The following is a 57,671-nucleotide window of genomic DNA, read 5'->3' on the forward strand; positions in this document are numbered from 1 at the left end:
CTGATTAGCTGCGCCGCACATTTTTGGCTATTTGTCAATACCTTTTTGCAAAAATTTACATTATATACAAAAAAAATAATCACAGGATCTTTTTGATTCCTGTGATTATTTTACTTTTCCTTAGCTTAATGACATTACCCTCGCGGGAGCTGTTCCTTTCGTATCGTTAGAGCTGTCGACCTTTATCAACTGCCTATGTGAAATTCAGCTCTACCTATTCTGTTCTCAATGCTGATAATCTCACCTGATTCTATAAGAATATACTCAATTTAACAGTCCGCTAAAATAGCCCATATGCATCAGCTCCTTTCGTTGACTTTTTTATGGGCGTATGTTATAATATTGATTAAGAAAGAGCAGTTTGAATGCTTGACAAATCGGTAATTTACCTTTTTTGAGTGGTTCAATCAATGTTTTCTCTTGTTGAGATACAAAATCTTCTACAAGTACGATATACCCAAAATGGTGCATCGTTCGACATCATTGCTGATAGAAAGGAGAAAGAAAAATTTTGATTTCTAAATATCGCACAGAAGATATTAATATGGAAAAAGTGATATCAGAACTTGAAAAAAATATAATTTGACGCTTCCGGATTCTTATAGACTTTTCTGGGTCCGTTACAATGGAGGAGATACTCCGGATACAGAATTCAAAATCTGAAACTTGAAAAAGTTGTGCTTAAGTAAAGATTAGTAATCGGTATGCCACTAAAGTCCAATAATACCAGCTAACAAAAAGGAGAGTAAATATGACATACCAAACATATGATATCTTAATCGCTCGGTTAAAGGCTGCCTATGAAGCGCTTGGCTGCCATGTGGAATTTGAAAAAGCGCCGCCTGCAAGTGAAGCGGAGCTTGCGATAGCGGAGGCGCGCATCAATCAGAAGATCCCGACCTCCCTGCGTTCGTTTTTTGCAGCATATTCGGGCAATGTGCGGTTCTATGCGAAATTTCCGCAGGCGCTCTCGTTTGCTGCGCCCTTTTCGGAGATTTTCTCTGCGGAATTTCACTTTTCACTGGATCTGCTTTACGATTTCCGGCAGAACATTGCGCCGGGTGAGCTGGATCCAGAGAACGATTATGACCGCCCCTTTTTCACGTCGCTTCTCTTTGCGGATATTCCGAACGGTGATTCGCTTGCCTTTGATTACTGGGATTCCTCTGATGACCCACGCGTGATCTATTTGAGCCACGACGGCGATGAGGATGAAAACGGAACAGTACTCGGCAAATCCTTCCGCGATTATTTTGAGCGAATGCTGTTGACGGCAGCTGTCGGAAGTGAGATCTGGCAGCAACAGATTTTTCTGCCAGATAAAGAATCCGGGCTTGATCCGAACTGTAACACAGCTCGTGAGTATCGCGCACTGATCCGCCTGCAAACGGATGATCTGATCGATTGAGGGAAGTAATCATGAAAGAATACGAAGAATGGAGAAAAAGCCATCTGCCGGTTTTAGTTTCGTCTAAAACAGTATCAAATAGTCTGTATCTCGGTGATTAAGTCTATACTAAAATTCGTGTAAACCTCTGAAGTAGTGTATAATAGAAAAGACACTACTTCGGAGGTTTTAATTATGAGCAGAAGGCGAAGAAATGAAACAAAAGAGCAGCGTGGAAGAAGAGTAACGCCTAAGAATCAGACAAGCATATCCCAGAATATGGAGAACAAGATCATCTCCATGTATGCAAAAGGTATGTCTACATCAGATATTGAGTATCATATCCGTGATATTTACGGTCTGTAGATCTCAGATACTACCGTCAGCCGTATCACCGATAAAGTGCTCTCTGTAGCGAAGGAATAGCAACAGAGACCGCTTGAAAGCGTAAACAGTTGTATTTCTCGACGCTATACACTATCATGTCCGCAGTGAAGGACAGATCATCAAGAAGGCTGTATACATAGCCATAGGCGTTAATATGGACGGCAGGAAGGACGTTCTCGGTATGTGAGTAGGCGAAAATGAGAGCGCCAAGTTCTGGGCAGGCGTACTTAATAGCCTGCGTAACAGAGGCGTTGAGGATATTCTTAGAGTCTATCCTAAAATTTGTGTAAACCTCTGAAGTAGTGTATAATAGAAGAGACACTACTTTGGAGGTTTTAATTATGAGCAGAAGACGAAGAAATGAAACAGAAGAACAGCGTGCAAGAAGAGAGCTGATAAGCGATTTTCTATCGGCAGCGAATATCCAGAGCATGGATGATATTCAGGAGCTGTTCAAGGAAGCACTTGCCGGATTTATGGAAGGCAGCCTGGAATCAGAGCTTGATTCTGAACTTGGGTATGAACCATACAACGTTAAGAACAATGAAACAGACAACAGCCGTAACGGACACAGCAAGAAAACTCTGCGTACCAGTATGGGCAAGGTGGATATCGAAGTTCCTCGTGACAGAAACGGCGAATTTGAGCCTAAGATACTGCCTAAGAATCAGACAAGAATATCCCAGGATATGGAGAACAAGATCATCTACATATATGCAAAAGGTATGTCTACATCAGATATTGAGGATCATATCCATGATATTTAGGGTCTGGAGATCTCAGATACTACCGTCAGCCGTATCACCGATAAAGTGCTCCCTGTAGCGAAGGAATGGCAACAGAGACCGCTTGAAAGCGTATACGCAGTTGTATTTCTCGACGCTATACACTATCATGTCCGTAGCGAGGGACAGATTATCAGGAAGGCTGTATACATAGCCATAGGTGTTAATATGGACGGCAGGAAGGACGTTCTCGGTATGTGGGTAGGTGAAAATGAGAGCGCCAAGTTCTGGGCAGGTGTACTTAATAGCCTGCGTAACAGAGGCGTTGAGGATATTCTTATCGCCTGCACCGATAACCTGACAGGCTTCCTTCATATTCATAGTCATATTCGGGAACAGTTGTAGTTATGTTACTTGCAGTTGCTGTCCCTGTTTCATCACCTGCGGAAGATGTTTGCGTAACAGTAATGGCAGGCATAGCTGTTGTTTGAATATGGCTGTTTTTTTGTATCGCACTTGTTTTTGAATAAGAAAGAGAAAGCTGAGTTGTAGTCTCTGTACATTGAGAAGCCTGAGACGACGTTTGCACAGAAGAAGTTTGAATTATCTCATCTGATATTAAAGGCAATGTAGTTGTTATTTCTACAGTGCTTTGTTCAATAACAGCATCATTTCCTGAAAGAACAGGCTTTTTATCGGGATTGGCTGTATGAAAAATTCCTAAAGCTCCGACAGCTATAAATATAGCCGCAGCAGATGCTGCCACGCCATAGCAATGATGTATAACCGGCTTTCTCTTGCAGTCGGCTTCTTCGATGAGATTATCGTCAATATTATTAATGCCTTTGTATAACTTAAGATTACTCATCAATATAACCTTCTTTCTGCAAAAATGCTTTTAGTTTTTTCCTCGTTCTGAAAAGATATGTAGCCACAGTCTTAGAATTCATACCATAAAATGCCGCTATATCCTCCACAGTTTCGGAGTACCAGTAACGCCTCACGAATACTTTCCGGTATTTCTCAGGCTGAGACCTAAGAAATCCGCTTATCGCCATTCCGAGCTGTTCATCTGATATCGTTTCTTCAATGCCTTTTCCGTCAGGTATACATTCCGAAAGTTCATCAAGGGATATAGAAAAATTCTGGTTCCTTTTTGCAGCAGTATTATATTTTTTTCGGTTCAATGCACAGTTTTTAACAAGTTTGCAAAGGTATGTTTTCAGATTTTCAGGCTTGTTCGGCGGAATAGAACTCCATACATCCATATAGGCAGAGTTCATGCATTCTTCCTGATCTTCTTTCAGAGAAAGGATGTTTCCTGCAATATAGTAGCACAGGTTTTCATAACTGTGTTTCAGTTCTTCAACCGCTTTTTCATTTCTTTCAAAAAGTAATTTGATAATTGATGCATCATTCAAAAGGTCAGCCTCCCTTCCTGAGGTCCTCTGTATATATAGACAACATTCGAAACGTAATATTTCACTTTTTTCAAATTAATTTATATGTACCTTATCATTTTATTTGCTGGAGGTCAAATATCGTGCTTTTTTCAAATTAATGTGTCTCTCCCGTTTATGTGGAGACCAGTTTGAACGCTTCATTTTTTTACGTTTATCTCAATCTCAGGTGAAACGCCAAATACTTTTTGATATCCTGAAGATAGAATATTAATGTATGAGTCCATAATAATATTTCTTTGAAATTCTGTTTCAACTGAAAAAACCACAAGTTTGTCTGAATAAAGAACAGGTATCAATGCAGATATCCATGTATTTAGAGCCATATCAGGAATCATTTCATTTTCTTTCAAGGCAATTAAAACCTTATTAAAAGCACTTTTAGCATCAACCGTATCATTTTCACTGGCGTCTATGGTGACAAAGGATTCCATTGTAAGAGGATTGCATTCATTAAAAACAGAAGCTTCGCTTGAATTGGTAACACCTTCTTTTGATGTAAAAACATCATCAAAAACAAGTTCTAATATTTTTGCAGCCTTGTTAAGCTGTTCTGGATTAAGTTTGGCAAGGTTTCGCTGTAAATACTGATACTTGCTCTCGTTCTCTTTTTCTGGAACATCAGCTCCGAGCAGATAATCAGTTGTCACACCAAGCAAACCTGCGAGCCGACTGATAACTTGTATTCTTGGGGTTCGCACACCGTTAACATAATAACTCATCGCAGATTCGGTTACATTTGCCCAATTGGCAAGCTGCTTCTGAGAAATATGCCTTTTGCTCATAATATCATTGATTCTATCGCTAAATATTGACATAATATCACTCCTTATATGATAGGAAAGTGTATCCGGATACTTCCATGCTTTAATCATGCCACAAAATTATAGCATTGTCAATATTTAATTACAATATTGTGAATTTTAGCTGCTGTAAACTGTTTCCTTTCAGAAAGTAATAATAATATGTACCATCAGTGTAGCTATAAAGAAATCCGCCCATTAAAGGGCGGATTTTCGTTTATTGTATGTGATTCCTATTATTGTATCTTGCTACCGCCCCATTCAACGACTGTAAAACCTTTTCTTTCAAATGTCGATAACTGCTGCGGTTCGATATCCACTGCTTCTTCCAACGGTACATATGTCATGAATATACGCAACATACTATCGGGTGTAGGTGTGATGTTCAGTTTGGCTGAGTCCGTATATACATCGCCTTGGAATGAAATGAGATTGTATTTATTATGCTCCATAAGAAGCAGCCAGTATACGATAAACTCGTTCATTTCGTCTTCTGTCAATCCCATATATGTGAGCTTTTCCTTGAGGAAACTCTCTGTATCACTGCCGGCAACGCAGAAGCCCTTTGAGAGGTCAAATCTTGTTCGGCAGTTTACTGCATCCCAGAACAGATACCTGTGGTGTGTGCCGTCTGCCTTGTTCGTAAGCCGCCCGTCTGGATATGCAGTTACATCCCAGCCGTTATTATACTTGGGATAGGTTGTTGATAGCTCTGCTTCTGTAAGTTCAAGCTCAACATGAACATCTGTCTCCTGCTCAGGATACAGGTATATCACAGGCTTTTTTGCAACTTGTTCAAAATAGATCGTCGGAGTTTTGCCGTCCTCTTTAAACACTTTTATCCAGCCATATTGACCGTTGTATTCCGTAAACAGCCATTCGTTGTTGTTGTCCTGAGCACCCTTTTCAATCAAGCGCGTATCCGCAGGAATGCATGCAATGGTGCTATACCTCTCATCTGGACCTAGGTAAAGCTTAAGCCCGTCCTCCCGAACAAAGAATGGAACACCGTACTCGAAGCTCTCATCAGGATTAACATAAGTGGAATACTTTTCCTTCAGATCTCTGAGTTTTGTCATGACACCCGGAATTCGTTCTGAAACTGTCTTTATCTTAGAACCGTCTGAATAGCCGAGTTCGAGCACACACTCGATTTCACTCCATCCAGGTCCGTCGGGATCTTTCATGTTACGAATCATACTGTCATAGTCTTGTGCCATTATCTCACGATATTCCTGCTCTGAGATCTGAATGATAATTGACTTAGGCTCCTGAGCATATGTCAGATCCTGATAAGACAAAAAATATTTTTTGCCTTCACAGTACACTTTATATATGATCATTGCGCCTGCGACTCCGCCGGATTCCGTGACGCTGACCTCAACAGGCAGATCTATTGATTTAAGAAGTGCTTTTCTCATAAGAACAAGATCAAAGACTGTAAGCTTATTATCAAGATCAAAATCAGCTTCTGCCCAGTAGTAAAGCTCCTTATCGTATGCATTGAGCAGCCATTTCTGTAATGCTACAAGATCAGCAATGTTGAATTTGCTGTCACCGTTTATATTTCCTGAAACTTTTATCCTGGTTCTTATCACAAGCTCCATTGAACCATTGTCATATAGAGTAACTTCAGGCTGATCGTCACACAGGAATTCAAAGATATCTGCGGATCTATACAGATTTGCGAGATCGGTCTGATAGACCTGAGGATTGGAGTCTGCATAATATACAGGGCCGGTGTACATCCAGCCGTCCGGAGACATATTTGACCTGAATCTTATATCCGTACCGAACCCAAGATTATGGTTCTTCACTAGCTCACTCGGAATAAGCTCTCCTGTATCCTTGTCATAAAACGTTATCCTTGTTTCTCCCTTTTCAAGGTCGGTCAGATCAGCAGACTTTTCCTCGGGGAGTACCCTTCTGGCAGTTTTTTTCAGCCTGAACACAACGTCAGCTGTGTTGTTGTCATATTTCTTTACGGTAATATGATTTTCAGGTACAATAGTTCCGTTGTAATAACCCGCAGATTTTTCTTCAGCCTCCGGCAGGGAGTAACTTTCAGGTATATCAAGCAAGCCGAAGGAGAAATTGTAACCGTCAAAAAAGTTTCCCAAACCTACGATGGCAGGGTTATTTCTGAATCCGACAGGCTGCATATTGCATTTTATCTCACCATCGGACGTGCTTTGACGAATATCCGTCCATATTCTCGGCATTGCACCCTCAGGGAGAGTAAGCGGCTCGCCTGTGTCATAGTCAACAAGGGTTACTCTCATATCTCCCGAAAGCAGTATAGTCTGTGCATTATCAAGCACAGCACAGTCCGCAGTCAGTGTATATGATGTCGGCTCAGCTTTGGATGTACGAATCCATGATATCTTTTCATTTCCGTCTTTCACAGCCTGATAAACATATATCTTATCAATTGAACCGTCATCATACAAATCCGGTACCTGCATGGTGCAGTCGGACGTCAAAAGATACTTTATGTTCTCATATTTGTTATTGTAGTCAGGCTCCCATTTGTCACCAAGCTGATCCACTGCCATCGTACAGAATACAACATAATTATCCTTGACAGAAACATTATCGTTTTTCTTAGTATACTCATCATACTCAGTCATACTGTCAGGGAGCCAGCTGAAGATATCGGTTTCGGTGATACTTAGGTTCTGGCTGATTGTAAAGCTATATTCAGCAATTGCTGGCGGTTCCCAATCGTCAGGTGTTTCTTTGACCTGTACATGAGGATCAACTATTGTCAGATCAATATCGCCTTGTTTCTGTGGCTGATAGACAAACACATCAAAGCAGGTCTCGGTCAGCTCATGAGTGTATATCTCATGTTTAAGTTCGAGCCCCATTCCTGCAGTTGGTTTCAGTTCATATCCGTATGTATCTGCACTGCGGCCCTTTCTCGCACGGTCAGGATATACTAAACAGATCAGACCATTGTCAATATGCGTAGCTCCATAGGAATTACGGAACTCTACAGCGGAATCAAAATCAGACGGGATCCAATCTGGGAGTTTAGCAATAGCGCCTGTGTCCTCTGCATACGAAATAGGTACAGAGGCATTAAACGTAAGCGGCGTGATTGCTGTTGCAGCTACTATAACAGCAGCGGTCAGTCTTGTGAGCTTCATATCATTCACCTGCCATTCTTCAGATTTGCAGCATTTAACTGCCTGATTTCATTATACAGCGATATCTCGCAAAATGCAAGAGATAATCGTATTTCTATGTTTCTTAGTGTCTGTAATCATAATCGATCCCGTAAATAGGATATCGGTATTCCCTTGAAAAGCTCACATCATAGGAATAATTTGCACTGTCAGAACTGCCGTGCATACTCTCAAGGCTGAGCACCCTGCCAAGCGGAAGAATCTCAAATGATGTCTCACCGTACTGGCATTTCTTTACTCTTATGCCATCATCTGTAATCTTTACGACTTCAATAATATAATTGAGATCATCGGAATCATTCTTCACCCATTTTCCTTCCTGCTTCTCAGTGAACTTGTCGCCCTCGGAAATGCTGAAGTCCATATACTCATCATCTTTTTCAATCCAATTTCCTGCATAGCCGTAACCATTGTAATGAACGACAACATTCATTTTATAATCATAGGAACGGGGATTTGTCAGATTACCGTTATCGCAGCTGATAAGCTGCTTTCTCAGCATAGTGAGATCGAATACGTCTATCCTGCCGTCCTTGCAAAGATCCGCTCTTGTCCAGTCGGGCATGGTCACATCATCTGAGCCATTCAGCCATTTCTGCAAGGTCAGCAGATCCACGATGCCGAATACATTATCTCCGTTTACATCGCCGAGGCACTTCCACTCCACCTTTTCACCATGATATTTGCTCTTAGGAACCGTCGCCTGTAAGATACACAGGTAATCAGTGTTGCATATGCCATAATCGGGAGAGCGTTCAATGTAGTATACGGAGATATTTCCGTCAGAGATCTCCATGTCCCTGATGCTTACACCGCTGCCGCCAGTGGAGTCAACTTCCCAGTCAAGGAACAGCACGTTGTCTTTGAAGAACTCGTCGCCGTACTTGGACATAACCTTCCTCTGCAGGCTCTCATTTGTAAACCAGGAGGACATTATCTCCTGGAGCTCCTCTTCCGATGTCACCACCGCAGGTCCGCTCTCTGTCATTTTTTCATAGTTGATGCCACGAACCGTTGTGGCTATCTTGTCCATAAAGGTAGTACCGCTACCGTTTTTTTGTACGTTAAAGACTATATCCGCGGTATTATAGGGATATTCATCAATGATAGCCTCGTTCCATGTATAAAGCTCATAGCCCTCGGGCAGATACTTTTCATCGATGTAAAGATCATGAACGGTCTTGCCTGTGCGCTCCGTATCCCAGTAATAGGGATTAGAGCCCTCGCAGTACTTGACAGTGCCGCCGAACAGGCTGAGTACATCGTCATTGGGTATCTCTATGGTCTTGCCCGTATCTATATCCACTACTTTTATACGTACAAGATCGCTTTCCAGAATCTCATTGTCGTTCCAGACAACATAGGAACCGTCATACTGTTCCTTAGGTATCTCTACCCTGAGGATATCAAAATCCGAGGTCCTCATGAGCACTCCGCTTATCACAGAGGTATAGTCGATTTCCAGATAACCGTCCTTTTTTACCACGTCCCTCAGACCATGCTTGAACACTCGTCCCCTGTAGGGGTCGAGATAGGTATTCAGCATCAGCACATAATTCTCGAAGAACAGCTCCGAATACTGCTCCGTGAACTTCTTTGCCGCGCTCTCATTCAAATATCTCGAAAGGAACTCGTCAAGTTCCTCCTTTGAGGTTATGACCGCCGAATCCGAGCCGTAATACTTATCGTAGATCTCATTTGCGGAATACTTCAGTTCTCCCGAATAAATGCTGTAGGACGAAAATGTCAGCCTTGCGTCGCTCAGATGCGAGTCGCTCAGGGTTATCTTATTGCCGTTATCCGCAACGGTACAGTCGGCAACAATAGTCTTTTCAACAAGGGGAACGCCTGCGTCAGCGCCTCTTGCGAAGTCCCATCTGATAATGCCTTTTCCGCTGTTCAGAGCCCTGTAAACAGCAACAAAGCGTTGTGTGCCTCCGTCCAGTACCTTTGCTGTTTCCACGGAACATGATGACCGGAACAGTTCCCTGAACATATTCTCATCCACAGCTGAAGTCCAGCTGTATGCCGTACCGATAGCTTTGTCTATACAGAACAGAACGAGATCATCCTTTGCGGATACAGCTCCGTTCTTCTCCTTATATGCCTCGTACTCGGCAGCACAGTCGGGAAGCCAGCCGTAGATATCTGTCTCGGTGATCTCCTTATCCTCGTCTACTGCAAAGGAATAGAAAGCAGAAGCGTTAACGCCTCCCAGATCGATCCCCGCCTTTTGAGCAAGGGCATTGTTCTCCATAACAGGGTCGTATCCGTCCTCAGGCATTATGCATATCTGTATCCACTTGTCGGTCAGTGCCACAGCAAACTCGCCCTGCTTCTCTGGAGCATAGTATACTGCCACCTCATAGCAGCTGCCTGTCTCCGAGCTTTCCGAGCAGTATGTTTCACGTTTGAGTTCTTTCATCATACCTTCCGTTGTCCTGATCTCATAACGTGACGCTCCCTGCTGTTCATCATCTGACGTTCCTGCCATACTCTCCTTGAACACAACACATACAAGGCCGTCCTTTACAAGAGTAGCACCGTATGTATTCCTGAATCCAAGAGCACTTTCAAAGCTGTCGGGTATCCAGTCGGGAAGAGCAGCTCCCATAGCGTGTTCAGCCGCATACACAGCGGAAGGAACGAACACAGAAAGCCTGTCCGCCGAAAGAGGGACAATTGCAGTTGCTGCAGCGGCAATTGCAGCAGCTATCTTCTTGAGTTTCATAATATTCACCTGCCATTCTTCAGATTTGCAGCATATAACTGTCTGATTTCATTATACAATGATATCTTGCTGAATGCAAGAGATATTTGTATTTTAAGCTATATATTCATTAACGTATTAGACTGGCAAAATGTGCGGCTGAAATCGTAAATTTTCTGTGAACACGTAGCATTTTGAAGAACGATAAGTAAAGTGCCAATTTGCAGGTCACGCAGATAAGGGATTCGTCAGACTGTAATGGCTCAGACGATAGTGGATCCGAATAGCGTCTAGGGTAAGAATGCAGTTAACAACGCGAAACTACAACAGGAGCTGTAAGAAGCATACATATCATCAAAAGGGATATACTTCTGAGCATATTTCTCAGCCGTAGAACCTTTATATCCCTTAACAGTTATTTGATAAAGCGTTTAATAAGAGAATTCCCATGAGGCACATATCTTCCTCATGGGATTCTTTTATACATCCAAGAATTTCTCAATAACGATCATTATCTCCTCAAGGCGCTTACCACCGATACCTTTGATTTTGCTCAGCTCTCCATCAAGAGCTGGGTGATCAATGGTTTTGCCTTGTTCTCCGAGAAGCTCATCTCCATACTGAAGAATGAACTTTGTTAGCTCCTCACGGTTCATCTTCTTGATCTTCTTATAGGTATCTCTGTCGATAATTTCTCGATTTGCCATATGTAAACTCCTTTGTCATTTCTCTTATCACCAATTATAGCACATCGCAGGTAATATGTAAATACATATAGCAGAACCGCCCGTGAAGGGCGGCAATGAATTGAAGCTTTAAGACATAGTTTTTTTGCTGTCAGCTTGGAAGCACTTTGGTATTTCTATTGACAAATCCTTAAGCTGAATGTTATAATACCTACAACGATAAATTGGATTTTATTGACGTAAGCTGTATGAATCTGTGTAAGTATGTATGTGGTGCAGTCAGACAGATTCCTTTATCGTTTGCAAAAGGCAGTCTTGGTTAATCAAAAGAAAGAAGGAATTAAAGAAATGGAACATAAGGGAACACAGCACCTTGAAACGGAGCGTCTGATTCTGAGAAGATTCACTCTTGAGGACGCCGAAGCTATGTATGAGAACTGGGCAAACGATGACGAGGTAACAAAGTTCATTTCTTGGCATACTCATCAGAATATCGATGTCACCAGATCCGTGCTGGGTGACTGGGTAAGTCATTATCCCGATGATGACTTCTATCAGTGGGCTATCGTTCCTAAGGAAGGCGACGGTAGACCGGTTGGTTCTATCGGTGCTGTAAAGGTCTTTGATAAAATCTCGGCGGTGCAGATAGGATACTGCATTGGCAGAAAATGGTGGCATCGGGGAATAACAAGTGAAGCGCTGAAAGCTCTAATCGTTTTTTTCTTTGATGAAGTGGGCGTGGAACGTATCGAGGCTATTCACGATACCCGCAACCCAAATTCCGGTGGTGTTATGGAAAAGTGTGGCATGAAGCACGAGGGCACCCTTAGAAGAGCTTTCAAGGGAAATTCAGGCATAGGCGACGTCAAAATATACAGCATATTGAAAAGTGACCTTTGATATATGAGACTGATAAACTTGATTGAAGACAGATCTGTCTATATAATGCGATAAGTAGGTTACTTTCCTAAATCGAAATCTGTAGGAGGATTAAATATGGATAATTTCGAATATAAAGTGGTCGTGTATGATACAAAAGGTTTTTGGGGAGGAAGCGTTGAGTCAAATCAACTTGAAAGCAAACTAAATCTTCTTGGTTGTGATGGATGGGAGCTAGTAAGTTGTACTTCTACAAACCAAAGCTATGGTTCATCCAAAAGCATAGTTTGTATATTTAAGCGAAAGAGGAATTGATAAAGGAGAAAATGATGATACTGTTAGTTGTAGATACACAAAAGGGCTGATTTGATGAAAGGCTGTATTCGTTTGAAACTGTGAGAAAAAATATAAAGCAATTAATAACTGTAGCGAGAGAGAATCAGATTGAAGTTGTATATGTTCAGCATGATGATGGTCCGGGAACTGATCTCGATAAGTCTGCGGATAACTATGAAATATATGAGGAATTTGCACCGAGAAGCAGTGAAAAGCGTTTTGAAAAGAATGTGAATAGTGCTTTTCATCCTGTGACAAGCTTAACAAAATATCTTCTCGCTAAAGGAGAAAAAGATATCGACAGAACATCAAGTGACAGCCAGACAGGAAGCTATTATGGAGCAATATAAGGTTGAGCGTGTATTTGCTGAGAAGATGTCCGGCAAGAATGCCAATCGCCCTGAGCTTAAATCTATGCTTGAATATGTACGTGAAGGTGATACCCTGTACATCGAAAGTATAAGCAGGCTCGGAAGATCCATCAGAGACCTGCTGAACATCATTGATATCCTTCAGAAAAAAGGAGTAACGCTTGTCAGCAGTAAAGAGAATATTGACACCAATACTCCGCAGGGACGTTTTGTCCTGTCAATATTCGCAGCACTCTCAGAGCTTGAACGCGAACAGACATTACAGCGTCAACGCGAGGGTATTGCTATTGCCAAGTCTCAGGGAAAGTATAAAGGCAGACAGCCTATCTCAGTAAACTGGGAAAACTTCGCTCAGCTGTATGAGCAATGGAAATCAGGAAAGATTACTGCTATTGAGTTCCGTAAGCGTATGAAGTTAAACAAAAACACATTCTATCGCAGGGTCAGAGAATATGAGAGCAAACTATAATGAGAAAGCCAGTGCAGCAAATACTGCACTGGCTCTATTCCCAATAGGGTGTCAATTATTTTTGCAACGTTTCAAAAGCCGATATACCACTTATACGGAACATTTTTTTACTGTTTCAATAGGGCTTAGTCTATTGAAAATCCTATAATAGCATCCATCCAAAAGACTGTAAACCACTTGACATAGCATGTAATGAGTGATATAATGTAATAAGAAAATTTCATAAGGGAATGATGTTCTCCCTTGGGAAACCAGAACCGCTTATCAAGCTGATGACTTCTGCATTTTTACGCAGAAGCTGTCGGCTTTTTTATTTTGGAGGAAACACTATGCTTTTATCTCTTGCGATCATTTTTCTTTTAGGCTTTTCAGCAGCAGCTATCTTTGAGAAGATAGGTTTGCCGCGTATCATAGGTATGCTTGGAGTCGGAATAATTATAAGTCCATATGTACTTGATATGCTTGACAGTTCGATACTCGGTATATCATCTGAGCTTCGGCAAATAGCTCTTATCATAATACTCATCAAAGCGGGACTTTCGCTTAATCTATCAGATCTGAAAAAAGTAGGCAGACCTGCGGTGCTGATGTCATTTGTTCCGGCTTGTCTTGAGATCGTTGGGTACACATTATTCGCACCGTTTCTGCTTGACGTAAGCAGAATTGAAGCGGCTGTTATGGGAGCTGTACTCAGTGCGGTATCACCTGCAGTCGTAGTTCCAAGAATGGTAAAGCTTATAGAGGAGAAGCGAGGTACTGAAAAAAGCATACCTCAGATGATACTTGCGGGAGCTTCATGCGATGATGTATTCGTGATAGTTCTTTTTTCAACATTTGTAACAATGGCGCAGGGCGGTTCTGCCAAAGGTGTAGATTTTCTGAATATCCCCATATCAATAATTCTTGGAGTGTTACTCGGAACGGTTGCAGGAATAAGCTTGTATCTATTATTTGAGAGCGCATATCTGCATAATCATAAGATAAGAAACAGTACTAAAGCCATAATCATACTTGGAACTGCATTTCTACTGATGTCTGTTGAAACTCTTGTGAAGCCATATGTCGCGATATCGGGATTGCTTGCAGTCGTAGCTATGGCGTGTGTTATCAAACTAAAATCTGACAAAAGCGTATCTTCACGTTTATCTGAGAAATACGGCAAGCTTTGGATAGGAGCAGAGGTCGTATTGTTCGTACTTGTAGGTGCTGCTGTTGATGTGCGTTACACGCTTGCGGCAGGAGTTCCTGCTCTACTTATGATATTTATTGCACTTGCTTTCAGAGCAGTTGGTGTTATTTTATGTCTACTTGGGACAAAAATGACCATAAAAGAAAGGCTTTTCTGCATAATCGCTTATCTTCCGAAAGCAACTGTACAGGCTGCTATTGGCTCGATTCCGCTATCGCTTGGACTCCCGTGCGGAAAAACTGTATTATCAGTAGCAGTGCTTGCTATACTTATCACAGCTCCTCTCGGCGCTATCGGAATTGACCGTACAAGCTATAGGATACTTGAAAAGGAGAAGTCATGAAAGAGCTTAGATTTAATGAGAAGGTATTACTGAAACCTCAGCGTTCATTATATATCCCATTGAACGAAGGAATCTATAAGCTAAAAATAAAAGTATATCAAGGAAGAATCAGAATAAACCACGGAGTCTATACTCCCGATGGCGGAACATGGCTTGATAGCTCCTCGGGAAGAAAAGCTCATTATGATTTTAAGGCAGGAGATACTTCGTATATTACCATTGATATTAAGACCTCATTTAACAAAACAGACAGATTAAACGTTGTTGTACCAAGTTTGTTCCATTCTTCTGAGTTCTGTATTGATATATGTACATGAGCTGTATGTTCTTATTCTGCCTTCAGAGCAGAAATAATTGACACGTACAGTTTGTAGTGATATACTGATTAATGGTGATTAACTATGAATAAAAATCTAGATTTGTTCCTTACCTTTATGAAGATAGGAGCGTTCACCTTTGGCGGCGGTTATGCGATGATCGCCATGATACAGTATGAAGCTGAACGGCACGACTGACTTACACAGGCGGAGCTTGTTGACTTCGTAGCTCTCAGCGAAAGTACACCTGGCCACTGGCAGTCAATATGGCTACATTCATAGGTATCAGGACAGGCGGTGTCCTTGGTGCTGTTATTGCAACACTTGGTATAGTGCTACCGTCTTTTATCATAATCCTTATCACCGCTAAGTGCTTTGAGAAGTTTAAAGACAGCAAAGCGGTCAAAGGCGTGATGTCCGGATTAAAGCCTGCCGTAGTCGGAATGATCGGCACAGCATTTCTTTCTGTCGGAGTTGGAGCAGGGTATGGACTTGGATTATAACTGGCAACCGTTTTTTACTATGAAAACTTAAAGGAGACCTAAACATGACAGAAGTACAGCTTGTTCCATTGGAAGTATCAGACCGTGGGCAGTTTATTAAAGATAATCAGGAAGCCTTCAACTATGGTGCAATGGAGGAATTTGGTCTTCGTGATGCTCATTTTGAAAACAAAGATGACGAGCAGATTATTTCCAGCAAAACCATAGAAGCCTGCATTGACACGGGTGAAGCATACCGTATCTTTGCTGACGGTATAATTGTCGGAGGCGCAGTTATAAAAGTCTCAGGCTTTCACGGCGATCTTGAACTGCTTTTCATAAAGCCGGAAGTCCACAGCAAAGGTATCGGATATGCGGCATGGTGTGCGATAGAGAAACTGCATCCGGAGGTAACTATCTGGGAGACATTCACTCCCTACTTTGAAACACGAAATATCCATTTTTACGTCAACCGCTGCGGATTCCATATCGTAGAATATCTCAACAAGCATCATCCGGGAGATTTCCCTGCGAATGAATTCGATAGCGATGATCCTCAGTTTCCTGCGGGAATGTTCAGGTTTGAAAAGCATATAAAATAAAAACATCATCGTACCACTAATACATTGATGGATGCTCTATCTATTCACTTCTCAATGCGGAACATCACACCTGATTTCTATGAGGAGATAGTCGATTTATTATAATAAGAAAACCAGCTCCGTGAGGAGCTGGCCTTTTTTTGTATCGTTATACTGTCTTTCGTCTTGTGCTTTATTCCTCAGAAAAATCAGTGTCCAGAGTAATCTGTAACTGATAATCGGGAAATGCTTTCTGAACATCAGAAACTATCGTCTGATATGCGTCTCTGCGGTTTGGAGCATCAAAGCTGATAACCACATCGAAACGGATATTGTTTGTTTCTTTTGTAAGGTAGAAACCGTGCATCTGCAAAACGTTTTCGTGTGAGAATACGATATCACGAACCTTTTGCTCAATGGCTTTTGCTTCATCGTCTTTGGTGTTGATCGAATACACGCCGATTGCGGTAAGAATGACCTGATGCTGACTGTATACTTTCATTTGTATCTCACGGATAAGACGGTCTAATTGGTCTGCTGAATAGGTATCGGGAACTTCGATATGAACAGAGCCGTTCCATGCATCCGGACCGTAGTTGTTCAGTACGAGATCATATGCTCCCTCAACGCCCTCAAACTCAGTGACAGTCTGCTTTATGCTCTTTGCAAGATCAGGATCACTGCGTTCGCCGAGTATCTGCGAGATAGTATCTTTCAGCATCTCAATGCCCGATTTGATGATAACAAGCGAGATGATAGCACCAAGCCATGCTTCAAGCGACAGACCGAAGATCATGAATATCACGGCTGCTACAAGCGTAGAAGCAGAGATGATCGAATCAAGTGTTGCATCTTCGCCAGAATTTACGAGGGAATCGGAATTGACTTTTGTGCCTACACTTTTCACATATCTGCCAAGCACGATCTTGACCACAACAGCAACACCGACGATCACAAGCGATGCGATTGAATATTCGGGAGTCTGCGGCGATATGATCTTCTTTACCGATTCGATAAATGACGTTACACCTGCATATAGTACGATGACAGATATTATCATAGCACTCAAGTATTCAATACGACCATAACCGAAAGGATGCTTTTTATCAGGTTCACGACCTGCAAGCTTTGTACCGATTATCGTGATTAGCGAACTTCCGGCATCGGAAATGTTGTTGACCGCATCAAGAACTATGGCAATTGAGTGCGTCATAATACCGATCACAGCCTTGAACGCTGCAAGGAACACATTTGCTATGATTCCGATGATACTTGTTTTGATAATGGTCTTTTCTCTGGATGAATCGTTTACAATTGATACTTCTGATAATTCATTACTCATAGGCATTCAGCCACCTTTTGCTAAGATTTTTGTGCATGGCTGTTAAGCCTTATTGAACTTATCCTTGCCCTGCTTACATCTCGGACATTTCCAGTCATCAGGTAAGTCCTCAAATGCAACGCCGTCATGCTCGGCAGGATCATACACATATCCGCAGATGGAACAGACATACTTGCCGCTTGCCTGCTGAGCAGAAAAATCTACCTCTGCAAGTACAGTTGGAACGGGATTATCCAGATCCATGACACGCTTTGCTTCAAGGTTCTCATAACCCTGCGGTGTATGCGTACCGCAGTAAACAGTAGGATTGTTTCTGACAAACTCACGCACACGGTCAAGTGTTTCTCTTGCCGCTGAGAGATCATCAAATACTATGGAAAGCTTGTTCTCATAGAGAGCTTCGTCAACATAGGTAATATCGCCGTGAAGCATATAGAACAGTCCTTCGTTTTCAACGATAATTATGCTGTTGCCGTTGGTGTGTCCTTTTGCCTTGATGAGATAAACACCCTCCGCGATCTTCTGGCTTTCGGGGAAGTTGTGATACGCTCCGTCCGTAAAGTTAACAGGCACGATGTTATCAAGTCCCTGCAATTCAGCGGCAGAAACTTCATCGGCGTTCACATATATCTTCGCATTAGGGAAAGACTTCAGCTCCCCTGAATGATCTGCGTGTTTGTGAGTAAGCAGAATCTTTGTGACCTGTTCGGGCTTGTAGCCGAGAGCCTTGAAAGCGTCCATATAGCTTGAAATATCCTTGCCCGTATAGAGCGGGCTGTTCTCGTCGGGAACTTCTTCGGGCGTTCCGGCAGTCAGTCCGGTGTCAACAAGGATAACCTCCTTGCCCGTGTCGATCAGATAGTTCTGCAAACTGCCGCGATAGCGGATATTCTTGTCAAACTTTTCCGCACCGTCCTCGCCGCCGAATACGAATGGCTGAGAATAAAATCCGTCTTTTCTGAATTTAACTGCTTCGATTTCCATAATATAGCTCCTTTCAGATCATCTTTAAGCAAAGGGCTGTCGATAGCCGACCGACAGCCCAATATCGTTCTTATTTTTCAGCAGGCTCCCACTTGCATCTCACGGGAGATACGATAGAACCATCCTTCTTCATTGCGGTCATGGTCTTGTCAACAACCTTGCGGTCAAGACCTGTCAGCTCGGCGATCTTTCCTGCGTTCAGCGGTTCGCCTGCCTTCTTCATTGCTTCGAGTATATTCTGCTTTTCGTCCATGATATATACCTCCTGTGTTTCATTTGTCGCATACCGTCATGTCGTATGCGATTTATAAACTCATTATATACCTATAAAGCAGGAAATACAAGCTATAATAATGCCCGGATATCTCATAATGAGACATTCAGGCAAAATTCTCTCATTTTATATCCAGATACTTTTTTAACGGCTCAGGTACAGCCTTTTCAAACAGCTCAGCAAGATGATCTGCTGTACTGTCAAATTCCCCAAGCAGCCATTGGCAGGTGATCTGTACCGTGCCAAATACATACAATCTTACGTAGACTTCAAGGTCATGAGAAAGCTCCTTCATTGATGAGTTTTTCAGAACGCAGTCGGTGATATGCCCTATATTTGCATCTGCAAAGTATCGCACAAATGAATCCATACCGCTTGTATGCAGAAGGAGATTTTTCATGTACTTTCTGTTTTCATCAAAGAATCGCATACAGTCGGTCAGGATACGTATCCACTCATATCCTGACCTACCGAAGTTAACTATGATCTCCGAGGTGCGCTGAACATAGTCATAGGCGATCAGATCATATTTGTCCTTGAAGTGGCGATAGAATGTTGCAGGAGAATAATCGCAGTTATATACGATATCCTTAATGGTTATCTTGTCTATTGGAACTGTCTCGGCAAGCTCACGGAAGGACTCGGCGAGTATTTCTTTGGCAGTCTTGCGTTTCATGGTAACACCTCGGTCATTTGTTTTTACCATTATACCATACCACCGGAGAAAGGTCAATCAGCAGAACTAATGATGCTGTCGTTTCCGTGAAATTCTTTTCCTTTACATCCACAAGCATCAAAGTGCCATTGCTTTTTTCAGATACTCCGCCGTTTTCGACCGCTCACATTTCAGCAGTTCTTCCGGCGTACCGCAGAACATGACCTGTCCGCCGTTTGAGCCACCCTCCGGCCCCATGTCTATGATGTAGTCAGCCTGTGCGATGAGTTCAAGGCGATGCTCTACAATAATGACCGTGTTGCCGTTCTGAACGAGCTTTCGCAGGAGTGCAAGGAGCTTTTCAATATCCTTGCCATGAAGTCCCGTACTCGGCTCATCAAGGACATAAACCTCGCCCTGTTTGTGCAGTTCACTTGCGAGTTTCACGCGCTGTACCTCGCCGCCCGAAAGCGTACTTGTGGGCTGTCCGAGCGTGAGATAACCAAGACCTACGTCTATCATGCTTTGCAGTGCAGAGCGAATCTTTTTGCTGTCAAAGAAGTCCATCGCCTGCTCAATCGTCAGGCTCAAGACCTCCTCGATGTTCATTCCTTTGTAAGTATAGGAAAGCGCAGTCGGATTATAGCGATGACCGCCGCATTCTTCGCACGGCACAACAACAGGCTCGGCAAACGCCATATCGTAGGTGATCTGTCCCGTCCCCTTGCAGACCGTGCATCCTCCCTTTGAATTGTAACTGAACCAGCTTGCAGTCACGCCGTTTTCCTTGCCGAACAGCTTTCGTATTTCGTCCATTACGCCTGTGTAGGTCGCCGGAGTGGAACGGATCGAAGTGCCTATCGCTTTCTGGTCGATTACGATAGCATTGGGATTACGGCGTACAAATTCATGGCAAACAAGCGAGCTTTTGCCCGAACCTGCAACACCCGTAACAGCAGTCAGAACGCCCTTCGGTATGGTCACGGTCACTTTTTCAGATTGTGACAATGGGCGTTTTCTATCAGGAAGCCATCCGACCATTTCAGCGGTGATGTATTTAGCTGTATCTTCTGCTTCATCATCTGCGCTGTCAGTGTATCCGCAGATCTCAAGCCGTTCAGATCACCCTCATACACGATCCTGCCGCCCTGTGTTCCCGCATTTTCGCCAAGCTCGATGATATGGTCAGCAAGTTCTATCATCTGACGGCTGTGCTCCACGATGAACACGTTATTGTGCTTGTCGCGCAGATCAATGAGCAGTTTCCCGATACGCTCCGCATCAGCAGGGTGAAGCCCCGCAGTCGGCTCATCGAAGATGTAGGTTATGTTGGAAAGACTGCTGCCGAGGTTTCGCACCATTTTGATACGCTGTAATTCACCGCCCGAAAGCGTATCTGTTCTTCTTGAAAAAGAAAGATAGCCGATACCCACATCTATCATTCTTTGGATATACGCCCAGATTTGCTTTGCAAGGGAAATCCCTCTCGGCTCGGTGATCTTATCAAGCACAGGCAGAAGCTCGGTCACGGTCATATCCATATAATCTACGATATTCCGCCCGTTGATCTTTGAAGCGAGTGCGGCAGGATTCAAGCCCGTACCGCCGCAAGTCGGACAATGCCCTTTCTCCACAAGCGACATGATCTCGTCCTGCAAGCTCTGTTTGAGCTTTGTGATGTCACGGCGGAGATACAGCCGATAGAAACGAGGTATAACGCCCTCATAGTCAACCTTATCCACACGCCCCGTATTGTTGGAGCGTATCTCGACCTGTACTTTCTCTTTTGCGCCGAATTTGAGTATCTCCATTTCCTCCGCTGAGAAGTCACGCAGTTTCTTGTGCGGATCAAGCAGAGGATTGTTCTGATACAGGTAAGTCTGCCAGCCTGCCGAGAACTGACTGAACTGCAAAGCACCCTCTGCAAGTGTTTTATCCATATCGAACATTTTGTCCTCGATCAGAACGAGCTGTTCACCGATACCCGTGCAGTCGGGACACATACCCATCGGGTGATTGAAGCTGTACGCCATCGAACCGCCTGCCGATGGCTGACCGATACGGGAAAACAGCAATCGCACAAGCGGAGCAACGTCTATCGCCGTGCCGACCGTTGAGCGTGAACTTGCACCCATAGCCCGCTGATCTACCATGATCGACGGTGTGAGGTTTCGTATTTCCTCTACTTTCGGGCGTTCGTAGTGGGGCATCTTGTTACGCAGAAACAGCGGATAGGAGCTTTGCCATTCTCTTGCACTCTCCACCGCTATCGTATCAAAGGCAAGTGAGCTTTTCCCAGAACCCGACACGCCTGCAAATACCACAAGCTGTCCTTTCGGTATCGTGACGCTGATGTGCTTCAGGTTGTTTTCATGTGCGCCGATGATCTCAATATTGTCGTTTTGTTTGTTCATTTCTGCGCCTCCTACAAGATACTTATCCAATGTAATATAGGTCAATTATATCATATCACAGTTGAAAGGTCAATCAGCAGAAGGGACTCTCTCTTCAGACTGTAGCTTCTTCATCCTCTACCAGCAGAATAACCTAGTTTATCATAAAAAGACCAGCTCCTTTACTGGAGCTGTCTTAACTATAACATTATATCGCCTTTTCTTCGTGTGAATTTCGTGTGAATTCGTGTGAAAAACGCCTGTTTTTTCTTCACACGAATCTACAAAAATGCATTTAAAACTGTTTTCTACAGGCATGAGAAAAGCCTGTATTTCGGTGTTTTTCTCGAAATACAGGCTTCTTAAAAAAAGCGGACAGAGAGGGATTCGAAGCTTCACACTTCACCCAAATGTCCCTATTTTAAGCCTTTTCAACGTAATTCGTGTGACGCTCGTGTGATTTTTAAGCACTTTTAACTGTGCTGTTGATAGCATTTACAAAGAAGTTATCAATGAGCGTCTGATATTCCTTTTCTTTGACAGCAGTTGTATGAGTATAAACCGATTTCATAACGTTGTCAGTTGCCCAACCTCCAAGCTTCTGGATGTAGTCTCCAGGGATGCCTAAATCATTAAGCGTGGTTGCAAATTCATGACGGAGCTTATGGAAGGTTATGTTGAATCCATTCTGCTCCATTAAGGCGTTGAACTTCCTTCGGATAGTTTCGTAGTGGTAGGTAACTATAAAATCCGTATCCTTTTCATGTGGAATCTGCTGAATAAGATTAAGTAGATAAGCTGGAAGCGGATTAGTACGTGTGCTTTCCTCAGTCTTATTTTGGTCACGGACTACATCTCTGCCATCAAGACATATCCTTGCTCTGCATACGGTAATATACTTGCCGTCCTCAGAAATATCCCTGAACTGCAATCCTCTAACTTCGCTTATTCTGAGCGATAGCCACATTGCAAGCATACAAGGCAACTCTATATCCGTACCGATAATTGCTTTAAGTACTGCTGTTGCATCGGGAATAGACTTCTTCTTGCCCTTTTCTTGCGGTATTGTGATCTTTTTTATCTTCAGCTCAATGTCCTGTGCTTCAAGAACGCTTTTAAGCAACGATACCGATGACTTTATAGACTTTCGGCTCAGTCTCTTGGAATCATAGTTTACAGCCTTCTGAACGTCATTCAGCTTGACTTCATGAATGTTCATATCCATGATGAACTGTAAACGTGAGTTCATGATGATCTTATAGCCTCTTATTGTAGACGGAGAAAGAATGTTATCCCTTGCTTCAATGTACTGAGAAAAAGCCTGCCTTACAGTCATTCTTTTGGAATCCACGTTAATAGCATTGTTCTCAATATACTCATCAGCAAGTTTGATTGCTTCCCATTCCTTGTCAGATGTGAAGGATTTTACGATACGTTTTCCGTTTTCATCCTTGCCGACAACGACCTGTGTACGATAGCTACCCGAAGGTAATTTTACAGCTTTCATGTATCTTCCTTTCCCTAAGGAAAAGGTAATATCATTCGTCATGATAATATGATACCACCTTTTCCTGAATTTGTCCAGTAGTTTTTTCTATTTTCACATAGCAAGAAGCTCATCAAGCTCCATGCTGTTTACAGTAAGAAAGTTATCGATTTTTTCAAGTGTGATGTTTCGTGCGTTCTTGTCGTAGTCCCTGAGTGTTCGCTCACATACTCTTAAATAAGCTGCAAGCTCGGTATCAGATACATCTTTAAGATTTTGCCAGTAACGTATCTTACACCATATCTTTTTGTAAATGGTGATTCTTTTTTCTTTTTTCATAATTACATATGTCTGTGCCTTTGCAAATGCTGAAGGTGGTTATCTTATATTCGGTATCAGTGATAAAAACGGATGTGCTTCAGAGATATGCGGTATAGATATTCCTAATAATAACACAGATAAATTTGAACTAGATAGACGAAATGATCTTGCAGGTATTCAGCCTAAATCACCTTCAATCAGTTTTTGTTTTGTTCCGCTTGTAAGCGGAAAATACGTAGTCATTATTCATGTCAAACATGATGGCTTTGCTCCTTATCTTCACATAGAAGATGAGAAGAATTATCAAGCTTTCAGGCGCGCTGGAAATAAAAAAGCTTCAATGACTTATACGGAGTTGAGAAATATGTTCAATCAGTCGCTATCTCTCGATAAAGAAATATATAATTACCGTAAGGAGCGAATACAGTATTACTTTGAACAATCTGAAGACGAGAACGATAAATATTCAAGATTCCTGTTGCTACATATTATTCCAGAAACGTTTACTGATACAAGCTTTAATAAGAATATGTATGTTTTAAACAGAAAGAACCGCTATGATTTTCCTTCAATATTTCACGATTTTACATACGGCACCCGAATGAATCCATGTGTTGATGGATTAAGATTTTTACCGGATAATGATAACGTTTCAAAATCTGAATGCTATATTAATAATAATGGAATCATAGAGTGTTTTGAATCATTATCAGAGCGAGTTTCTTTTAGCAAAAATCAATTTCCCTCTGGCTTTTTTGCTCATAGAAGCTATTGGTATGAAATTAAGAACACAATAGACAGATACAGGAGAATTTTCCAAAATATAATAAAAGAAGAACGACTGTTTTTATGTATTTCCATTATTGGATGTAAAGGCTTACTTACTCAAGCACCAGAAAATGGTTATGACATTGATTCTCCTGGTGTAATTGATAGAAATAGGCTTATATGTAATCCTGTGGTATTAAACAACATTCATGATGATAATGAATATGATGGAATTATAAAGCTTTTACAAATAGAATATATGCAATCTCTTGGAATCCAAGATGATGCGAATTTGAATCATTTGATTAAAGATGTTTATGGATAATTCTTTATTTATATGGATTCTTTTATGTGTTATTTGACTACAAGTTATGATACTATAATGCCGCAGCATGAGCTGCGGTTTATTTATTCCAATCTCTTTCAAGAACAGTAAAAAGAAAGCACCGCCCGTAGGCGGCGCAGATAGTTTATAAACCAACAATGTCATTTATTGAGAAAAGTGCAGCTTTACCGGAGATAATGACCTTATCATCTGCACACTCACAGTACAGAATACCTGTACGATTGGAAGCTTGGAAAGCAGTTATACTGGGTTTGTTCAGACGTTTGCACCAGTATGGAGCGATCATGCAATGCGTTGAACCGGTCACAGGATCTTCGTTTATTCCATACTTAGGAACAAATACTCTTGAAACACAGTCGTATTCGGTACCTTTGGCAGTAACAGCAACACAAGCTCCATCCAGCTTTGATATAAGCTCCATATCCGGTTGTAAGTCTCGAACTTCGTCTTCATTTCTGAGAACGAACAGTATATCTCTGTCCTTGTATGCTGAAAGAGGTATAGTACCGAGCGCTTCAATCATGGTATCGGTTATTTCGATATGTTCCAGCTTATACGCAGGAAACTCCATTCTTACCAGATCATCAGATCTTCGAACGGTAAACCCACCGATCTGGCCGTAGAAGTTGAGAGTATCCGTATCCTGCTCCTGATAATTGAAGAGAACAAAAGCGGTAGCAAGAGTAGCGTGTCCGCAGAAGTCTATCTCACTCTTGGGAGTGAACCAGCGGATGTGATAGCGATCGTTCTCTTTTACTGCAAACGCAGTCTCCGATAGGTTGTTTTCAATAGCTATACTCTGCATGATGTGTTCACTTGGAAACGATTCCAGAACACATACAGCAGCAGGATTACCCGAGAATATTTTGTCAGTGAAAGCGTCAACGATGTATTGTTTCATAGTACGCTCCTAATTTACGGAATATATCCCGTTTTATCATTATCTGTTATTTCCCGTATCACTCTGCACGGCACTCCGGCGGCTATAACACCCGACGGTATTGACTTTGTTACAACACTTCCGGAGCCGATGATAGTATCACTGCCAATGGTTACACCTTGATTGATATTTACACCGCCGCCTATCCACACGTTATTTCCAATCTTGATAGGCTTTGCATAGCAAGCACCATTGATACGTTCCCAAGAATCAATAGCGTGATTTGAGGTATAAAGTCCCACTCTCGGACCAAGCAGAACATGACTACCGATCTCTATCTCCCCGCCGTCCAACATCACACAATCAAAGTTTGCATAGAAGTCATCGCCAATAGATATGTTATCCCCGAACTCACAGCGGAAAGTAGGCTCAAAATGAACATTATTTCCGACCGACTTCAGCAGCCTTCTCAGTATTTCCTCACGCACCTCCTGTGGCTTTCCAAAGCTCGCATTATATTCGTTCGTGAGAAACACCGTCAGTTCCCGTGCCTTGACCAGTTCGGGAGTAAGGTCATTGTACATCGCACCCGTCAGAATAATTTTTCTCTGATCTTCTAAGTTCATAATATCACCTGTCTTGTGTTTCATGTTTTATAAGATAATTATACCACTTTCCCCTCCGAAAAAGCAATAACAACATTCGTATTTTTTGGAAAAACTCAATCAATATTTCATCGTCATCATAAACAGAAACCATGTTGGGAAATGAATTATAGCGCCACTCCACTCCCTCCGTGTGGAGGGTAATATCATGAAGCTAAGAAAAAGTAAAATAGTCACAGGATCAGAAAAGATCTTGTGACTATTCTTTATGGATATATTGTGATTTTTTGCATAATAGATGACATCCGCCCCCGCATATGCGGGGACAAGTCTTATCTTATAATGTTATTTTTGCACTTAATCCAGCAAACTCTGATAGCTATCCACGACATTATGTAAAAACAAGGTATACCAATCTAAGGCATACCTTGTTTTTTCATTTTTAAATCACATCAAGAGCATTTTTATTCTTTAGAATATGATTAATAAATAACATAACCATATGCTGATCTTGCGCCGTTCCTGTTATAGTAAAGATCTTCGAGCAGCTTTCTGTCTGCGTTGTCAACCTTGTAGTCACCATTGATGTCAGCTGCATACTGACGCATACGTACATCGTGATTTTCTATTTCAGCATTTCCATTAATAATATTATTCATTGCATCCAAGTCATTTTTATCGATTACACCGTCTGCATTAACATCTCCAAGCTTAAGAGGCCTTTCAACCCATGCGAACGTGTAAATAGAAGTATCATTTTCTAAATAAAATCTGCCTGAAGAAGCATCAAATGTCATCTTGTTATCCCAGTGGATAACATTATAGCCGTCAGAATTGCAATCTGCATAATAGATTGTATTACCGATTACTCCATAAACAAATACACTATGTGACCATTCCCTACCCTTATAATTAATATTAAGACGGAGATGATCACCGGGCTGAGGAGTATATGAAAGATCTGCACTCTGAACAAATGTATTTGTTCCATAATAATCTTCCTGAATCTTCTTAGCAAAACCTGCACACTGATAATACGGTTCTTCATTCTCCCAATTTGAATCAGAAAAATCAGAAAAAGCAGTTGGCCCCATAGGAAGAGATGTTGATTTATCATAATATATTTTTTGTGTGCTTGTTGTATTTGGATCTCCTGTATTCCAGTATTCTCCTTCAGGGAACTTAGATCGTTCAGCTCTTAAAAAATAGTAAGACATACTTTTAGAATCTTCTGCTGATGCCTGTGAAAGTCTTGTTCGATGAGTAACATTAACTTCATCAAATGCCTGCTCAATTATTGAAATCATCTTATTATTTGAGCTTCCGTAATATCTTGTAGCAGCTTCTACAACAGCATTACGGCAGTCATGGAATGTTGCATTTTCTACATCACCTGTATAATACTGCATAGAATTATACCATATATCAGCCAATTCTTCCTTAGGAATGCCTCTGTCATACATCAGAGATGCTGCACGGTCAATAACTGTAGTGCCAAGATAACAAGCGTTCATATACTTCTGATATGGATTGTTTTCTTTAAGCATATCAATATCGCACATATAATCATAGTAATCATCATAGAAGTTAACAAATGCGCAATCATAAAGCTTATTTTTATTTTCCTTAGGATTCCTCATATTTCTGAGTGAGTAAATCATATTGCTTTCACTGTTATCTTTAAAAATATCTCCTGCAACCATCCAGTCCGGATTATCTTCACAGAGTTCACCAAGGATATCACAGTAAGCTTCCATAAGAGCTTCTGTCTCTGTTTTCCCTGATTTAGGTATCCATCCAAGTTTTTGTGTAAGAATAAAATGCGTAAATTCATGACCGATTACGCCTCTGTCAAAACCCATGCTGTATGTATCGTCATTTCCTTTACCAAGACCGATCCAGTTCATACTAATAAAAGAACCAAGACCTCTGCCTTTTACAAAGTTGTTTGAGCTTGCATATCCAGGCTGGTCATACTCAAATACATAAAACATTGGATTTCCGCTTTTGCTGAAATCAAAATCTGTATGACCGCGTCTTTCGAAAAAGTCATAAACTTTCTCTACGTTGTTCATGATCTTAACTTTTGTATTCCATGTTGAAGCATCTTTAACTTGATTTCTTTTCAACGGATCCAGATTTGACGGTGGACGATAATCTCCACTGCCTGCACCGTCATATACTTGGTTAACTCCGTCGCTTACTATGCAGATGTTTCTTTCGTGGTCAACTAACTCCTGATACTTCATACTATTTTCCGGCCTGAAATAACCTGCTGCCTGTGCAACAATTGCATTCGGCATTGCTGCTGCGATCGTGCAAACTGACATAGCTGAAGCTGCGATTTTTACAATTCTTTTTTTCATTTTTTCCACTCCTGTAAATATATTTTTTGTTCTATACGAAGAGCTTCTTTTCATAAAAAACATATACTATTCCTTATCAGTTGCTGCTCGTTTATGAACATTTTAAATATAACATACTGTAAAACAGAAAACTACTCAAATATTGCTATTATATGTTTTATGTTTATATAGTAAATCTTTCAATCAGCGGTAAATAAATATAAACCGCTTTTCAAAACAGCAAAAAATGGTAAATGAGAATCTGCATTTAAATAATTCCATTGAGGTTATAGTAAAAAAGTGCAACCACTCATTTCTGAAAAGGTCAAGATACAAATTATCTAACAAATAAATTCTCACATAATATAAAAAAATAAAGGATAAATAAAAGTAAATCGGGGCTGAATCCCCGATATTTCAGTATTCTGTTAATAATCCTCTTTATCGTTTATAGTTTTTCGATGCAATGGTTCTTACAAACACTACAATATAGCTTTATTTGACCTTTATCCCAGTTGATTCTGTCCATTTGAATCATTTTCTCGTCTTTTCCCCAACATACAGCGCAATAACAAACCTTTGGATTATCACCTTCAAGTGTTAAATACGGCTGTTCATGCCTAACAAACCTTTGCTCCGTTTCTTTGGATTTTTGTAGTTCTGAATTCTCTTCGCGTAGTTTTGCTATTTCAGTCTGCATATCCAAGGCCTGTGAACTTAAATCAATGAGTTGTTTGTAAAGCTCGACGTTATCAGCTTTTTGTGCTATTCCGATTGCGTCTTTTATTCCTTCATAAAGTCCCATGTTAATTCTCCTTTCACGTTTGGTGATTATTACTTCATTTTTTGTAGTTCTTTAAGTCATGTGTAACCGCCCCACCAAGGGGGGCGGCTGAGCATTTCTTCTATGTTGTGATTGTTTTCAGGAGGAAAATGGTGATACTCTAAAAGCATACGTCTTTACCGAGCATCTCAATGGTGTAGATGTCATCGAAAGGGATAGTAGTCTTTATGACCTTAAGCCTGCGGTAAGGGAGATTGATTTCGGTTACTACTCCCTCAATGTTTGTATAAGCGTCAATGTCGTAATATCGTATCTTGACGGTTATACCTACACGAAGCTTATTCAGAGTATTGGACAATTCCTCGGCTTCGTCTTCACTAAGCTCCTTCCGAGGTTCAGTTATACGTTCCTGAAGCTTTACGCATTCGTAGTAGCCTTTGAGAGCTGCAAACGGTGCGAACTGAACAGCTCTGTCTGCGTGCCGCTGCATATTCATCTTATCCATTATGACCACCTACCATAGTATTTCGTTTCATACCTGTAGCTTTATCAAAGAGATTGAAGCCTTTGAGAAGAGCGTTCTTGCCATATCTGTTGCGGATTCCGACCATAGCTACCTCAAGCTGTTTCTCGTTTTCTTCGTCATCAGGATCCTCGAAGAAGCTGAGCTGCAAATCAGGCTCATATGTAAGATTTGTTAGCGCAATTCCTATCTGTCGTATACCGTACCCTATCTTTACCTTATCAATATAGAGCTTACCGAATGCTGCCTGTATCTTTTTGATGGAGCAGGTTGCCTGTATAAGCTTCATAGATCCGCCTGATGAAGGCGTACAATCCTTGGAATATCGAATAAACAGCGAGATTCCCTTGGCGTAGAGATTGTTCTCCACCAGCTCAAGCACAAGATTCTCAACCATTTCCTTCATAACTATACGAGCACCGTCCACATCATAATCCTCGAATAGTATCTGGCTGTTGGATAGGGAGCGGCTTTTACCTCTGTAGTTGTGAATTTGTTCCATTGTACACGGCTCACGTCCCCATGCATGGTCAATAAGGAACTCCGCATTTACTCCAAATTCCTTATACAACAATGTCTCAGGAAGTTCAGTAATACCTTTCATATCAAATACACCATATTTTGCCAGCCTTGCAGCTATTCCACGCCCTACGTTCCAGAAATCAGTTAAAGGCTGATGCTTCCATAAAAACTTCTGATACAGTTCTTCAGTAAGAATACCTATGTGTTCAGGCACATGCTTAGCTACAATATCCATAGCTATCTTGGCAAGATACAGATTCGTACCGATACCAGCGGTAGCGCAAATTCCCGTCTTGTCCATAACTGCATTCATCAGCATCTTTGCAAAGTCCTTAGCCTTGCAGTTATACGTTGACAAATAAGGCGTAGCGTCGATGAATACCTCATCGATGGAGTAAACGTGGATATCCTCAGGAGATATGTATTGAAGGTAGATACCGTATATTTGAGCAGATACCTCAATGTACTTACGCATCCGGGGCATTGCGATCTCATACTGAATGTGCTTGGGAATCTCAAAAATACGGCATCTGTTCTTAACACCCAGCTCCTTTAACGCAGGAGAAATAGCCAAAGTTATAGCACCATCGCCCCTGGTTGGATCAGCAACAACAAGCGGAACCTTGAATGGATCATAGCCTCTGGCGACGCATTCAACGGAAGCATAGAATGACTTAAGGTCTATACACAAATACACTCTTCCCATATCTCCGCCTCCTCACACTTGTCATTTTGCCCCTCTGAATGTAAAACAATTCTATCACAGAACAGATGTTCTGTCAATGACTTAATTTGAATTTCTCGAAATTTCATCATAGCCGCCAATGAAATCGAACATATTTTCGGCAGAATAAGCAAACTTGGACTATTGCTTATATTATTCAAAAGGATAAAAAGATACCGCCCACATCACACCGGGCGGTACTCATAGCTATCTTATTGATTATTTTAAGGATTACATTTTTGACATGGAGTATCTATTAAACATGTTTATCTGTTTGCGAAATTAGAAAAGATTGTTGCATCATCTTTTTCTTGGCTTATATCTATTGAATAACAGAAGCTAATACTTGTGTCATTAGCAAATAAATCAAATAAGTTTTGCCTCAGTATTTTAGTCTTATCTGAGTTGAATTCTGTTCTTGTGCTTCCTTGTGGATTCCTTCGAACACCAATACAATATATTTTTCTTGGATCTTCTGAATCACTTTTGCTCAATGAAGAAACAATCGCCTTTTTTTCAATGTCATCAATAGAATTCATGTTTGGCATTGAAATAGGAATCGAACGACCAAGTCGTTCAGTGAATTGTTTTATAATATCTCCTGAATTATGAGTTGATTCAATTCCAAAATAGTTTCTAAATTCCTGAGGGTTGTCTATAATTAAACGATAGCTGTTTGCTTCAACAATATAATCATCTCTTAAATCATTTTTATTCATAAAATGTAGTTTTACTAATGCATATTCACTGACTCTTCGTTCGCTTGCAACGAAACGTTTAACTAGGACAATGTACTCTATCTCTTTATATGTAAATAGGAAACAACATATAGTCCATCCATTTTTAGCCATATCATCTTTTAGATATTTTAAATTACTTAAGTCCCCCACAATAAGCACCTCTTTTGTAGAAATATTTAATTTAAGTATATCACATTTATAATTCAATGTCAATATATAAGCAAAAAAGAACATTATTCTATTTCATAGCGTCCTATTTCAAACCTACTGTAATGGACAGAGTCGATTTCATAAGAAAACACATTGAACCGTTTGTGTGTAATTTGGTCTAAGGCAATAACTGTATAAACGAATTGCCGCCTTTAAAGGCGGCAAATTTATTATTATACATCAAAAAGTTTATCTGCTTCATTAAGGTCAAGAAGATAATACTTCCTGCCTTTCTGACGATTTTCAATGAGCAGTGTATCAGGTATCATCCTTAACCTGCTCCGTAAGGTATTCTCCGACAGTTGTAGCTGAGAGAGGAGTTCTTCACGGGAGATACCAATATTGGAGAATAATGCAGCTTGTATCAGGAGTTCGTACAAATGAGCAATATCGGTCTTTTCAGCATTTGGCAAGCTGCCGATACGCTTACAGTAGTAATCCCATTTATACTTCTTCTCTTCCAAAGTTTCCAGCAGCTGTTGCAGTGATATCTCCAATATATTCAGAAACATTTCCACAAACGGCGTAAGTTCGGCTTTGTTGTGAGCATCATTGCACACGTCAAAAGCCTTATAGTATTTGGAGATGTTTTCTTTTACTGTATAAGAAAGTCGGTATCCTATCAAGGGATTGAGCTGACGTGATAACAGATAGCTGCTGATGAATCGGCTCGTTCTGCCGTTACCGTCGTAGAATGGATGAATATATCCGAACAGATAGTGGAATACAGCTATCCTGATGAAGATATCGATATCATCATCGTTCAATACAGCAAGACTCTGGTTCATAGTATCGATTATCTTACTCTCTGGTGATAATCCTTTGTGGATAACCTTCTGAGTTGCAGACTGTACTTCAACGCCTGATTTACGGAACATTTTACCATCAGGCAAATTCTCAGGATCAGTTGCTTTTATTTCTTCATAGAAGATATCATCATAAACCTTGCGTATATCCTGACAAGTCTTAAAGGTCATAGTCTGATTATCTTCCAGTGCAGCATACTTAGCAACCAGTCCAACGAATCTATTGCGTTTATCCCGCGTTGACAGATCCTGTAAAATCTCGCCTATTTCTTTTCTGGTACTGTGCACACCTTCGATGTTATTAGTAAGTAAGATCTCATCTATCAGACATTTGGAAGTGAACTGAGATATTGCAAGCTGAGGGAGTGTATTAGCTACAGCATCAACAGCCTTGTCCATACGTTCAATTGATATTATCTGTTTGTATATCTCAGGAGTCTGACAGATAAACGCAGAATCATTCCCGATATTTACATTCAGGTGTATTGTCGTATCAGCGTTATATCTGCTGTTGTACTCTTCCTTGTATTCTTTTGCTCCCATATGGAATAGAGCTTTAAGTGTTTTCCTTGACATATATCTCATCTCCTCCTGACAGTTGCCGTTGTTATTATCTGAAACTCAAAATCAAATATGCATTGAGTCAATACGTGATATCATTTTGAAACAAAACGCAAATACCGCTGATTTTGCGTTTCTTAAAACGATTATATCACACTTAAGCGCAAATGTCAACTGGGAATGGATTATACATGAGTAGGAAGTGATATCACCTGTTGCTTAGTGAATCATGAGTTAGTAACTTACGAGTATGTTATTGCCTGATATAAGCCAAATGATACAGAACAGCTCTCCCGGCACAGAGGCCGGGAAGATATATGATCTTGAAAGCTGTTCTCGGTATTATTACGATTGGGAAATGTTTTGTTTATGCAGCGTTAGGCTCAATCATTCTTGTTCTTACGCGGATAGAAGATTCTTGTAAAATCTTTCTTTTCCTCAGTATTGCTGGCACCACCCTGAATAGTGTTCGGTTCGGGAGATTTATTCTTCCTTTCGATGACAAGCTCAACCGGCTTCTGAATTACATCAGCCATTCTCTGAGCTAAAGGGTAAGTGACTTTGTTTGTTGGATGAAGCATCTTTCCTGTTTCCAGGTTTGTTGTACCCACAAAGTCGTGTACGTGATAATCTGACTTCACATGTTCCTTTTTGTGAACTCCCATAAGCATCACGTATTCGTCTTTGAGAGGATCTATTACCTGATCAGCTATTTCCATAGCCGTTTCAGCATCAGGTGCTGTTTCTTTCAAAAGCGACATCATGAGATGGATAAATTCGTTCTTTCCTTCATTTCCGTGATATTTCGCTAAATCATCAAACTGCGTCTTTGCTGTTGCGGGATCTGTAGCATCAACGCCGTATCCTATCAAACCTACACAGTCTTCGTTTGATGGGTATTTTGTTGCATTCTTAGAATACTCTTCTCCTCCATCTGCGTGCCAGATTACTTTGAGGATGTCAAAATCTTTGTCCATAACTTTCTTTCCTCCTCCTGAGCTTTCTTAACCTTTTCTACGTTTCCTGTGCTTGCACCTTCGTAGCATAAGTTGATGATAGTTTGTGTCTTTGCGAGAAATAACGGATAATTTGTGTCAACACTACCTTTGTTCTTTAATCTGCGAATTGCTTCTTTGGAAAATGTAGTATTCTTCTCCTTAGCAACTTTCTCGATATCCGAGATCGTATCATTCGGAATTCTCAGAGTCTTTGGGCTTGTACCTGTTTCCATGAGTTATAACCTCCAGTTAATTTGAATTCAGAATGTTGACACCTGTATCGTATGTTCCGGATTATTCGAATCAAACAACTCAACAGAACATTCACACTATCACCTGTATCATGAATATGATTATTGGAATGATGTTGTATCTGTCATGATATTTGATCTATATACGCGCGTGTGTCTTTCAAGTAATACTTGTATATTACTAGATAATAATATACTAGATAATACTAGTATAATACTAATACAGGTATAAAGTACATTTGTCATACATTCTTACTACATAGTACAAATTCAGACAAAAAATATCCTCTCGATTGTTCGGGAGGATAGAATCATATTCAGAACAATGACAACTGTCCGTTTATCCAGCTGATCTGCTCCGCCTTATGGATTACTTCATCGTCATGGAGAGTTCCGACAAGGAACGGTGACTTCGGATCATGTTGTCGGATATTAAGTCTTACATTTTCTCTGTTATAGTTGGCATAACAGTACTTACACAGATGACCGCAGGTATCATAAGCTCCAATATCTGTACCAAGAACGCAGCTGCACTCCGCACGCTGCGACTTCTTTTTTGGAATATCAAGGTAACTTCCGATAGCTGCCTCAAATGTTTCTTTGGTCATGCAGCCGTTACAGTCTACACCATACTGCTCAAGGTCATTTCCCTCAGCGCAGGCTTTTATCGTTATTCCGTAACACTGTCCAATCTCTGCGAAAGCCTTACCAATAGCGATACGCTCCTGTGGAGTTACTGTTCTTGCCTGCGGAAAATTCCGCTTGACCTTTTCATACAGGTCAATAAAGCTAATAACACAAACTTGTGTATATCCTGAAAGCGTATTACACATTTTCTTGAAGTCTGATGTATGGCGTTCTAAAGTGTAGGTACTGTCAACGAATATAGGATCATACCTCCAGCCAATACAGTTGACGCCGACAGCTTTTGAGAGTGTTATAAAGTCCTGAATTACCTTCTCCTTAGACGGAACATTCGGTTCAACGTCATTTTCGTATGGAGTTATCGTCACGAACCAGTACTGATGGAAGCGTTTGAGCTCGTCGATGTGTTTAAGCATCGGAGCAGGATTCTTGGTACAGAAGGCTATACAGTCCACTACTTCAGGATCGAGCTCATATCGTGTTATCCAGTCCTGACGATATGGATTCCGCACAAGAACGTAGCCTTCGCGTATCCTGTTCATGAACCATTCTGAGTAAAATGCGGGGATATCTGTCCGCATACCTGTGTTTATTATCATTTTTCTTCCTTTTCCCTCACAACAGTGATATTCAAACATCACTGCTGCTATGTATATATGCTGCTGAGCCGCCCGTAATGGGCGGTATAGGCAGATCAGATGTATTCTTTTCAGTCTTTATTATATTATAATGAGAAACAGAAAGCAAAGTCAAGAGAAAATTCCGATTATTTTGATTTTTGATAGATATATCATTATTATGTAATAATAATTGTTGTTACATTTTTGGCCGCTTACAGGCATATTCCTATTATTTCTTTTTTTCGTATGTATATTGTTAATGTGACATAAGCTTTTGTCACCAGCAAAAATGCGAAAGGAGGAACTGATCCTGTGTTTGATAACAACCGATACCTGACCTGTGGCGTTGATAGTGCGATTCCGTTGGAGTTACAGCTGTTTCTTTGGGAGTGTGTAGAGCGTATGCCTGCTCCAAAAGACTATTTGCAGGTCTTTGAACTGAGTGCGGAAGGTCCTATGCAGGCTGTAATCCATAGCTCAGAAGAGCCAGAATACCGTATGACGTATCTTATACCGTCAGATACGCCTATTACAGAAAAGCTGTATATCATAGATGACGGCGATCACAGCACAATGCTTTTAGCAGAAGAATATTGAATGTAAAGCCAGCCCCTTCGGGGGCTGGTTCATTTTGTTTACGGAGGTTTTTACAATGGATGAAAAGAACGAAAATGTCTTGTATTGCTCTCACTGCGGAGCAGTCATAGGCGATGACGAAGATTACGAGACTATTGACGGGGAAATCGTCTGTACAGACTGCATAGAGCAGCATACTACTACATGTGACAGATGCGGAGCTATAATCTGGACCAGTGAAAGCTACGGCGATGATTACACCACGCTTTGTAGTCACTGCTATCACAATCACTACACCCGATGCAGCTGCTGTGATGCGCTATTACACGAAGATGATGCTTATCATCTTGACGGTTACGATTATTGCTCGGAATGCTATCACGATGAAGTCGATAAGAACCGCTCTATCCATGATTACGGTTACAAGCCTGAGCCTATCTTTTACGGTGATTCCAAGCGGTATTTCGGTGTTGAACTGGAGATTGACGGAGCGGGTAAAGACTCGGATAACGCCGATGAATTACTTGTTATTGCCAATAAAGACGACGAACACATATACATCAAAGGTGATGGCAGTCTCGATGATGGTATGGAGCTTGTAACCCACCCAATGAGCCTGGATTTTCATAAGCAGTTTCAGTGGGAAGATATTATGAAAAAGGCTATATACCTTGGATATCGCTCACATCAGACAAGCACCTGTGGACTCCACGTTCATGTTAATCGTTCCTGTCTAGGCGATAGTCGTGAAGAGCAGGATGAGGTTATAGCACGTATCTTATACTTCATCGAACATCATTGGAATGAGATGCTTAAGTTCAGTCGCCGGTCTGAGTACAGTATGAATCGGTGGGCTGCGCGATATGGCTTTGAAAAGACGGGACGTGAGATACTGGATAAGGCAAAGAAAGGAAACAACGGCAGGTATGCAGCTGTGAACTTAATGAACTACACCACAATCGAGTTCAGACTTTTCAGAGGCACGCTCAAGTATAACACTCTTATTGCAGCGCTTGAACTTGTAAACGCTATCTGCGATCTCGCTATCAGCTTAACTGATGAAGGTATAGCACAAATGTCATGGTCAGAGTTCGTTGATACAGTGAAAGAACCTGAGCTGATACAGTATCTGAAAGAACGCAGGCTCTATATCAATGAAGAAATCGAAACACAGGAGGATATGTAAAATGGGCTTATTATCAGATTTATTCGGTATGGACGAAGATACCGAGAAAGATATAAAGGACGTGCTAAAGACGGTCGGTGTTATCGCTACAATACTTTTTGCAGGCGGTGCTATTGACGGTATCGGTTGCGATGATAATAAGGAGGATAATTGATATGTGCGCATTATTTGGATGGCTCGATTATAAAGGAATTGTTCCGTATAGGGTACTCAAGAAGCTTACCCAGGCTCTGGCAAATGCTGCGGAAGAGAGAGGCACGGATGCAGCAGGTATAAGTTATATTCACGACGGTAAGGTCACTATATTCAAAAGACCTAAGCCAGCTCATAAGCTGCACTTCAACGCTCCAGCAGAAACAAAGGCAATTATGGGACATACGCGGTTAGCTACCCAGGGCGATAAGAAGCAGAATTACAATAACCATCCCTTCGCAGGTCATGCTGATAAGGAGTTTGCCTTTGCACATAATGGCGTACTCTGGAACGATAGAGATTTACGCAAGGACGGAGTAATTCCCAATACATACATAGATACAGATAGCTACATCGGTGTTCAGCTCATAGAGAAACAGGGAAAGCTCGACTTTGACTGCCTTCAGTATATGGCTGAGACAGTTGAAGGTAACTTCACCTTTACCGTACTTGACCAGTACAATAGCCTATACATTATAAAAGGAAGCAACCCGATGTACCTGCTCCATTTCGAGACAATAGGTCTGTATGTATACGCAAGCACTGAAAGCATTATGAAGAAGGCTCTGAAGCAGTTGGGACTTCATAAGTTCGAGTCAAAGCGTATTGATACAGAAGAAGGAGAAATACTCCGCATTGACAAAAACGGCATAATTAATCGCTCACGGTATGAACCTAAGATATATCGCTCCAAGTACATGAGCTGGTATGATGATGACCTCTCTTCTTATTATAATATGCATGAAGAAATATTGCTGGCATACTGTGGCTGCTATGGTGTGGACAGTGCAGATGTGGAGCTTTTGCTGGAGTATGGTTATACCTGTGATGAGATTGAAGATATGCTCGCAGATCATATTCTGCTCCGAGAAGCACTCAGGGATGTAAAGTATATGTGCGGTGAAGATGTTTATGAGAGTTACTGCGGAGCTTTTTAAGTCCAAAATAGTTTACTTTATTGGACACCTAGAAATTGACCAAAAAAGTGTACATAAAAGTCCCATTTGGACTTTATGGACGTCCACAAAGTAACACCCACATTTTTGGACAAATTGGAGGTAATATGGACAACAGAATCTATAGATACGCCCGAGTATCTACCCGGGATCAGAATGAAGACAGACAGATTGAAGCTCTCACCATGTTTGGCGTACCTAAGCAAAACATTATCATCGACAAGGCTTCTGGTAAGGATACCGAACGTGAGGGCTACCAGTATCTAAAACGTCAGATACTCCGTAAAGGCGATACCATTGTTATCAAGGAACTGGACAGGCTCAGTCGTAACAAAGCTGATATAAAGCGAGAATTAGAAGAGTTCAAGGGTATGGGAATCCGTGTAAAGATACTGGATATCCCTACAACGCTCACTGACTTTCCGCCGGAGCAGGCATGGGTGCTGGAAATGATCAATGCTATACTCATAGAGGTACTTGGAGCAATAGCCGAGAATGAGCGTAATAAGATACGCGCTCGTCAACGTGAAGGCATTGCAGCTGCAAAGAAGAAAAATGTCCGCTTTGGACGTCCACCTAAATCTCTACCTCAAAATTGGCAGCAGATAATAGCTGATGTCCACAGCGGAAACAAAAAGCCTGTAGAAGCAATCTCATTTACTGCATCATTGAATACACAACGTCCGAGCTCAGAGCATTTTCCGCAGGCAATACATCCGCGGATATTCTTGTTGCCTATCTGACAGACCTCTGTCTCAATGCCCTCCGCCTCAAATGTTCTGACCAGCTCGTTCACTGCGACAGATGTGTTGCCATCAGTTCTCGGGCTTCCGTTGATTATAAGTACTTTCATTGAATCTTCCTCCTTATAATTTCGCTGAACACATTTCAGCATAAATATCATCAATACTGAGAAACGCCTGAATGTAAAGTGATTTCCGCCCATAAGGGCGGAAATAATAATTATCCATGTATCATCTATACTTCATCAGGATGCTCTCCCGACCATCCTCTCTCAGGGAGACTTGAAAGGTAGGACATATCGTCTTCAGCAATCCTGAAACCAAATATATCAAGATTTTCCTTCATTCTTTCCTTTAATGAAGCTTTCGGGATAACAGGAATACCTCGCTGATTAAGATATCTGAGCAATAATGCAGCATTTGTGCAGCCGTATTTTGCGGCTATATTTGATACTGTACCGTCATTTATAAGTTTTGCTCTGCCAAGCGGGCTCCATGCCTGTGGAAGTATGCCCTCTTTTCTGAGGTAAGAAAGCGTATATTCCTGCATATAACCAACGTGGAGTTCAAGCTGGTCTACCATAGGACGGATTCGTGCGACTTCTAAAAGAGGTCTTATATGGTGCTGAAGGAAATTAGACAAGCCTATGGCCTTTACTCTTCCCTGCTCATATAACTCCTCCATTGCCGCCCATGAGCCGCTGACTTTTTCAAACCATTCATCATCATTCCCGTCACTCTTAGGCCAGTGTATAAGATACATGTCAAGATGATCGGTTTTAAGCTTACGGCAGGATTCTTCAAATGATCTCAGCGTTTTATCCCTGCCAAGATCAGTATGCCATACCTTGCTGCACAGGAAGATCTCATCTCTCGGAATACCCGAATGTTCAATAGCTTCACCGATCTGTTCCTCGTTTCCGTATACTCTATCAAAAATAGTAGCAATATCATCGCGACCTTGAGGTATATATACAATAAAGCCCTCTCGTCCTCTTGTAAGCAATACCCTATAGCTATTATTTCTGTAGGTTATTTTTTCGTCATCAGTGCCTTTGAACTTCCACTGATCATTAATCCATCTGGCATCATTGCCCCATCCAACAATTGGCATATCTATTTCCAATCCTTGACAGTCAAATTCTGTGATTGCAACAGAAAGAGCGCAACAAGAGTCAGGGTGATTTGATTCCTTGTTAAACCAAGGAGCAACCTGCCAGCGTCGGTACGAACCATCAGGATATAGTTTCGCTCTATCTATTCACATTTAAATGCTGATCGTCACGCTCAATTTGTACAGGAACTCCAAGTAATCGTCATGGAAACATAATATCTTATATGAACAGCAGCTCTATTGTGGGAGCTGCTTCTTGTAATCTGAAAAAACCCGGCTAGGCCGGGTTTTTCATTGTTTTTTCCTTTAGTTTGAAAAATTTATTCTTCAATCATGGAAGCAGCACCTATAAACAGCGGGATATTATTCTTATCAACTATCATGTATACAAATGGTCTGTCCAGATCAATGGTGATCTCTTTCTTTTTTTGTGGTGACATACCGCCCCAGCCGTCCATTCCTACGGAAGTTACAGCAGCAGCCTTTGTGCCGCTTTCGGTTACTTCTATCTTTGTTTTGTGCAGCACATCGCCGATATAAAGAATGGGAGCGTATGGAACAGATGCATCATAAATTTTTGTGAAGTCAGCTGTATGGTAATCAAAAGCAGTAGTCATTCCCATTTGTTTGAGTACATCTTTCAGAGATGTATCATAGCTGTAATCGAATTTTGGCATTATAACAGTGAGATCATATTCTGAGGGATCTTCACATTCCTTCAGATCGTCAAAGAGCTTTTTTGAGTCAAGGCCGTTTACATACCCGATGATATCCTTATCACGTGGAAGTATTCCAATGAAGCTGTAATTTCCGTTTATATAAGGCTTTTTGAAAGCGTCGGCATCACCGAGGTCGAAATACTCATACTCAGTATTTCTCATTTTTGTGACATCATGCTCAACGCCTTTAAGGTCAGTAAATTTTCCGTTGTAGGTGTTGGTATATTTGTTTGCCCAGTCTGCCTCAAAGTAAAGGGTATTGATAAGCAGCATAAGTTTTTCAATATCGCCTACGGGGTCGAGATCTCCTTTGTTCAGGAGAACAGGTATCATGCCCTTTGTATTGGTATTTACCCAGCTGTTCACGTCCTTGACGGTCGAATCGTCGAAAGCAGACTTGTATATCTCCGAACTGTAGTACTTTTTATTTGTCTCAAGGAATTTTTCATTTACCTTGAATTGCTCTGTATTTTTGAACCATACGGAATTTGCAAGGTAGACCTTTTCATTCTGCTCGTCGGGAAGCTCATTCATATAGTATGCCATATACTCGTTGATCTGATCTATTGTCAGACCGTTTCCGAGAAGCTTTTCCATTTCATCTCTTGTCTTGCCGTCAGCACCGTTTGCAGTCATTGAAAGAGCTGTGGATATTGACATAGGTGATATAAGGAAATTCTCTTTTCCCGGTTGAGTAGGATCAAAACAGTTTTTCAGCAATTTCACGCCAAGATCCATTTCTGCATATGCGAAATCATCGTCAGAAACTTTTCCCTCGGAGGCTAAGACATCGACTTTATCGTCAAGACGTATGCTGCCGATCTCGGTAACTACATTGAACTCTTTTTGTATACCGAGTAGGAAATCCTGCAACTGCCGCAGGTCGTCACCGTCTATTACACCATTAAAGTTGATATCGCCGTTGAGCAGCTGATCCTTACTGAGCTTTTCAGTGGTATTGCCTGAAAGCTGTTTTCTGTAGACGATCGCGTCATATGAGTCAACAACACCGTCATCGTTGATATCGCCGTAGTAAAGTATATCGGGAGATTTTACTGATATCACGCCCTCGAAATTATATACTGCGCCGCTCTTATACTGACGGTCGGCTAATTCAGGAAAGTAACTATACGAAAGTACACTTATGGTAGCCTTAGAGCCTTCGTGCAGCATTGAGAGAAGAGAACGATTCTTTTCTATGATCTCAGTTTGCCAGTCGGTATCATCGGGGTCTGTATCAGGGGGCAAGGTATTGGGATAGAAGAATAGTTCTATGAAGGACATTCCAAAGCCGCCCCATTCCCACGCCTTATTATCTGAATTGTTCATTGAAAGGGTGACAGAGCAGTATTCTTCCGAGACGCTCACGTTCTGTATATTTGCGTCCTCGAAAACATATTCATAGGCTTGCAGATCAGACGTCTTTGCTGCGGGAGCTTTGCTGCTGCCAAAGCTTATATCATTCCGTGTAAGATCTAAAGTACCCGCTGCACCGCAGTTGTGGAAGGAGAGCTCAACGGAATATACTTCTGTACCGTTGGAGAGCTCCTCTATATTGCTCATATGCGCATAAACGTCAATGCTGCTGCCATAAGATGCAGAATCGCCTGTATCCTTTCTGACTGCAATGTAGCTTTCCTCATTGTAAGAACTGAATTCTCCTCTGTACCTGTATAAGCCCTTATAGAGGTCGTATTCATGCCCGTTGGCAGTATATGTCTTTACAAGCTCAGCATTAACAAACGAAAGCTGATTGCCTATGCCCATGGATTTTTCATAGCTCCCGAAAAGCTCTTCCACACTCATGCCCGATACTTTTTCGGCTATACTGAATGATATGCGCTTGTCAGGATCAATATCATGCAAATAGAATTTATACACGATACCGTATTTACCTTCAAGGCTGTCGCTGACCCGATAATCAATGGAGATATTGTTTTGGGCATTCAGTTCATAGGCGGAAGTTCTTGACAGATTTTTCTCCACATACGAGTCAACACAATTTTCAGTATACATTAATTCGTATTCCTTGGCGTTTATGGTAAAACAGCCATTCGGACGGGCGGTCATTTCACTTCCGCGCATTACATAATACTCGGGAGAATAAAAATCATAGCCGTCCAAAATGATATAACCCATGTAACGCTTTGAGATCTCGGAGTATACCTTGCATGAGATCTCCTTGTCCTTGTTTTGCAGTGCGGAAAGCTCACAGTTACAGTCATAATTGCTGCCGTCAAGAGCTGCGCTGCTCAGTTTACCCGTTACGAGCCCAAAATGCTTTGCGCTCTGTATAAGCTCGTAAAACGGAAATGCAAAGCCTTCGGCAGGGAGACTTTCTTCACTGCATACATGATAGAATATGTAATCATTATGATCTGTCTCTATCTCGGCAAGGGTGGTATTGTACATTATACTTCCCTTTTTTCTGGCTACAAGATATGTTTCGCCGTCTGCTTCGACAGTTCCTGCGTAATTAATGATCTTCTGAGTTTGCAGATCATTTTCGGTGATATTTTTGAATTCAAGTGTGCTGTCAGGAGCTTCCATAACTATCTTTGCATAGTTACATGCGCCAAGCTTATCAATGGTACCGACGGTCCTGTCTGCATTGGTACTTCCATTACTTGTTATTCCCGAAAGCTTCGCATTAGCCGTAAGCGAAACTGTCGGTATAGCAGCCGTCAGAAATAAAGCAGCTGTGACTGCCGAAGCAGCCCGTCTAAAAAAATTCAATGCCATAATACACCTCCATAAAAAAACAGATTATATCAGAATAGAGTTTTCTATAATGATTTTACATCATTTACTGTAACAATACAAGCCGATTATTGTCGATTTTTGAACATCTCGCCATTTTTCTCCGAATAAGATCACTTTTCTCCGAGCTGAGTTGCAGCACCGATGAATAACGGTACATTGTTCTTATCAACTATCATGTACACAAATGGTCTGTTCAGATAAATGAAAACTTCTTTTTTCAGATCAGGCATACCTCCGCCGCCATACAATCCCACAGATGTTACGGCTGCTGCCTTTGTGCCCTTTTCGTTCAGCTCTATCTTTGTTTTGTGGAGCACTTTGTCTATCCACAATGCCTGAGCACCGTCAACGGAAAGGTCGTTTATCTTTGAGAAATCAGCCGTTCCGCCAAAGGCTGTGGGCATGCCCATTTCTTTGAGTATATCGTTGAGAGACTTCTCGTAGTCATACTCAAACTTGGGTATCATTGTATAAAGGTCCACGGACTCAGGATCCTCACATTCCTTCAGCCCATCAAAGAGCTTCTCTGCGTCAAGGTCATTTACATATTCAACTATATCATTATCACGCGGAAGTATTCCCACAAAGCTGTAATTACCACCTGCATAAGGCTTCTTGAAAGCATCGGCATCGCCGAGGTCGAAGTATTCGTACTCCTTGCTGACAAGAGACTTTATGGTACGCTTTTCCCCATTGATATCCGTAAAAAAATCATTGTTTGCATGAGTGTATGGCTGCTGCCAGTCTGCCTCGAAATAGAGAGTATTCAGAAGCATCATGAGCATTTCCTTTTCCTCGGTGGGTTCAAGGTCTCCGTTTCTGAGTATAGACGGTATCATGCCGTTGGTGTTTCTGCTTACCCAGTCATTTATGTCTGTGACTGTATTATCGTCGAAGGGCGCCTTGTACAGCTCTGCACCGTAGTATTTCTTGTTCTGCTCAAGGAAGTCTTCATATACCTTGAATGAGGGCTTGTCCTTGAACCATATGGAATCGGCGATATACACCTTTTCTTTTTCATTATTTGGGAGCTTGCTGAGGTAATAAGCCATATACTCGTTTATCTGACCGAGAGTAAGGCCATTTCCGAGCACCTTCTCCATTTCACTGCGTGTTTTGCCGTCAGCTCCGTTAGCAGTCATTGCAAGAGCTGCCGAGACGGACATAGGTGAGATGAGCAGGTTCTCCTCGCCTGCCTTGGCGGGAGCAAAGCTCTTTTTCAGCAGCTCGATACCGAGATTCATTTCTGCGGCTGCAAATTCTTCATCAACAGTTTTTCCTTCCGATGCCTGTACGTTTACCTTGTCATCAAGGCGGACTGTGCTCATTGAAGACGGTATATCGATAGTTGCAGGATCCAGGTTGAGCAGCTTTTTCTGTATGGCCTGTGCATCGCCGACTGTGAGTCCGTCACCGTTCATATCTCCGTTTGATTCGCCCTGTTTTGTCAGATGATTATCTGCTGTACCGTCCAAGCCGTACTTATTGGGATTTGCAAGAGCCTGCATTATAAGAACTGCGTCCGCCATATCGACATCACCGTCGCAGTTTGCATCGCCCTTAACTACAGCGGGAACATCTCCTGTTATAATTGCATTTTTGCTTTCAAGCTCAATGATCTCATAGCATGGGCTGAGCTGGACATAGTTCAGTGCGGCAGCTATGAGCATATTGCTTTTGTCAGGACCTTGTGCATTAGCAGGATACAGACCGAAGCTCAGATATCTTCTGTATATCTTGCCGCCCTCAGCGTTTTCTTCTGTCCGTATCTTCCAGCCGTGGCCGTCCAAAAGCCATACTTCGCTGTTTGGCACACCGACTGAGTTGGCAATGTAATATATCTGCTCTGTGATACAGCCGTCATCTTTTGTCAATTCTTCAATATCGGCGGATTCGTTGACTATAGTTTCTCCGTCTGAGTTCACAAATGTCGCTTCGGGCCTGAGCACTATCATAATAGAACATTCTTCAAGAGCCTCTGCAACCTTTTCTTTAGTCCATACGGAGTATTTCTTTTCATCTGTCATACCCTTTGCGGCAAAAAGTGCAGATATCTCATCTTCTGACATTTTCTTCATGTCATCAAAAGTGTATTCGCTGCCCGTATCTTCTGTAACAGCGTCCAGAGTTACAGTGTATCCGTCCTCGCTGTCAGCATTGTCTGCGTTTGCCAAGACCAACGAAGACGATGAGGCTGTCATTAATGCTGCTATCATTGCGGCAACGATTCGTTTGTTTGTTCTCATAAAAAATCATCCTTCCATAAAATATTATGCCTGAGGTACAGTTTGAATTATTATATCCAGATCTGCATTTGGATTGTAATATAGGTAATACCCATCATTCCCCATAAATTTTATAGCAACAGCACCTGCAGCGGTAATGCCGTTTACGCTATACACACCTGCTACGCATTGCATTTGCTCCCCCGCTATCATCTGACCGCTTAGCATATCTGCATCGTCTATCCACTCTCCCACATATTCGGGAGATATCATGTACAGACTGGTATAGACGCGGTCATATCTGTAGATATAGGCATAGCAGTATCTTTCGTTTATGGGAAGCTGTTGCCATTGTTCCTCGCTGCTGTATTCACTACCTGCCTCGCCGCCTGTACCGTCGCCTTCAGTGTATCCACCACCTTCAGTGTCTCCCCCGCCGCCAAAGCCTCCGAAACCGCCGTGGTTCCAGTCTCCGTTACCGTTCCAATTCCAGCCGCCTGTGCTAATCGGTTCCGTCGTTATCTCCTGAGTTGTGACAGGGGAAGTGACTGTCTCCACTGTAGTTGTCGCGGTAACACGAAGTGCTGACGTCACTGTAGTATGAACAGCCGAGGTGACAGCCGTAGTCATAGCATTGGTCGTTTTTGCGTAGGTCTGTTCGACTATTGCTGCCTTTTCTGTTGTAGTGGTAGATGTCGCAGATACATTTGTTTTAGTAGTTGTTTTGGCAGTTGTTTTTTCAGTCGAGATCAGTTTTGTGACTGATTCTTCTGTGCCATACGGAACTGTTGTGCCAATTGAGATTGAACCGCCTGTTATAACACTTTCATCAGTTATCGTGTCAATTGGCTTTCTGTAATTCTTCACAGCTGCAAAGCATATCACCACAGCACCGCAAATCCCCGCAGCGGCTGGTATAATTCGCATTGCCAGCGCTTTTCTGCGCTTTATCTTTTTATCATGTTCGTTTCGGACTTCAAGTATGTATTGAGCTGTTTCTTCATATGTTTTCATAATTGAAGCCCTCCTTTTCAAGTTCTGTTTTGAGTGCTTTCCTTGCATTATACAGGAGATTCTTTATCTGTTTGACCGATCTGCCCGTTATTTTGGCGGTTTCCTCGTTGCTGAAGTCCTCAAAATAGGTCAGATACAGCACCTGCTGATAGTCTTCTTTAAGCCTGCATATCGCATGACGAAGATTGATCCTTTGTTCTGTCACAAGGTAACTTCGTTCAAGATCGGCCTCATCTGCAATTTCAATGCATTCGTTCAGTGATACGTTTTTGCGTCTCAGCAAACGTCGTTTATGATCAACGGCAATATTTCTGCCGATAGTATAAAGCCATGTCTTGAAAGAGCTTTTGCCGTTGAATTTCGGCTTCTTAATGGCAAGCTTTATAAATGCATCCTGCATACATTCCTCCGCAGAACCGATATCATCAGTATAGCTGCGGAGATAAAGCATAAGACCATCTCGGAATTCACGGACGATCTCGACCATACCACTGTCATCACCTGCAAGGAAACGGCGGTAGCTACTTTCACCGTTGTCCATCGTTCTGGCTCCTTTCGCGTCAGATCACGTGCTCTTACTTATTAGACGTTACGAGAGTGTGAAAAGACTAAGCGAATTTTATGTTAAAATAAAAAAATATATACAACACATTGTTTGCCTCTTAATTATAATTTATCATTTATTCTATTTATTGTCAATGGATACTTAAAACAGGTCACAGTATACAAATTACTAAAGTAATCTATATCAAATCCGTTAAAATAACAACAGCTCCCTTGCGGGAGCTGTTATTTGGTATCGTTATACTGCCTTTCGTCGTGTGCATTTCATGTGCATTCCGTGTGCATAACACCTGTTTTTGCTGCACACAAAACTGCAAAAATGCATTTAAAACTGTTTTCTACAGGCAAGAGAAAAGCCTGTATTTCGGTGTTTTCCTCGAAATACAGGCTTCTTTAAAAGAGCGGACAGAGAGGGATTCGAACCCTCGATACGCTATTAACGTATACACGAGTTCCAGTCGTGCGCCTTAGACCAGCTCAGCCATCTGTCCATATGGTGCGAGTAATGGGACTTGAACCCATACGTCTGTCGACACACGCCCCTCAAACGTGCCTGTCTGCCAATTCCAGCACACTCGCAAAGTACTATAATATTATACATCAAAGAGGAATAAAAGTCAAGCATTTTTTTATAAAAATCTGTTTATACTAATAATCTACTGAAAACTAACAAAAATAATATATAATACTGATAATAAAATGATTAATACTATAAAAGCACAAAAAATCTCAATATTCGACAAATTACGTTGAAATACCTACTTGAAATTGCGGAATTTATGGTGTAAAATATAAATTGTAGAAATCATGAAAGGAGAATCCGTTATGGAAAACGAATCTATCAAAGTGCTGATTGGCGACAATTCAGCAGCAAACGGAGTAAAAGCAGCAGCAATATTAAGAGAAAGCGGTATGATCGCATATACGCGGAAAATGGAAGGCAGTACGATTTATGAATCTATCATAAAAGACCGTCCCGACGTTGTCATCACAGCCCTGACGATGCAGGATACTGACGCGATCGCACTGATAAGCCGCGTAAAGGAACAGCTTATAAATGTCCCTGAATTCATTGTGGCGTCAAATATCAAAAACAGCTTCATTGAGCGTCAGGTACTTGCTAACGGAGCGGCATACTTCCTCTCAGAGCCCTTAGAACTCAGCGAGCTTGCTTCGATAGTAAAATCTGTATGCAGAAAAGCAGTTTCCAGCGCTTGTACAGATATGGAGATAATGGTTACAGACGTTATACAGAAAATCGGAGTTCCTGCACATATCAAGGGGTATCATTACCTGAGAACTGCTATAATCAGCGCAATAAACAACAGCCAGCTCATGGAAAGCGTAACTAAGCAGTTATATCCTTGTGTTGCTCAGAAATATTCGACAACTTCCTCTCGCGTCGAAAGAGCCATACGTCATGCTATCGAAATTGCATGGGACAGAGGAAACAGCGACGTAATAAGCAGCTTTTTCGGATATTCCGTCAACAGCTTCCGCGGACGTCCCACAAATTCCGAGTTTATCGCACTTATTACCGATAAGATAAGATTAAAGCTGAAATTATCCAAGTAAAAATCATATATAAAGATCAAAAGCTGTATTCGCCCATGAATACAGCTTTTTCTGATTTGTCCTTGTTCATGCAAAGGAACTGCCTCGGACGGCAAATGTGCAGACGCCGGCCTCGGTCTCGCTCAAATAATAACCCAATTATTTTCGCAACATTATTATAGCATTTAAAACCTCTCTTGTCAATAAAATGAGGAGCATTTATACAAGTCAGACAAATTAAACATCTATTTTTCTAACTGCTGTTACCCCGTTTTTATGAGCTTATCCGTTTTTACTATAATTATATCGTTTTTCCTGAGTTTCAGCCCCTCGTTGGGAACTATTGTCATTTCGCCTCGAAGAATAACAAGTATACGGATATTGTAGTTTCCCGTGACCTCTCCAACGGTCATGCCTTTGAAGCTGCTCTTTTCGTCGATGTATATCTCGCCTACGTCGTTAACATCGCTGAATCTTGCGTCAGAATGCTGTTTTTGAGTGTACTGCTCAACAAATCCTGCACTTATGATACCTGTAGGTATCGCGACGACTCCAACACCGAGAAAAGCAATGATTATAGCCATAATCTTGCCTATTACGGTTATAGGATATATATCGCCGTACCCCACTGTAAGAAGCGTGGAAACGCTCCACCATATGCCCGAAAAAGCATTTTTGAATGCTTCCGGCTGGGCTTCATGCTCTGCACTGTAAATACCGAGAGAAGAAGCCAGCATAAGTACTATAATGATGAAAACCGATGAAATGATCTGATTTCTCTTCTCGATAAGCACGGAAGTAATTACATGGAACGAGTCATAATGGGCATTTACTCTGAACAGGTGAAGTATCCTTACAACTCTCAGCATTCTGAACACAATAAAGCCGTCAAGGAAGAAAAACGGAAGAATAGTCAGGAGATCAACTATTCCGTCAAAGGAATGCAGGAATTTCAGCTGTGCTCCTATCCCCTTTTTATCGGGATATAGATATCCAGCTGTCCATATACGCAGGAAATACTCCACGCAGAAAAACGATACCGTCACAGCTTCCATAGCTCTGAACAGAGGCTTGAACATTGCGAGTTCCTCAAATGTATCGAGAAAAACCGTAAGTATATTCAATATTATGATAATTACAATGAACCAGTCAAAGGAACGGCTTATAAGATCATCCTTGTTTCCTATCTGAATAATATCAAATACACGCTTTTTCAGTGATTTTTTACTGCTTTCAGCCAATTCCGCTCAACTCCGTATAAAGTTTTTTTGCATAGCCGTCCGTCATTCCGCAGAGATAATCAGTAACGAGCATGAGCCTCAGATAAAGCTTTTCCTTTTCGCTCTTTCCCTGAGAGCTTATCCTGTAGGCTCTGATGTAGTTTTCGGAAATGAGGCGCATGATGCGTTTTTCAATGAAAGAGCTGCCGTATTCCGTGTCAAAGACCACAACAGCGGAAGTTATCTTGCTCAGAAGGAACTCATATATCTCCCCTGCTGCAATTTCGAGGGAGTATATCTCCTTAGAGCAGAAAACAAACCGGTATGCCATATCACCGAGGGCAAAAGCAACGGTATCGGCGTCAGATGCCGCAAGAAGCTCCTTCGGGAACGTTCCTGCCATGATATCCTTATAATTCCCGATAAACGCTGAAGCCGCACATCTGAGCAGAAGTCCCTGAACATATATTATCCACCGCTGTACAGCATTATGCTCAGGCGAAGACAGGTTCTTCTCAACAGCCTGCCCGTAATAATACTCCAGCCTGCCAAGCACATTCTCAAAAACTGCCTTTTCGTTTTCCCTGCACTTAGGCATATAGGTATTTTTAAGCTCGTACACGAGCCTTGAATATGTTATGAATCCCTTTTTCACCGCGTCCTCGATATCGGCAGTCTTATATGCAATGTCGTCAGCGGCTTCCAGTATAAAAGCCAGCGGGTGTCTGCAGTCAACGGCTCCCGTACTGCTGACAATATCCTCGAATATTTCCCTGTCGGCATAGTAATAACCCATTTTCTTGTCCTTGATATTGCCGCTTTTCTTGTTTATACCGGTCGAGGGGACAGGATACTTTATGATAGTATTCAGCAGACCGTATGTCAGATTCATACCATTCTCATCAACAAGAAAATGAAGCTTGGTAAGCAGCCTGAGAGCCTGTGCATTGCCCTCAAAGTGGTACATATCCTCGCACATCTGCGGATCGAGTATCTCATTGAGCTTTTTTCCGCCCAGTTCCAGCTTCGGAAGATTTCTCACGAACCAGTCACGGACATAGTCCTCACCGAAATGACCGAAAGGAGGATTTCCTATATCGTGTATCAGGCCGGCACACTCGAGGATACTGCATATCTTCTCGATATCCTGCTCATCAAGCTCACTGTCCATATTTCCGGCTATCCTGCGGAATATCATCTGTCCAAGGGACTTTGCAAAGGACGAGACCTCAAGGGAATGAGTAAGGCGTGTTCGCACAAAGTCTCCCCTGTCAAGAGGGAATACCTGGGTCTTGTCCTGCAAACGTCTGAATGAAGCGCTTCCTATTATCCTGTGATAGTCTCTCTGGAACTCGCTGCGCGGATCGTTGCTGACAGAAGTTGTCGAGTAGCTTCTGCGCCTTTTTTCACATAATAATTGTTTCCAGTTCATGATTCTCCTCCGTATCAATAATAATCGGCTTATCTACAGTGATACTGTCGGGCATGACAATACAATCGTATGCAAGGAGTTCCACGCCCTCTGCCCGAGCCCTTCTCAGCGCGTCACCTAAGGCTCTGTGCGTCATATCATTGGGGCGGAACGCCCTTATCTCCTTCATCTGTATCACAAAAAGGATATACGTGCCATATCCTGCTTTATGAGCCCCGATAAGCTCGTTTACGTGTTTGAGCCCTCTCTCGGTAGGTGCGTCCGGAAACAGCGCTATACCGTTCTGCTCGAGAGTAACTCCCTTGACTTCGAGAAACGAAGTCTTACCATTGTCCGATATCATAAAGTCGAAGCGCGAAGCTCCGTATTTGTATTCGCGTCTTATCTCAGCGTTTTTGGAGAAAAGCTCCCCTTTTTTCAGCCATTCCTCCGCAGCAGCATTGGGTATCTGCGAGTCAATATTGACTAAAAGAGTACTTTTGCCCTCCCGCAGCTTTTCAACTGCCACAAGGTCATATCCTGTCCTACGATGAGGATTGTCCGACTTCTCAAGATACACCGTGCAGCCCTTTACAAGAAGCTCCCTGCACCGTCCCGTATTCTTAACATGAACAGTTTCCGCATGACCGTCTATAAGAACATTCGCTATGAACCTGTTGGGACGGTCAATGAACTCCCCGCGTTTTATATTATGGTACAACATGATATATTCCCCGAATATTAATGCATATCTGCATTTGCATTATTTTTTCTGTTCTCATTTTCCTCAAGCACTTTAAGATAATGCAGTTCCCTGTATTTTTTGGGAGTTATACCGTTTACCTTCCTGAAAACGCTGATAAATGCGCTCTGAGAGGAAAATCCGAGGGCAAGTGATATTTCGAGGCAGGAAAACTCCGAATCAGTAAGCAGATTTTCCGCCGTAGTGACTCTCGCTTTTATAATGAACGATTTAATACTCATTCCCGTCTCTTTTGAAAACAGCTTCGACAGATATGAGGGATTGAGCCCCACATGGTCGGCAAGCAGCTTCAGAGTCAGCTCCTCGTGAAGATGTTCATAGATATAGTCAATACATTTGCGTACATGGAGGGAAATAACGTTTTCCTTTTTCAAAGTTTTCATACGCTCAGCAAAATCCAGCTGCATTTCAAGAAAAAGGTCGATTATCATCTCAACGTCATTGAGCTTGTCCGCACGCTGTATGTAGATATCGCTGAGAGTGTAGGCCGCGTCGTGTCCGAGCCCTCCCTCTATGCAGAAACGCGCAACCATAGCCACGGAAGTAACAAAATGATACATTATATTTCTCACAGGATCCTCAGAAAGAGTACCCTTGCCTTCAAAGAAATTCTTCCTTATCCTAGCAAAATTAGCTTTTACAGCTTCCGTATCACCGGCTCTTACCGATCTGTAAACGTTGAGCTCGCGCTCGAAGGGGCTTCTCGTAAAACCGTAATTCCGCTGGATATAGAGTCTGTAATTCAGATCACGGTCTGTTTTCATAAACTCACCTCTTTTGGCTGATTTTCCCATATTTTGTTATATTTCTATTATAGCCCATTTTTGACAAAAAAGCAATATTTCTGATATAATTTCTTTCCCAATTTTATTATAATAAACTCAACAAAACCAATATAGCGACGTTTTAAGGAGGTGTCTTTATGGCAAAGGCAAATGATCTTACAAACGGAAAGGTCTCCTCACTTATTCTAAAATTCTACTTTCCAATGCTGCTGACAAATATGCTCCAGCAGATGTACAATATCGTAGATACTGCCATAGTCGGTAAGGGTCTTGGCGACAACGCCCTCGCTGCCGTAGGAAATATCTCATCACTTACTTTCCTTATATTCGGATTCTCAATGGGACTTGCCAACGGTTTTTCAGTAATAACCGCACAGAGCTTCGGCGCAAAGAACTATTCAAAGCTAAGACGCTCTGTAGCTTCTTCATTTCTGCTCTGCATAATCATAGCGTTAGCGCTGACAGCCCTCAGCACATCATTTTTAAAGCCTGTGCTTCATCTGCTCCGTACAGACGAAGCGATAATGCATGACGGACTTATCTACGGTTACTGCATTTTCGGTGGACTTATCGCAACTATCGCCTATAATCTCTGCTCATGTATACTGAGAGCGCTGGGCGACAGCAAAACTCCGTTTATTGCCATTATAATATCTACAACAGTAAATATACTCCTTGACTCATTCTTTATTTTCGTACTGAAAACAGGTGTTGAGGGAGCTGCCGCAGCAACAATATTCTCACAGATAGTTTCAGCTTTCATATGCTGGCTGAAAATACGCAAAATAGACGTACTCAGCATCAGCAAAGAGGATTTCCGCGGCAACGGAGCCCTTTATATCGAACTTTTCAAAAACGGTCTCCCAATGGCTCTTATGAACTCCATAACAGCTGTAGGCTGTATGGTTATACAGTACTTCGTCAACGGTCTCGGAGTTGCCTATACTACCGTATATTCCGCTTGCAGCAAGTTCATCAATCTCTTTATGCAGCCCGCCTGCACAGCAGGTTTTGCAATGTCCGCATTCACAAGTCAGAATTTCGGTGCTAAGAAATACTCCCGTATCCGTGAGGGACTTCACGTCTGTCTTGCTATCGCAACGGTCTCATACATTGTCCTCGGCTCTGTCATGGTATTCTTCCCTACAAAACTTGCGGGAGTAATGATAAGCGGCGCCGAAACGATAGCCATCTCAAAGACCTATCTCCCCATATGCGGCATTTGTCTTATCGGAGTTGATTACCTCTTCATATTCAGAAACGGCTGTCAGGGCTTCGGAAAGCCTCTTGTGCCGATGATCTCGGGTATCCTCGAAATGGCTCTTAGAGTTGGTGTTATAGCGCTGTTTCTTCCGGTTATCGGCTTCAGGGCTACAGCCTATGCTGAAGCTTCCGCGTGGATAGGCGCAATGATACTCAATATGGCGGCATTCGAGCACACGCTGAAAGCCTGTCTTAAAGAGCCTGCCATAAGACACAAAAAAGTCAGCTCCACAGCATGATCCCGACTGATACGCAGTCGATTATATATCATCCTCACCTCCGCTGTCTGCTCTTCTCTCGCAGACAGCACTTTTTTTGCAAAAAAAGCCCTCGGAACTTCCCGAGGGCAAAAACTATATTAAAGAAGGGTGTGTTTCATTTTTTCTCTTTGAATCATATTCTATACCTTCAACCACGTTACCGGTTATGGTGCGGTCTCATCTGCACTTTCCTTTTCATCCCCGTCATTTACTAATTGATAGCCACTTAAATCACCGTCAGAAAAGAAATACACTTTTGGACCAGATACGGAATCATCAGATACTTTAATTTTAAAGCCTTCAAAATTATCAAATCCCAGTGACGGATCAAAGCTTAACGTTGGATTAAAATCAAATTTCGTATCAGATCCGTTCTCCAACGCTGTATCATGGTGAGTATGCATTATTCCGCTTCCCTTGAGATCACTGTCATGTATTTTGAATGAGATTCCAGTTTCAGCAATAGTGATATTGATAGTCGGATCCCACTGAGAAGAATAAATCATGAAGTTAAAATTAGGTATATATATCTTCATTGAATTCTTGCATTTCACGGAAACGGGAGTAACGAAATCCCTGCCTTCAGCGCTGTATCCGATCTGGAAAGTATTGAGAACATCATCGGCAGCTACACTTTCATAGGAATTATAGGGCTCATAATATCCGAATTTTGTTTCCTCCGAAGACTCGGCATCTGCGTCATCGTCAAGGCTTATCTTTATGAACATTGAGCCGTCCTCATCTTCGTCTGTCGGCATAGCACTTGTACCGTCAGTGTACAGCGAGCGTTTCCAGTCTATTTCATGAGCATTTTCGCCCTTGACGTCATAATAATACTCGGTTTCATCGAAATTCTTGAAGTAAACGACCTTGGAAAGGTTTCTGTTCACGTGATCTGCATCCTTGTATATACTATCGTAAATATAAGATGCAGCTGTCAGCTGTGTACCGTTCTCCCCTGTAACTTCCCCGTATCTGTCCGCATAGAAGTTCTTTTCGATAATATTATCCAGTTCTATATTTGTCATTTGCTCAGCTATCGAAAAAGCTGTAATGCCTTCATCGGAAAAATCCAGAGCTTCGAGGTCCTCTTTTGTGAACCTGACGTCAGTTTCGGCAGCAGCAATGAAATTGGTATTCTTGTACTCGCCCGTATACTCCACTGCATACATCTGATTTGTCGGAACATCATTATATGTCCTCACAAACAGGCGTACTCTCGCGTCCGTGTCGTCATTGCCCGCCCTGAACGGACACTTGCATAAAGGATTATACATTATATTATATTTGGCATAATCGCTGAGCGCCATATCGTATACCTTGTAGGTGTTTATCTCTGTCTCGTCTTCGATCTCCCTGATAATCGAGCGGAACTCCGAATTATTGTTCTCATTCACATTCGCAAGGAAGCTCTGAAACGCTGAGGTTCGCGGTATAACAGCCAAACAGGCCACAACTGCCGCCGCAGCTGCTACGATCTTCATCACAGGTGTGACTCTGAATCTGCCCGAAACGTTCTCAACATCGCTTACTACCATTTCATAATCCGTCTCTGACTCGGGAAAAGCCTGCGCTGTTATCTTATCGAAACAGTTAACGCCTGCCGAAAGACTGTTCATTTTATTTCTGAGCTCTTTTTCAAACTCAGGATCTATTCTTATATCGTCATTTTTCATTCATTGTCACCTGCCTTTACCTTTAAAATGGCAATTGCCTTCTGGTATCTTGATTTTACCGTTGATTCGGGACACTTCATGACCTTTGCTATCTGCTTGAATGTCATATCCGCACAGCATTTAAGGACCACCGTCTGCCTTTGCTTGTCATTCAGCTCTTTCAAAAGCTGATTTATGTAAATACTGTCTTCCACAGTCCTTTCGTCATCGCCGTAGTTCTGAATAATATCGTTTGCCACCTCTCGTTTGAATCTACGGCGATATTCCAGCGCAACATTGCGGGCTACAGTGAGAATGAAGCCTTTTCCGTCACCCTTTGAGGCAGAAAAGCGCTTTATCCGCGTCAGCCTAACGAAAGTTTCCGCAACGCAGTCCTCGGAAAGATGATAGTCCTGAGTTATACTGTAAGCCACTGCAAAAACGCTGTCCTTAAACATAAGGTAAAGCTTTTCAAGACATTCCTTGGATCTTGTACAATCGATTATGAGCTGATTAACGGAACTCTCCGAATCATCTTTATTCCTTTTCTGAGTAAAAACTGTTATAATTTGTCCGTCACCTCCGCCGAGGGTCTTTATATCGGCTTCC

At 41.9% G+C, this 57,671-nt stretch carries 53 protein-coding genes, 2 tRNA genes, 5 pseudogenes and 1 riboswitch (1 of these 61 running past the window's edge); of the genes and pseudogenes, 20 read left to right on the forward strand and 40 right to left on the reverse strand.

The window, feature by feature from the left end; genetic code table 11:
* The first annotated feature begins 751 nt into the window (after nucleotides 1-751).
* The 3 genes and pseudogenes from IKW96_RS00005 to IKW96_RS00015 all read left to right on the forward strand — a co-directional run bounded on the left by IKW96_RS00005 (nucleotide 752) and on the right by IKW96_RS00015 (nucleotide 2,904).
* Nucleotides 752-1,408, forward strand: coding sequence for an SMI1/KNR4 family protein (locus tag IKW96_RS00005; RefSeq protein ID WP_296568663.1), 657 nt, complete (start codon nucleotides 752-754; stop codon nucleotides 1,406-1,408).
* Between the two features lie 219 nt (nucleotides 1,409-1,627).
* Nucleotides 1,628-2,039, forward strand: a pseudogene (locus IKW96_RS00010) (transposase); the annotation flags it as partial.
* Nucleotides 2,040-2,205: 166 nt separating this feature from the next.
* A pseudogene (locus tag IKW96_RS00015) lies at nucleotides 2,206-2,904 on the forward strand (IS256 family transposase).
* Here IKW96_RS00015 and IKW96_RS00020 read toward each other — a convergent pair.
* From IKW96_RS00020 to IKW96_RS00045, 6 genes are all read right to left on the reverse strand, one after another.
* The gene (locus tag IKW96_RS00020) at nucleotides 2,837-3,367 is read right to left on the reverse strand and encodes a hypothetical protein (RefSeq protein WP_296568668.1); all 531 of its coding nucleotides are present in this window, start codon (nucleotides 3,365-3,367) and stop codon (nucleotides 2,837-2,839) included. The pseudogene IKW96_RS00015 and the gene IKW96_RS00020 sit on opposite strands and share 68 nt — an antisense overlap.
* Nucleotides 3,360-3,920, reverse strand: coding sequence for a sigma-70 family RNA polymerase sigma factor (locus IKW96_RS00025; RefSeq protein ID WP_296568673.1), 561 nt, complete (start codon nucleotides 3,918-3,920; stop codon nucleotides 3,360-3,362). The genes IKW96_RS00020 and IKW96_RS00025 overlap by 8 nt, the downstream gene beginning before the upstream one ends.
* Before the next feature lie 179 nt (nucleotides 3,921-4,099).
* Nucleotides 4,100-4,777: a helix-turn-helix domain-containing protein gene (locus IKW96_RS00030; protein WP_296568676.1), complete on the reverse strand. Its 678-nt coding sequence runs from the start codon at nucleotides 4,775-4,777 to the stop codon at nucleotides 4,100-4,102.
* Between the two features lie 221 nt (nucleotides 4,778-4,998).
* Nucleotides 4,999-7,914 (reverse strand): dockerin type I repeat-containing protein, encoded by a 2,916-nt coding sequence (locus tag IKW96_RS00035; protein ID WP_296568679.1) that lies wholly within the window; start codon nucleotides 7,912-7,914, stop codon nucleotides 4,999-5,001.
* 103 nt (nucleotides 7,915-8,017) lie between these two features.
* A complete protein-coding gene (locus tag IKW96_RS00040) occupies nucleotides 8,018-10,684 on the reverse strand; it encodes a dockerin type I repeat-containing protein (protein WP_296568682.1) in 2,667 nt (888 codons plus the stop codon).
* Nucleotides 10,685-11,142: 458 nt separating this feature from the next.
* Entirely contained in the window at nucleotides 11,143-11,370 is a 228-nt protein-coding gene (locus IKW96_RS00045; RefSeq protein ID WP_296568685.1) for a hypothetical protein, read from the reverse strand.
* 327 nt (nucleotides 11,371-11,697) lie between these two features.
* Here IKW96_RS00045 and IKW96_RS00050 point away from each other — a divergent pair, with 327 nt between their 5' ends.
* The 9 genes from IKW96_RS00050 to IKW96_RS00090 all read left to right on the forward strand — a co-directional run bounded on the left by IKW96_RS00050 (nucleotide 11,698) and on the right by IKW96_RS00090 (nucleotide 16,337).
* Complete coding sequence (locus IKW96_RS00050; protein WP_296568688.1) at nucleotides 11,698-12,249, forward strand: GNAT family N-acetyltransferase; 552 nt, start codon at nucleotides 11,698-11,700, stop codon at nucleotides 12,247-12,249.
* 96 nt (nucleotides 12,250-12,345) lie between these two features.
* Nucleotides 12,346-12,543: a DUF4177 domain-containing protein gene (locus IKW96_RS00055; protein WP_296568692.1), complete on the forward strand. Its 198-nt coding sequence runs from the start codon at nucleotides 12,346-12,348 to the stop codon at nucleotides 12,541-12,543.
* A gap of 80 nt (nucleotides 12,544-12,623) precedes the next feature.
* Nucleotides 12,624-12,914: an isochorismatase family protein gene (locus IKW96_RS00060; protein ID WP_296568695.1), complete on the forward strand. Its 291-nt coding sequence runs from the start codon at nucleotides 12,624-12,626 to the stop codon at nucleotides 12,912-12,914.
* Nucleotides 12,901-13,404, forward strand: coding sequence for a recombinase family protein (locus IKW96_RS00065; protein ID WP_296568699.1), 504 nt, complete (start codon nucleotides 12,901-12,903; stop codon nucleotides 13,402-13,404). The genes IKW96_RS00060 and IKW96_RS00065 overlap by 14 nt, the downstream gene beginning before the upstream one ends.
* 217 nt (nucleotides 13,405-13,621) lie before the next feature.
* A riboswitch (Fluoride riboswitch) is annotated at nucleotides 13,622-13,693 on the forward strand.
* A 40-nt stretch (nucleotides 13,694-13,733) separates the two neighbouring features.
* Nucleotides 13,734-14,936 (forward strand): cation:proton antiporter, encoded by a 1,203-nt coding sequence (locus IKW96_RS00070; protein ID WP_296568702.1) that lies wholly within the window; start codon nucleotides 13,734-13,736, stop codon nucleotides 14,934-14,936.
* Nucleotides 14,933-15,253 (forward strand): hypothetical protein, encoded by a 321-nt coding sequence (locus tag IKW96_RS00075; protein ID WP_296568705.1) that lies wholly within the window; start codon nucleotides 14,933-14,935, stop codon nucleotides 15,251-15,253. Before IKW96_RS00070 ends, IKW96_RS00075 begins: the two co-directional genes overlap by 4 nt.
* 84 nt (nucleotides 15,254-15,337) lie before the next feature.
* Nucleotides 15,338-15,451, forward strand: coding sequence for a chromate transporter (locus IKW96_RS00080; RefSeq protein ID WP_296568708.1), 114 nt, complete (start codon nucleotides 15,338-15,340; stop codon nucleotides 15,449-15,451).
* 68 nt (nucleotides 15,452-15,519) lie between these two features.
* Nucleotides 15,520-15,756: a chromate transporter gene (locus IKW96_RS00085; protein ID WP_296568710.1), complete on the forward strand. Its 237-nt coding sequence runs from the start codon at nucleotides 15,520-15,522 to the stop codon at nucleotides 15,754-15,756.
* A 44-nt stretch (nucleotides 15,757-15,800) separates the two neighbouring features.
* On the forward strand, nucleotides 15,801-16,337 hold the full coding sequence (locus IKW96_RS00090) for a GNAT family N-acetyltransferase (protein WP_296568713.1): 537 nt from the start codon (nucleotides 15,801-15,803) through the stop codon (nucleotides 16,335-16,337).
* A gap of 172 nt (nucleotides 16,338-16,509) precedes the next feature.
* Here the strand turns inward: IKW96_RS00090 and IKW96_RS00095 are convergent, their stop codons facing one another.
* From IKW96_RS00095 to IKW96_RS00135, 9 genes and pseudogenes are all read right to left on the reverse strand, one after another.
* The gene (locus IKW96_RS00095) at nucleotides 16,510-17,658 is read right to left on the reverse strand and encodes a cation diffusion facilitator family transporter (protein WP_367112936.1); all 1,149 of its coding nucleotides are present in this window, start codon (nucleotides 17,656-17,658) and stop codon (nucleotides 16,510-16,512) included.
* A gap of 42 nt (nucleotides 17,659-17,700) precedes the next feature.
* Nucleotides 17,701-17,832: pseudogene (locus IKW96_RS00100) on the reverse strand (rubredoxin); the annotation flags it as partial.
* 120 nt (nucleotides 17,833-17,952) lie between these two features.
* A pseudogene (locus IKW96_RS00105) lies at nucleotides 17,953-18,642 on the reverse strand (MBL fold metallo-hydrolase); the annotation flags it as partial.
* 70 nt (nucleotides 18,643-18,712) lie between these two features.
* Complete coding sequence (locus IKW96_RS00110) at nucleotides 18,713-18,895, reverse strand: HTH domain-containing protein (RefSeq protein WP_296568719.1); 183 nt, start codon at nucleotides 18,893-18,895, stop codon at nucleotides 18,713-18,715.
* 142 nt (nucleotides 18,896-19,037) lie between these two features.
* Complete coding sequence (locus IKW96_RS00115; protein ID WP_296568722.1) at nucleotides 19,038-19,622, reverse strand: TetR/AcrR family transcriptional regulator C-terminal domain-containing protein; 585 nt, start codon at nucleotides 19,620-19,622, stop codon at nucleotides 19,038-19,040.
* 87 nt (nucleotides 19,623-19,709) lie between these two features.
* The gene (locus tag IKW96_RS00120; RefSeq protein ID WP_296568725.1) at nucleotides 19,710-20,579 is read right to left on the reverse strand and encodes an ATP-binding cassette domain-containing protein; all 870 of its coding nucleotides are present in this window, start codon (nucleotides 20,577-20,579) and stop codon (nucleotides 19,710-19,712) included.
* Nucleotides 20,558-21,985: a hypothetical protein gene (locus IKW96_RS00125; RefSeq protein WP_296568729.1), complete on the reverse strand. Its 1,428-nt coding sequence runs from the start codon at nucleotides 21,983-21,985 to the stop codon at nucleotides 20,558-20,560. Before IKW96_RS00125 ends, IKW96_RS00120 begins: the two co-directional genes overlap by 22 nt.
* A 442-nt stretch (nucleotides 21,986-22,427) precedes the next feature.
* On the reverse strand, nucleotides 22,428-23,471 hold the full coding sequence (locus IKW96_RS00130; RefSeq protein WP_296568733.1) for a site-specific integrase: 1,044 nt from the start codon (nucleotides 23,469-23,471) through the stop codon (nucleotides 22,428-22,430).
* A gap of 93 nt (nucleotides 23,472-23,564) precedes the next feature.
* On the reverse strand, nucleotides 23,565-23,789 hold the full coding sequence (locus IKW96_RS00135; protein ID WP_072299724.1) for a hypothetical protein: 225 nt from the start codon (nucleotides 23,787-23,789) through the stop codon (nucleotides 23,565-23,567).
* On the opposite strand from IKW96_RS00135, the gene IKW96_RS00140 reads away from it, so the two are divergent.
* Complete coding sequence (locus IKW96_RS00140; RefSeq protein WP_296568736.1) at nucleotides 23,764-24,864, forward strand: helix-turn-helix domain-containing protein; 1,101 nt, start codon at nucleotides 23,764-23,766, stop codon at nucleotides 24,862-24,864. The genes IKW96_RS00135 and IKW96_RS00140 overlap by 26 nt on opposite strands.
* Before the next feature lie 145 nt (nucleotides 24,865-25,009).
* Here IKW96_RS00140 and IKW96_RS00145 read toward each other — a convergent pair whose 3' ends face one another.
* From IKW96_RS00145 to IKW96_RS00195, 11 genes are all read right to left on the reverse strand, one after another.
* On the reverse strand, nucleotides 25,010-25,786 hold the full coding sequence (locus IKW96_RS00145; RefSeq protein WP_296568741.1) for a PhzF family phenazine biosynthesis isomerase: 777 nt from the start codon (nucleotides 25,784-25,786) through the stop codon (nucleotides 25,010-25,012).
* 14 nt (nucleotides 25,787-25,800) lie between these two features.
* Entirely contained in the window at nucleotides 25,801-26,391 is a 591-nt protein-coding gene (locus IKW96_RS00150; RefSeq protein ID WP_296568743.1) for a sugar O-acetyltransferase, read from the reverse strand.
* Between the two features lie 461 nt (nucleotides 26,392-26,852).
* A complete protein-coding gene (locus IKW96_RS00155) occupies nucleotides 26,853-28,736 on the reverse strand; it encodes a M4 family metallopeptidase (RefSeq protein ID WP_296568746.1) in 1,884 nt (627 codons plus the stop codon).
* A 427-nt stretch (nucleotides 28,737-29,163) separates the two neighbouring features.
* Nucleotides 29,164-29,520, reverse strand: a complete 357-nt coding sequence (locus tag IKW96_RS00160) for a hypothetical protein (RefSeq protein WP_296568748.1) — start codon at nucleotides 29,518-29,520, stop codon at nucleotides 29,164-29,166.
* Between the two features lie 139 nt (nucleotides 29,521-29,659).
* A complete protein-coding gene (locus IKW96_RS00165) occupies nucleotides 29,660-30,004 on the reverse strand; it encodes a YolD-like family protein (protein ID WP_296568750.1) in 345 nt (114 codons plus the stop codon).
* Nucleotides 29,997-31,250 (reverse strand): DNA repair protein, encoded by a 1,254-nt coding sequence (locus tag IKW96_RS00170; protein ID WP_296568754.1) that lies wholly within the window; start codon nucleotides 31,248-31,250, stop codon nucleotides 29,997-29,999. Before IKW96_RS00170 ends, IKW96_RS00165 begins: the two co-directional genes overlap by 8 nt.
* Before the next feature lie 284 nt (nucleotides 31,251-31,534).
* The gene (locus IKW96_RS00175; RefSeq protein ID WP_296568758.1) at nucleotides 31,535-32,158 is read right to left on the reverse strand and encodes a DUF6037 family protein; all 624 of its coding nucleotides are present in this window, start codon (nucleotides 32,156-32,158) and stop codon (nucleotides 31,535-31,537) included.
* A gap of 233 nt (nucleotides 32,159-32,391) precedes the next feature.
* Complete coding sequence (locus IKW96_RS00180) at nucleotides 32,392-33,600, reverse strand: Fic family protein (protein ID WP_296568762.1); 1,209 nt, start codon at nucleotides 33,598-33,600, stop codon at nucleotides 32,392-32,394.
* 368 nt (nucleotides 33,601-33,968) lie between these two features.
* The gene (locus IKW96_RS00185) at nucleotides 33,969-34,562 is read right to left on the reverse strand and encodes a relaxase/mobilization nuclease domain-containing protein (RefSeq protein ID WP_296568766.1); all 594 of its coding nucleotides are present in this window, start codon (nucleotides 34,560-34,562) and stop codon (nucleotides 33,969-33,971) included.
* The gene (locus tag IKW96_RS00190) at nucleotides 34,532-34,816 is read right to left on the reverse strand and encodes a hypothetical protein (protein ID WP_296568770.1); all 285 of its coding nucleotides are present in this window, start codon (nucleotides 34,814-34,816) and stop codon (nucleotides 34,532-34,534) included. The genes IKW96_RS00185 and IKW96_RS00190 overlap by 31 nt, the downstream gene beginning before the upstream one ends.
* Before the next feature lie 335 nt (nucleotides 34,817-35,151).
* Nucleotides 35,152-36,078 carry a DUF1848 domain-containing protein gene (locus IKW96_RS00195; RefSeq protein ID WP_296568774.1) on the reverse strand — a complete coding sequence of 309 codons (927 nt, stop codon included), beginning with the start codon at nucleotides 36,076-36,078 and terminating at the stop codon, nucleotides 35,152-35,154.
* 333 nt (nucleotides 36,079-36,411) lie between these two features.
* Here IKW96_RS00195 and IKW96_RS00200 point away from each other — a divergent pair, with 333 nt between their 5' ends.
* The 5 genes from IKW96_RS00200 (at nucleotide 36,412) to IKW96_RS00220 (ending at nucleotide 39,752) form a co-directional block, all read left to right on the forward strand.
* Nucleotides 36,412-36,696 (forward strand): DUF960 domain-containing protein, encoded by a 285-nt coding sequence (locus IKW96_RS00200; protein WP_296568778.1) that lies wholly within the window; start codon nucleotides 36,412-36,414, stop codon nucleotides 36,694-36,696.
* A 55-nt stretch (nucleotides 36,697-36,751) separates the two neighbouring features.
* On the forward strand, nucleotides 36,752-37,861 hold the full coding sequence (locus tag IKW96_RS00205) for an amidoligase family protein (protein WP_296568782.1): 1,110 nt from the start codon (nucleotides 36,752-36,754) through the stop codon (nucleotides 37,859-37,861).
* A gap of 1 nt (nucleotide 37,862) precedes the next feature.
* Nucleotides 37,863-38,015 carry a hypothetical protein gene (locus IKW96_RS00210; protein ID WP_296568785.1) on the forward strand — a complete coding sequence of 51 codons (153 nt, stop codon included), beginning with the start codon at nucleotides 37,863-37,865 and terminating at the stop codon, nucleotides 38,013-38,015.
* A 1-nt stretch (nucleotide 38,016) separates the two neighbouring features.
* The gene (locus IKW96_RS00215; RefSeq protein ID WP_296568789.1) at nucleotides 38,017-38,991 is read left to right on the forward strand and encodes a class II glutamine amidotransferase; all 975 of its coding nucleotides are present in this window, start codon (nucleotides 38,017-38,019) and stop codon (nucleotides 38,989-38,991) included.
* 125 nt (nucleotides 38,992-39,116) lie between these two features.
* Nucleotides 39,117-39,752 (forward strand): recombinase family protein, encoded by a 636-nt coding sequence (locus tag IKW96_RS00220; protein WP_296568795.1) that lies wholly within the window; start codon nucleotides 39,117-39,119, stop codon nucleotides 39,750-39,752.
* Here the strand turns inward: IKW96_RS00220 and IKW96_RS00225 are convergent.
* The 8 genes and pseudogenes from IKW96_RS00225 to IKW96_RS00260 form a co-directional block, all read right to left on the reverse strand.
* A pseudogene (locus IKW96_RS00225) lies at nucleotides 39,656-39,862 on the reverse strand (flavodoxin family protein); the annotation flags it as partial. The gene IKW96_RS00220 and the pseudogene IKW96_RS00225 sit on opposite strands and share 97 nt — an antisense overlap.
* A 125-nt stretch (nucleotides 39,863-39,987) precedes the next feature.
* Nucleotides 39,988-41,013, reverse strand: coding sequence for an aldo/keto reductase (locus IKW96_RS00230; RefSeq protein WP_296569075.1), 1,026 nt, complete (start codon nucleotides 41,011-41,013; stop codon nucleotides 39,988-39,990).
* A 173-nt stretch (nucleotides 41,014-41,186) separates the two neighbouring features.
* Nucleotides 41,187-44,327 (reverse strand): serpin family protein, encoded by a 3,141-nt coding sequence (locus tag IKW96_RS00235; protein ID WP_296568798.1) that lies wholly within the window; start codon nucleotides 44,325-44,327, stop codon nucleotides 41,187-41,189.
* 131 nt (nucleotides 44,328-44,458) lie between these two features.
* The gene (locus IKW96_RS00240; protein ID WP_294752527.1) at nucleotides 44,459-46,594 is read right to left on the reverse strand and encodes a serpin family protein; all 2,136 of its coding nucleotides are present in this window, start codon (nucleotides 46,592-46,594) and stop codon (nucleotides 44,459-44,461) included.
* A gap of 24 nt (nucleotides 46,595-46,618) precedes the next feature.
* Entirely contained in the window at nucleotides 46,619-47,587 is a 969-nt protein-coding gene (locus tag IKW96_RS00245) for a hypothetical protein (protein ID WP_296568801.1), read from the reverse strand.
* Nucleotides 47,574-48,128, reverse strand: coding sequence for an RNA polymerase sigma factor (locus IKW96_RS00250; protein WP_294752531.1), 555 nt, complete (start codon nucleotides 48,126-48,128; stop codon nucleotides 47,574-47,576). Before IKW96_RS00250 ends, IKW96_RS00245 begins: the two co-directional genes overlap by 14 nt.
* Before the next feature lie 425 nt (nucleotides 48,129-48,553).
* Nucleotides 48,554-48,642: transfer RNA gene (locus IKW96_RS00255), tRNA-Ser, on the reverse strand.
* A gap of 3 nt (nucleotides 48,643-48,645) precedes the next feature.
* Nucleotides 48,646-48,730: transfer RNA gene (locus IKW96_RS00260), tRNA-Leu, on the reverse strand.
* 246 nt (nucleotides 48,731-48,976) lie between these two features.
* On the opposite strand from IKW96_RS00260, the gene spo0A reads away from it, so the two are divergent.
* Complete coding sequence (spo0A, locus tag IKW96_RS00265; RefSeq protein WP_296568806.1) at nucleotides 48,977-49,726, forward strand: sporulation transcription factor Spo0A; 750 nt, start codon at nucleotides 48,977-48,979, stop codon at nucleotides 49,724-49,726.
* Nucleotides 49,727-49,968: 242 nt separating this feature from the next.
* On the opposite strand, the gene IKW96_RS00270 is transcribed toward spo0A, so the two are convergent.
* Genes IKW96_RS00270 through IKW96_RS00285 form a run of 4 tightly spaced genes read right to left on the reverse strand, consistent with a single transcriptional unit; the run spans nucleotide 49,969 to nucleotide 53,863 of the window.
* Complete coding sequence (locus IKW96_RS00270) at nucleotides 49,969-50,946, reverse strand: ion transporter (protein ID WP_296568808.1); 978 nt, start codon at nucleotides 50,944-50,946, stop codon at nucleotides 49,969-49,971.
* On the reverse strand, nucleotides 50,939-52,357 hold the full coding sequence (locus IKW96_RS00275; protein ID WP_296568811.1) for a deoxyguanosinetriphosphate triphosphohydrolase: 1,419 nt from the start codon (nucleotides 52,355-52,357) through the stop codon (nucleotides 50,939-50,941). The genes IKW96_RS00270 and IKW96_RS00275 overlap by 8 nt, the downstream gene beginning before the upstream one ends.
* On the reverse strand, nucleotides 52,332-53,060 hold the full coding sequence (gene sfsA, locus IKW96_RS00280) for a DNA/RNA nuclease SfsA (protein ID WP_296568814.1): 729 nt from the start codon (nucleotides 53,058-53,060) through the stop codon (nucleotides 52,332-52,334). Before sfsA ends, IKW96_RS00275 begins: the two co-directional genes overlap by 26 nt.
* Before the next feature lie 17 nt (nucleotides 53,061-53,077).
* Nucleotides 53,078-53,863: an AraC family transcriptional regulator gene (locus IKW96_RS00285; RefSeq protein WP_296568819.1), complete on the reverse strand. Its 786-nt coding sequence runs from the start codon at nucleotides 53,861-53,863 to the stop codon at nucleotides 53,078-53,080.
* Between the two features lie 158 nt (nucleotides 53,864-54,021).
* Between IKW96_RS00285 and IKW96_RS00290 the strand changes: the two genes are divergently transcribed.
* On the forward strand, nucleotides 54,022-55,386 hold the full coding sequence (locus IKW96_RS00290; RefSeq protein WP_296568822.1) for an MATE family efflux transporter: 1,365 nt from the start codon (nucleotides 54,022-54,024) through the stop codon (nucleotides 55,384-55,386).
* A 185-nt stretch (nucleotides 55,387-55,571) separates the two neighbouring features.
* On the opposite strand, the gene IKW96_RS00295 is transcribed toward IKW96_RS00290, so the two are convergent.
* Together IKW96_RS00295 and IKW96_RS00300 are read right to left on the reverse strand one after the other, a co-directional pair.
* A complete protein-coding gene (locus tag IKW96_RS00295) occupies nucleotides 55,572-57,083 on the reverse strand; it encodes a hypothetical protein (protein ID WP_296568827.1) in 1,512 nt (503 codons plus the stop codon).
* Nucleotides 57,080-57,671, reverse strand: the 3' portion of a protein-coding gene (locus tag IKW96_RS00300; RefSeq protein ID WP_296568834.1) for a sigma-70 family RNA polymerase sigma factor. The gene runs 2 nt beyond the window's last position; 592 of the gene's 594 nt are visible here — the last part of the coding sequence; its start codon straddles the right edge of the window (only 1 of its three bases is visible, at nucleotide 57,671); it ends in the stop codon at nucleotides 57,080-57,082. Before IKW96_RS00300 ends, IKW96_RS00295 begins: the two co-directional genes overlap by 4 nt.

It is taken from the genome of Ruminococcus sp., from assembly GCF_017549005.1.
Classification (GTDB): Bacteria; Bacillota; Clostridia; order Oscillospirales; family Ruminococcaceae; genus Ruminococcus.

Bases quoted from the DNA above. Each gene is read 5' to 3' on its own strand.
- IKW96_RS00005 (WP_296568663.1), top strand. From the start codon at position 752: ATGACATACCAAACATATGATATCTTAATCGCTCGGTTAAAGGCTGCC.
- IKW96_RS00020 (WP_296568668.1), bottom strand. From the start codon at position 3,367: ATGAGTAATCTTAAGTTATACAAAGGCATTAATAATATTGACGATAAT.
- IKW96_RS00030 (WP_296568676.1), bottom strand. From the start codon at position 4,777: ATGTCAATATTTAGCGATAGAATCAATGATATTATGAGCAAAAGGCAT.
- IKW96_RS00035 (WP_296568679.1), bottom strand. From the start codon at position 7,914: ATGAAGCTCACAAGACTGACCGCTGCTGTTATAGTAGCTGCAACAGCA.
- IKW96_RS00040 (WP_296568682.1), bottom strand. From the start codon at position 10,684: ATGAAACTCAAGAAGATAGCTGCTGCAATTGCCGCTGCAGCAACTGCA.
- IKW96_RS00045 (WP_296568685.1), bottom strand. From the start codon at position 11,370: ATGGCAAATCGAGAAATTATCGACAGAGATACCTATAAGAAGATCAAG.
- IKW96_RS00050 (WP_296568688.1), top strand. From the start codon at position 11,698: ATGGAACATAAGGGAACACAGCACCTTGAAACGGAGCGTCTGATTCTG.
- IKW96_RS00055 (WP_296568692.1), top strand. From the start codon at position 12,346: ATGGATAATTTCGAATATAAAGTGGTCGTGTATGATACAAAAGGTTTT.
- IKW96_RS00065 (WP_296568699.1), top strand. From the start codon at position 12,901: ATGGAGCAATATAAGGTTGAGCGTGTATTTGCTGAGAAGATGTCCGGC.
- IKW96_RS00070 (WP_296568702.1), top strand. From the start codon at position 13,734: ATGCTTTTATCTCTTGCGATCATTTTTCTTTTAGGCTTTTCAGCAGCA.
- IKW96_RS00075 (WP_296568705.1), top strand. From the start codon at position 14,933: ATGAAAGAGCTTAGATTTAATGAGAAGGTATTACTGAAACCTCAGCGT.
- IKW96_RS00080 (WP_296568708.1), top strand. From the start codon at position 15,338: ATGAATAAAAATCTAGATTTGTTCCTTACCTTTATGAAGATAGGAGCG.
- IKW96_RS00085 (WP_296568710.1), top strand. From the start codon at position 15,520: ATGGCTACATTCATAGGTATCAGGACAGGCGGTGTCCTTGGTGCTGTT.
- IKW96_RS00090 (WP_296568713.1), top strand. From the start codon at position 15,801: ATGACAGAAGTACAGCTTGTTCCATTGGAAGTATCAGACCGTGGGCAG.
- IKW96_RS00095 (WP_367112936.1), bottom strand. From the start codon at position 17,658: ATGAGTAATGAATTATCAGAAGTATCAATTGTAAACGATTCATCCAGA.
- IKW96_RS00110 (WP_296568719.1), bottom strand. From the start codon at position 18,895: ATGGACGAAAAGCAGAATATACTCGAAGCAATGAAGAAGGCAGGCGAA.
- IKW96_RS00115 (WP_296568722.1), bottom strand. From the start codon at position 19,622: ATGGTAAAAACAAATGACCGAGGTGTTACCATGAAACGCAAGACTGCC.
- IKW96_RS00125 (WP_296568729.1), bottom strand. From the start codon at position 21,985: ATGAACAAACAAAACGACAATATTGAGATCATCGGCGCACATGAAAAC.
- IKW96_RS00130 (WP_296568733.1), bottom strand. From the start codon at position 23,471: ATGAAAGCTGTAAAATTACCTTCGGGTAGCTATCGTACACAGGTCGTT.
- IKW96_RS00140 (WP_296568736.1), top strand. From the start codon at position 23,764: ATGGTGATTCTTTTTTCTTTTTTCATAATTACATATGTCTGTGCCTTT.
- IKW96_RS00135 (WP_072299724.1), bottom strand. From the start codon at position 23,789: ATGAAAAAAGAAAAAAGAATCACCATTTACAAAAAGATATGGTGTAAG.
- IKW96_RS00145 (WP_296568741.1), bottom strand. From the start codon at position 25,786: ATGAAACAATACATCGTTGACGCTTTCACTGACAAAATATTCTCGGGT.
- IKW96_RS00150 (WP_296568743.1), bottom strand. From the start codon at position 26,391: ATGAACTTAGAAGATCAGAGAAAAATTATTCTGACGGGTGCGATGTAC.
- IKW96_RS00155 (WP_296568746.1), bottom strand. From the start codon at position 28,736: ATGAAAAAAAGAATTGTAAAAATCGCAGCTTCAGCTATGTCAGTTTGC.
- IKW96_RS00160 (WP_296568748.1), bottom strand. From the start codon at position 29,520: ATGGGACTTTATGAAGGAATAAAAGACGCAATCGGAATAGCACAAAAA.
- IKW96_RS00165 (WP_296568750.1), bottom strand. From the start codon at position 30,004: ATGGATAAGATGAATATGCAGCGGCACGCAGACAGAGCTGTTCAGTTC.
- IKW96_RS00170 (WP_296568754.1), bottom strand. From the start codon at position 31,250: ATGGGAAGAGTGTATTTGTGTATAGACCTTAAGTCATTCTATGCTTCC.
- IKW96_RS00180 (WP_296568762.1), bottom strand. From the start codon at position 33,600: ATGTCAAGGAAAACACTTAAAGCTCTATTCCATATGGGAGCAAAAGAA.
- IKW96_RS00185 (WP_296568766.1), bottom strand. From the start codon at position 34,562: ATGGACAAAGATTTTGACATCCTCAAAGTAATCTGGCACGCAGATGGA.
- IKW96_RS00190 (WP_296568770.1), bottom strand. From the start codon at position 34,816: ATGGAAACAGGTACAAGCCCAAAGACTCTGAGAATTCCGAATGATACG.
- IKW96_RS00195 (WP_296568774.1), bottom strand. From the start codon at position 36,078: ATGATAATAAACACAGGTATGCGGACAGATATCCCCGCATTTTACTCA.
- IKW96_RS00205 (WP_296568782.1), top strand. From the start codon at position 36,752: ATGGATGAAAAGAACGAAAATGTCTTGTATTGCTCTCACTGCGGAGCA.
- IKW96_RS00210 (WP_296568785.1), top strand. From the start codon at position 37,863: ATGGGCTTATTATCAGATTTATTCGGTATGGACGAAGATACCGAGAAA.
- IKW96_RS00215 (WP_296568789.1), top strand. From the start codon at position 38,017: ATGTGCGCATTATTTGGATGGCTCGATTATAAAGGAATTGTTCCGTAT.
- IKW96_RS00220 (WP_296568795.1), top strand. From the start codon at position 39,117: ATGGACAACAGAATCTATAGATACGCCCGAGTATCTACCCGGGATCAG.
- IKW96_RS00235 (WP_296568798.1), bottom strand. From the start codon at position 44,327: ATGGCATTGAATTTTTTTAGACGGGCTGCTTCGGCAGTCACAGCTGCT.
- IKW96_RS00240 (WP_294752527.1), bottom strand. From the start codon at position 46,594: ATGAGAACAAACAAACGAATCGTTGCCGCAATGATAGCAGCATTAATG.
- IKW96_RS00245 (WP_296568801.1), bottom strand. From the start codon at position 47,587: ATGAAAACATATGAAGAAACAGCTCAATACATACTTGAAGTCCGAAAC.
- IKW96_RS00250 (WP_294752531.1), bottom strand. From the start codon at position 48,128: ATGGACAACGGTGAAAGTAGCTACCGCCGTTTCCTTGCAGGTGATGAC.
- spo0A (WP_296568806.1), top strand. From the start codon at position 48,977: ATGGAAAACGAATCTATCAAAGTGCTGATTGGCGACAATTCAGCAGCA.
- IKW96_RS00275 (WP_296568811.1), bottom strand. From the start codon at position 52,357: ATGAACTGGAAACAATTATTATGTGAAAAAAGGCGCAGAAGCTACTCG.
- sfsA (WP_296568814.1), bottom strand. From the start codon at position 53,060: ATGTTGTACCATAATATAAAACGCGGGGAGTTCATTGACCGTCCCAAC.
- IKW96_RS00285 (WP_296568819.1), bottom strand. From the start codon at position 53,863: ATGAAAACAGACCGTGATCTGAATTACAGACTCTATATCCAGCGGAAT.
- IKW96_RS00290 (WP_296568822.1), top strand. From the start codon at position 54,022: ATGGCAAAGGCAAATGATCTTACAAACGGAAAGGTCTCCTCACTTATT.
- IKW96_RS00295 (WP_296568827.1), bottom strand. From the start codon at position 57,083: ATGAAAAATGACGATATAAGAATAGATCCTGAGTTTGAAAAAGAGCTC.